Source organism: Enterobacter sp. 01-M-03-SI-ECC (assembly GCF_047530215.1).
GTDB classification, from domain to species: Bacteria; Pseudomonadota; Gammaproteobacteria; order Enterobacterales; family Enterobacteriaceae; genus Enterobacter; species Enterobacter chengduensis.
Genome location: NZ_JBLKDA010000016.1, coordinates 53906 through 109102, shown reverse-complemented (window position 1 = coordinate 109102; position 55197 = coordinate 53906). Strand labels below are relative to the sequence as shown.

61 protein-coding genes, 1 tRNA gene, 2 pseudogenes and 1 riboswitch (2 of these 65 only partly in view) are annotated in these 55197 nt (G+C 56.1%); of the genes and pseudogenes, 30 read left to right on the top strand and 34 right to left on the bottom strand.

Annotated elements, in window-relative coordinates; translation table 11 throughout:
* From ACMWKK_RS15740 to ACMWKK_RS15635, 22 genes are all read left to right on the top strand, one after another.
* Nucleotides 1–1846, top strand: partial view of a replication endonuclease gene (locus tag ACMWKK_RS15740; protein ID WP_406542864.1) — the 3' portion only. The gene continues 344 nt to the left of window position 1, outside the view; 1846 of the gene's 2190 nt are visible here — the last part of the coding sequence; its start codon lies beyond the left edge, outside the window; it ends in the stop codon at nt 1844–1846.
* A 109-nt stretch (nt 1847–1955) separates the two neighbouring features.
* Nucleotides 1956–2396, top strand: coding sequence for a DinI-like family protein (locus ACMWKK_RS15735; RefSeq protein WP_045331859.1), 441 nt, complete (start codon nt 1956–1958; stop codon nt 2394–2396).
* Nucleotides 2397–2575: 179 nt separating this feature from the next.
* The gene (locus ACMWKK_RS15730; RefSeq protein ID WP_112781465.1) at nt 2576–2779 is read left to right on the top strand and encodes a tail protein X; all 204 of its coding nucleotides are present in this window, start codon (nt 2576–2578) and stop codon (nt 2777–2779) included.
* Nucleotides 2770–2991 carry an HP1 family phage holin gene (locus ACMWKK_RS15725; protein ID WP_045331864.1) on the top strand — a complete coding sequence of 74 codons (222 nt, stop codon included), beginning with the start codon at nt 2770–2772 and terminating at the stop codon, nt 2989–2991. Before ACMWKK_RS15730 ends, ACMWKK_RS15725 begins: the two co-directional genes overlap by 10 nt.
* Nucleotides 2975–3484: a lysozyme gene (locus ACMWKK_RS15720; RefSeq protein WP_112781466.1), complete on the top strand. Its 510-nt coding sequence runs from the start codon at nt 2975–2977 to the stop codon at nt 3482–3484. Before ACMWKK_RS15725 ends, ACMWKK_RS15720 begins: the two co-directional genes overlap by 17 nt.
* 8 nt (nt 3485–3492) lie before the next feature.
* The gene (gene lysB, locus ACMWKK_RS15715) at nt 3493–3906 is read left to right on the top strand and encodes an Rz-like lysis system protein LysB (protein ID WP_201746483.1); all 414 of its coding nucleotides are present in this window, start codon (nt 3493–3495) and stop codon (nt 3904–3906) included.
* Nucleotides 3794–4039: an Rz1-like lysis system protein LysC gene (gene lysC, locus ACMWKK_RS15710; protein WP_112781468.1), complete on the top strand. Its 246-nt coding sequence runs from the start codon at nt 3794–3796 to the stop codon at nt 4037–4039. Before lysB ends, lysC begins: the two co-directional genes overlap by 113 nt.
* A complete protein-coding gene (locus tag ACMWKK_RS15705; protein ID WP_112781469.1) occupies nt 4002–4469 on the top strand; it encodes a phage tail protein in 468 nt (155 codons plus the stop codon). The genes lysC and ACMWKK_RS15705 overlap by 38 nt, the downstream gene beginning before the upstream one ends.
* A gap of 112 nt (nt 4470–4581) precedes the next feature.
* On the top strand, nt 4582–5223 hold the full coding sequence (locus tag ACMWKK_RS15700; RefSeq protein ID WP_112781470.1) for a phage baseplate assembly protein V: 642 nt from the start codon (nt 4582–4584) through the stop codon (nt 5221–5223).
* Nucleotides 5220–5570 carry a GPW/gp25 family protein gene (locus ACMWKK_RS15695; protein WP_045331873.1) on the top strand — a complete coding sequence of 117 codons (351 nt, stop codon included), beginning with the start codon at nt 5220–5222 and terminating at the stop codon, nt 5568–5570. Before ACMWKK_RS15700 ends, ACMWKK_RS15695 begins: the two co-directional genes overlap by 4 nt.
* Nucleotides 5571–5575: 5 nt before the next feature.
* Complete coding sequence (locus ACMWKK_RS15690) at nt 5576–6484, top strand: baseplate assembly protein (RefSeq protein WP_112781471.1); 909 nt, start codon at nt 5576–5578, stop codon at nt 6482–6484.
* Nucleotides 6477–7007: a phage tail protein I gene (locus ACMWKK_RS15685; protein ID WP_045331877.1), complete on the top strand. Its 531-nt coding sequence runs from the start codon at nt 6477–6479 to the stop codon at nt 7005–7007. The genes ACMWKK_RS15690 and ACMWKK_RS15685 overlap by 8 nt, the downstream gene beginning before the upstream one ends.
* A gap of 11 nt (nt 7008–7018) precedes the next feature.
* The gene (locus ACMWKK_RS15680) at nt 7019–8794 is read left to right on the top strand and encodes a phage tail protein (RefSeq protein WP_406542863.1); all 1776 of its coding nucleotides are present in this window, start codon (nt 7019–7021) and stop codon (nt 8792–8794) included.
* Between the two features lie 15 nt (nt 8795–8809).
* Nucleotides 8810–9376: a tail fiber assembly protein gene (locus ACMWKK_RS15675; protein ID WP_112781472.1), complete on the top strand. Its 567-nt coding sequence runs from the start codon at nt 8810–8812 to the stop codon at nt 9374–9376.
* Nucleotides 9377–9500: 124 nt separating this feature from the next.
* Entirely contained in the window at nt 9501–10688 is a 1188-nt protein-coding gene (locus ACMWKK_RS15670) for a phage tail sheath protein (protein WP_406542862.1), read from the top strand.
* A gap of 11 nt (nt 10689–10699) precedes the next feature.
* A complete protein-coding gene (locus ACMWKK_RS15665) occupies nt 10700–11218 on the top strand; it encodes a phage major tail tube protein (RefSeq protein ID WP_045329926.1) in 519 nt (172 codons plus the stop codon).
* 56 nt (nt 11219–11274) lie between these two features.
* Entirely contained in the window at nt 11275–11577 is a 303-nt protein-coding gene (locus ACMWKK_RS15660; protein ID WP_112781473.1) for a phage tail assembly protein, read from the top strand.
* Nucleotides 11578–11609: 32 nt separating this feature from the next.
* Nucleotides 11610–11729, top strand: a complete 120-nt coding sequence (locus ACMWKK_RS15655) for a GpE family phage tail protein (protein WP_023616176.1) — start codon at nt 11610–11612, stop codon at nt 11727–11729.
* Nucleotides 11722–13755, top strand: coding sequence for a phage tail tape measure protein (locus tag ACMWKK_RS15650; RefSeq protein ID WP_112781474.1), 2034 nt, complete (start codon nt 11722–11724; stop codon nt 13753–13755). Before ACMWKK_RS15655 ends, ACMWKK_RS15650 begins: the two co-directional genes overlap by 8 nt.
* A gap of 11 nt (nt 13756–13766) precedes the next feature.
* Entirely contained in the window at nt 13767–14231 is a 465-nt protein-coding gene (locus tag ACMWKK_RS15645) for a phage tail protein (RefSeq protein WP_112781475.1), read from the top strand.
* Nucleotides 14228–15382 (top strand): phage late control D family protein, encoded by a 1155-nt coding sequence (locus ACMWKK_RS15640; protein ID WP_112781476.1) that lies wholly within the window; start codon nt 14228–14230, stop codon nt 15380–15382. The genes ACMWKK_RS15645 and ACMWKK_RS15640 overlap by 4 nt, the downstream gene beginning before the upstream one ends.
* 68 nt (nt 15383–15450) lie before the next feature.
* Nucleotides 15451–15651, top strand: a complete 201-nt coding sequence (locus ACMWKK_RS15635) for an ogr/Delta-like zinc finger family protein (RefSeq protein WP_112781477.1) — start codon at nt 15451–15453, stop codon at nt 15649–15651.
* 181 nt (nt 15652–15832) lie between these two features.
* Here the strand turns inward: ACMWKK_RS15635 and ACMWKK_RS15630 are convergent, their stop codons facing one another.
* From ACMWKK_RS15630 to ACMWKK_RS15620, 3 genes and pseudogenes are all read right to left on the bottom strand, one after another.
* Complete coding sequence (locus ACMWKK_RS15630; protein WP_112781478.1) at nt 15833–16399, bottom strand: PH domain-containing protein; 567 nt, start codon at nt 16397–16399, stop codon at nt 15833–15835.
* Between the two features lie 16 nt (nt 16400–16415).
* Nucleotides 16416–16996, bottom strand: a pseudogene (locus ACMWKK_RS15625) (phage repressor protein CI).
* Nucleotides 16997–17899: 903 nt separating this feature from the next.
* Nucleotides 17900–17975: transfer RNA gene (locus tag ACMWKK_RS15620), tRNA-Ile, on the bottom strand.
* 124 nt (nt 17976–18099) lie between these two features.
* Here ACMWKK_RS15620 and mug point away from each other — a divergent pair.
* A complete protein-coding gene (gene mug / locus ACMWKK_RS15615) occupies nt 18100–18606 on the top strand; it encodes a G/U mismatch-specific DNA glycosylase (protein ID WP_045330016.1) in 507 nt (168 codons plus the stop codon).
* Nucleotides 18607–18687: 81 nt separating this feature from the next.
* On the opposite strand, the gene rpoD is transcribed toward mug, so the two are convergent.
* The 3 genes from rpoD to rpsU all read right to left on the bottom strand — a co-directional run bounded on the left by rpoD (nt 18688) and on the right by rpsU (nt 22777).
* Nucleotides 18688–20535 carry an RNA polymerase sigma factor RpoD gene (rpoD, locus tag ACMWKK_RS15610; protein WP_023333459.1) on the bottom strand — a complete coding sequence of 616 codons (1848 nt, stop codon included), beginning with the start codon at nt 20533–20535 and terminating at the stop codon, nt 18688–18690.
* 165 nt (nt 20536–20700) lie between these two features.
* Nucleotides 20701–22446, bottom strand: a complete 1746-nt coding sequence (dnaG, locus tag ACMWKK_RS15605; protein ID WP_045330019.1) for a DNA primase — start codon at nt 22444–22446, stop codon at nt 20701–20703.
* Between the two features lie 115 nt (nt 22447–22561).
* Entirely contained in the window at nt 22562–22777 is a 216-nt protein-coding gene (gene rpsU / locus ACMWKK_RS15600) for a 30S ribosomal protein S21 (protein WP_001144069.1), read from the bottom strand.
* Nucleotides 22778–23013: 236 nt separating this feature from the next.
* Between rpsU and tsaD the strand changes: the two genes are divergently transcribed.
* Entirely contained in the window at nt 23014–24027 is a 1014-nt protein-coding gene (gene tsaD / locus ACMWKK_RS15595) for a tRNA (adenosine(37)-N6)-threonylcarbamoyltransferase complex transferase subunit TsaD (protein ID WP_045330021.1), read from the top strand.
* A 77-nt stretch (nt 24028–24104) separates the two neighbouring features.
* Here the strand turns inward: tsaD and ureG are convergent, their stop codons facing one another.
* From ureG to plsY, 10 genes are all read right to left on the bottom strand, one after another.
* Complete coding sequence (gene ureG, locus ACMWKK_RS15590) at nt 24105–24722, bottom strand: urease accessory protein UreG (RefSeq protein WP_024906473.1); 618 nt, start codon at nt 24720–24722, stop codon at nt 24105–24107.
* Between the two features lie 9 nt (nt 24723–24731).
* Nucleotides 24732–25406 carry an urease accessory protein UreF gene (locus tag ACMWKK_RS15585; protein ID WP_112781481.1) on the bottom strand — a complete coding sequence of 225 codons (675 nt, stop codon included), beginning with the start codon at nt 25404–25406 and terminating at the stop codon, nt 24732–24734.
* Nucleotides 25406–25945 (bottom strand): HupE/UreJ family protein, encoded by a 540-nt coding sequence (locus ACMWKK_RS15580; RefSeq protein ID WP_045330026.1) that lies wholly within the window; start codon nt 25943–25945, stop codon nt 25406–25408. The genes ACMWKK_RS15585 and ACMWKK_RS15580 overlap by 1 nt, the downstream gene beginning before the upstream one ends.
* A 9-nt stretch (nt 25946–25954) precedes the next feature.
* Nucleotides 25955–26419, bottom strand: a complete 465-nt coding sequence (gene ureE / locus ACMWKK_RS15575) for an urease accessory protein UreE (protein WP_112781482.1) — start codon at nt 26417–26419, stop codon at nt 25955–25957.
* A 9-nt stretch (nt 26420–26428) separates the two neighbouring features.
* Entirely contained in the window at nt 26429–28132 is a 1704-nt protein-coding gene (gene ureC / locus ACMWKK_RS15570) for an urease subunit alpha (protein WP_112781483.1), read from the bottom strand.
* Nucleotides 28125–28439, bottom strand: coding sequence for an urease subunit beta (locus tag ACMWKK_RS15565; RefSeq protein ID WP_112781484.1), 315 nt, complete (start codon nt 28437–28439; stop codon nt 28125–28127). Before ACMWKK_RS15565 ends, ureC begins: the two co-directional genes overlap by 8 nt.
* Nucleotides 28440–28449: 10 nt before the next feature.
* A complete protein-coding gene (locus tag ACMWKK_RS15560) occupies nt 28450–28752 on the bottom strand; it encodes an urease subunit gamma (RefSeq protein ID WP_045330036.1) in 303 nt (100 codons plus the stop codon).
* Nucleotides 28753–28762: 10 nt separating this feature from the next.
* Nucleotides 28763–29590 (bottom strand): urease accessory protein UreD, encoded by an 828-nt coding sequence (locus ACMWKK_RS15555; protein ID WP_112781485.1) that lies wholly within the window; start codon nt 29588–29590, stop codon nt 28763–28765.
* Nucleotides 29591–29778: 188 nt separating this feature from the next.
* Nucleotides 29779–31245, bottom strand: coding sequence for an MFS transporter (locus ACMWKK_RS15550; RefSeq protein ID WP_112781486.1), 1467 nt, complete (start codon nt 31243–31245; stop codon nt 29779–29781).
* A gap of 90 nt (nt 31246–31335) precedes the next feature.
* Nucleotides 31336–31950 carry a glycerol-3-phosphate 1-O-acyltransferase PlsY gene (plsY, locus tag ACMWKK_RS15545; protein WP_112781487.1) on the bottom strand — a complete coding sequence of 205 codons (615 nt, stop codon included), beginning with the start codon at nt 31948–31950 and terminating at the stop codon, nt 31336–31338.
* A 107-nt stretch (nt 31951–32057) separates the two neighbouring features.
* Here plsY and folB point away from each other — a divergent pair, with 107 nt between their 5' ends.
* Together folB and bacA are read left to right on the top strand one after the other, a co-directional pair.
* On the top strand, nt 32058–32426 hold the full coding sequence (gene folB, locus ACMWKK_RS15540) for a bifunctional dihydroneopterin aldolase/7,8-dihydroneopterin epimerase (RefSeq protein ID WP_112781488.1): 369 nt from the start codon (nt 32058–32060) through the stop codon (nt 32424–32426).
* 106 nt (nt 32427–32532) lie between these two features.
* Entirely contained in the window at nt 32533–33354 is an 822-nt protein-coding gene (gene bacA / locus ACMWKK_RS15535) for an undecaprenyl-diphosphate phosphatase (RefSeq protein WP_045330046.1), read from the top strand.
* A gap of 13 nt (nt 33355–33367) precedes the next feature.
* Here bacA and ACMWKK_RS15530 read toward each other — a convergent pair whose 3' ends face one another.
* Both ACMWKK_RS15530 and ACMWKK_RS15525 read right to left on the bottom strand, forming a co-directional pair.
* Nucleotides 33368–34609, bottom strand: coding sequence for a multifunctional CCA addition/repair protein (locus tag ACMWKK_RS15530; protein ID WP_406542861.1), 1242 nt, complete (start codon nt 34607–34609; stop codon nt 33368–33370).
* A 60-nt stretch (nt 34610–34669) separates the two neighbouring features.
* On the bottom strand, nt 34670–35290 hold the full coding sequence (locus ACMWKK_RS15525) for a TIGR04211 family SH3 domain-containing protein (RefSeq protein WP_024906484.1): 621 nt from the start codon (nt 35288–35290) through the stop codon (nt 34670–34672).
* Between the two features lie 229 nt (nt 35291–35519).
* On the opposite strand from ACMWKK_RS15525, the gene ACMWKK_RS15520 reads away from it, so the two are divergent.
* From ACMWKK_RS15520 to hldE, 3 genes are read left to right on the top strand one after another with little or no spacing between them, the layout of a single operon-like run.
* Nucleotides 35520–36821, top strand: a complete 1302-nt coding sequence (locus ACMWKK_RS15520) for an inorganic triphosphatase (protein WP_161656536.1) — start codon at nt 35520–35522, stop codon at nt 36819–36821.
* 21 nt (nt 36822–36842) lie between these two features.
* Entirely contained in the window at nt 36843–39698 is a 2856-nt protein-coding gene (gene glnE, locus ACMWKK_RS15515) for a bifunctional [glutamate--ammonia ligase]-adenylyl-L-tyrosine phosphorylase/[glutamate--ammonia-ligase] adenylyltransferase (protein WP_112781491.1), read from the top strand.
* A gap of 40 nt (nt 39699–39738) precedes the next feature.
* Complete coding sequence (hldE, locus tag ACMWKK_RS15510) at nt 39739–41169, top strand: bifunctional D-glycero-beta-D-manno-heptose-7-phosphate kinase/D-glycero-beta-D-manno-heptose 1-phosphate adenylyltransferase HldE (protein ID WP_032642099.1); 1431 nt, start codon at nt 39739–39741, stop codon at nt 41167–41169.
* Between the two features lie 113 nt (nt 41170–41282).
* Here hldE and ubiK read toward each other — a convergent pair whose 3' ends face one another.
* On the bottom strand, nt 41283–41579 hold the full coding sequence (gene ubiK, locus ACMWKK_RS15505; protein WP_045330058.1) for a ubiquinone biosynthesis accessory factor UbiK: 297 nt from the start codon (nt 41577–41579) through the stop codon (nt 41283–41285).
* Between the two features lie 119 nt (nt 41580–41698).
* A riboswitch (FMN riboswitch) is annotated at nt 41699–41849 on the top strand.
* 106 nt (nt 41850–41955) lie between these two features.
* Between ubiK and ribB the strand changes: the two genes are divergently transcribed.
* The gene (gene ribB / locus ACMWKK_RS15500; RefSeq protein ID WP_045330061.1) at nt 41956–42609 is read left to right on the top strand and encodes a 3,4-dihydroxy-2-butanone-4-phosphate synthase; all 654 of its coding nucleotides are present in this window, start codon (nt 41956–41958) and stop codon (nt 42607–42609) included.
* A 44-nt stretch (nt 42610–42653) separates the two neighbouring features.
* Here ribB and ACMWKK_RS15495 read toward each other — a convergent pair.
* The 15 genes and pseudogenes from ACMWKK_RS15495 to ACMWKK_RS15425 all read right to left on the bottom strand — a co-directional run.
* Nucleotides 42654–43337 (bottom strand): annotated as a pseudogene (locus ACMWKK_RS15495) (type 1 fimbrial protein); the annotation flags it as partial.
* Nucleotides 43338–43635: 298 nt separating this feature from the next.
* Nucleotides 43636–44223 (bottom strand): tail fiber assembly protein, encoded by a 588-nt coding sequence (locus ACMWKK_RS15490; RefSeq protein ID WP_180249605.1) that lies wholly within the window; start codon nt 44221–44223, stop codon nt 43636–43638.
* Complete coding sequence (locus tag ACMWKK_RS15485; protein WP_406542860.1) at nt 44223–45206, bottom strand: phage tail protein; 984 nt, start codon at nt 45204–45206, stop codon at nt 44223–44225. Before ACMWKK_RS15485 ends, ACMWKK_RS15490 begins: the two co-directional genes overlap by 1 nt.
* Before the next feature lie 6 nt (nt 45207–45212).
* Nucleotides 45213–45779, bottom strand: coding sequence for a YmfQ family protein (locus ACMWKK_RS15480; protein WP_180249568.1), 567 nt, complete (start codon nt 45777–45779; stop codon nt 45213–45215).
* Nucleotides 45776–46843, bottom strand: coding sequence for a baseplate J/gp47 family protein (locus ACMWKK_RS15475; protein ID WP_406542859.1), 1068 nt, complete (start codon nt 46841–46843; stop codon nt 45776–45778). Before ACMWKK_RS15475 ends, ACMWKK_RS15480 begins: the two co-directional genes overlap by 4 nt.
* Nucleotides 46843–47193: a phage GP46 family protein gene (locus tag ACMWKK_RS15470; protein WP_049005355.1), complete on the bottom strand. Its 351-nt coding sequence runs from the start codon at nt 47191–47193 to the stop codon at nt 46843–46845. Before ACMWKK_RS15470 ends, ACMWKK_RS15475 begins: the two co-directional genes overlap by 1 nt.
* Nucleotides 47194–47282: 89 nt before the next feature.
* The gene (locus ACMWKK_RS15465) at nt 47283–47888 is read right to left on the bottom strand and encodes a phage baseplate assembly protein V (RefSeq protein ID WP_048978030.1); all 606 of its coding nucleotides are present in this window, start codon (nt 47886–47888) and stop codon (nt 47283–47285) included.
* The gene (locus tag ACMWKK_RS15460; protein ID WP_096889607.1) at nt 47872–49089 is read right to left on the bottom strand and encodes a phage baseplate assembly protein; all 1218 of its coding nucleotides are present in this window, start codon (nt 49087–49089) and stop codon (nt 47872–47874) included. The genes ACMWKK_RS15465 and ACMWKK_RS15460 overlap by 17 nt, the downstream gene beginning before the upstream one ends.
* Nucleotides 49073–50404, bottom strand: coding sequence for a DNA circularization protein (locus tag ACMWKK_RS15455; protein WP_406542858.1), 1332 nt, complete (start codon nt 50402–50404; stop codon nt 49073–49075). The genes ACMWKK_RS15460 and ACMWKK_RS15455 overlap by 17 nt, the downstream gene beginning before the upstream one ends.
* The gene (locus ACMWKK_RS15450) at nt 50401–52641 is read right to left on the bottom strand and encodes a phage tail tape measure protein (RefSeq protein ID WP_406542857.1); all 2241 of its coding nucleotides are present in this window, start codon (nt 52639–52641) and stop codon (nt 50401–50403) included. The genes ACMWKK_RS15455 and ACMWKK_RS15450 overlap by 4 nt, the downstream gene beginning before the upstream one ends.
* A 134-nt stretch (nt 52642–52775) precedes the next feature.
* Nucleotides 52776–53168, bottom strand: a complete 393-nt coding sequence (locus ACMWKK_RS15445; protein WP_023311744.1) for a hypothetical protein — start codon at nt 53166–53168, stop codon at nt 52776–52778.
* Entirely contained in the window at nt 53169–53543 is a 375-nt protein-coding gene (locus ACMWKK_RS15440; protein ID WP_023311695.1) for a hypothetical protein, read from the bottom strand.
* Nucleotides 53544–53556: 13 nt separating this feature from the next.
* Nucleotides 53557–54975: a phage tail sheath subtilisin-like domain-containing protein gene (locus ACMWKK_RS15435; RefSeq protein ID WP_406542856.1), complete on the bottom strand. Its 1419-nt coding sequence runs from the start codon at nt 54973–54975 to the stop codon at nt 53557–53559.
* Complete coding sequence (locus ACMWKK_RS15430; protein ID WP_023311698.1) at nt 54962–55183, bottom strand: hypothetical protein; 222 nt, start codon at nt 55181–55183, stop codon at nt 54962–54964. The genes ACMWKK_RS15435 and ACMWKK_RS15430 overlap by 14 nt, the downstream gene beginning before the upstream one ends.
* Nucleotides 55170–55197: the 3' portion of a DUF1834 family protein gene (locus ACMWKK_RS15425; RefSeq protein ID WP_021567601.1), read on the bottom strand. It continues 632 nt past the right edge of the window; the window shows 28 of its 660 coding nt (coding positions 633–660); the start codon falls outside the window, past its right edge — the gene reads right to left on this strand; its stop codon occupies nt 55170–55172. The genes ACMWKK_RS15430 and ACMWKK_RS15425 overlap by 14 nt, the downstream gene beginning before the upstream one ends.

Here is a 55197-nt window from a genome sequence, read left to right as displayed (position 1 = left end):
GCAATACCTCGCCTCGCGGATGGTCGCGCTGGTTGCCCGCTATAACCGCCTTGCGGATATGTCCCGCGCGGATATCGACCTGCTGGCTGCCGATATCGCCAGCTTTATTCGCGGCGAGCTGGCGAATATTAACGATGCGGAGATGGGGGAATACCAGACGCTGTACGTCTGGTATCAGCGCGCCGGACTGATCGCCCGGCAGTTCAACGTGTCGCCTCCGCACTGGGAGCGGGTGTCGAAGACGTTTTTCGACAGAGATGACGTTGCGGCGGCGGTGATCCGCCTGTTTTCCGAGGCGTGGTGGCGCGGGCGTCTGCGTCGGATCGCGGCTGCCTGGCGCGAGCATTTGCAGATTGCCCTCGGCAACGTCAGCAAAAAGAGAACGGCGTATGCGAGCAAACGCTGCGTGACCGAGTGGCGCGAGCAGAAGCGCCGCACCCGCGAATTCCTCAAGGGCATGGAGCTTGAGGATGAGGAGGGCAACCGCATCAGCCTGATTGAAAAATACGATACCTCGGTGGCCAACCCTGCCATACGCCGCTGTGAGCTGATGACCCGCATCCGCGGGTTTGAAAATATCTGCGAGGCGCTGGGCTATGTGGGCGAGTTCTGTACCTTAACCGCGCCCGCGCCGTATCACGCGACGCTGAAGTCGGGCTATCCCAACGCGAAGTGGAACGGCGCCAGCCCGTCGGATACGCAAGGCTACTTTACCCGTCTGTGGGCGCGTATCCGCGCAAAGCTGCACCGGGAGGGGATCCGTATTTTCGGTATTCGCGTTGCAGAACCCCATCACGACGGTACGCCCCACTGGCACATGCTGCTGTTCATGCTGCCGCAAGATGTTGAGCGCGTTCGCCGGATTATCGGGGATTACGCGCGGCAGGAGGATGCGGATGAGCTGCAAAGCGAAAGCGCCAGACGGGCGCGCTTTCACGCGGGGGCGATCGATCCGCAGAAAGGCAGTGCAACCGGCTATATCGCGAAATACATCTCAAAGAATATCGACGGCTATGCGCTCGATGGCGAGACCGATAACGAAAGCGGCGGGCCGCTGAAGGAGACGGCGTCCGCCGTGTCTGCCTGGGCGGGGCGCTGGCATATTCGCCAGTTTCAGTTCATCGGCGGCGCGCCGGTAACGGTTTACCGCGAGCTGCGGCGTCTGGCGGATACCGAGGCCACGCGCGGTCTGAGCGTTGAGTTTGCCGCCGTCCATGAGGCTGCGGACGCCGGGGACTGGGCGGGTTACGTCACCGCCCAGGGCGGGCCGTTTGTGCGTCGCGATGATTTACAGGTGCGCACCCTGTACGCGCCGCGCGCCGGGTTTAACCAGTATGGACAGGAAACGGTCCGCATCCACGGCGTGTACGATGCGGTCGTGGGGGCGGGCAGCCCGATTATAACCCGTCTCACCCAGTGGAAAATTGTGCCGAAGCGGGTCGCGGATCTTAAGAGCGCGCCTGGATCCTCTCGGAGTTCTGTCAGTAACTGTACGCTCACCGATCTATCTCAACCTCTCAGCCGACGTGCAAGACGGGCGTTAACCGAACGCATTAAATTTATCCGCCCTGGCGCGGCGTCGCCCGTCGTCTTCGCGAGCGACCCGCAGAACGGGGTGCCGGAGAAGGTGATCGAGGAGATACGGCTCGTCACCGGTATCGCCATCAGTCGGGGAGAGGCCCTGCATCTTATGGCGGGTGGCATCAGCCGCTTTAACGACAAATGGTGCAGAGGCGCAGCGGACGGATCGGTCTTTCCGGCACCATGTTCTTACTCGCAAAAGGCGCGGAAAATCCTTGAACGTATTGGGTATTTAACGGATCGCTTCGCTCAGAGAGCGCGCTAATCTCCATCCATATCATGTACATACCGCGAAGAGTTCTGATTTTTCGCTTCACTCTTTTTATGAATACGTGCTACTGTATGTTTATACAGTATCTCGTGGTGGAGGTTGTGTGGACAGAGAGTTGAACGAGCAGGTCATGATTGAACGCGTCGAGATGATTGCTCGACTGACGACAGAAGGAACGTGTCAGGAAAGAGATCGTGAGATTGCCCTGAATTTGATAGCTGAGATTGCGCGGGGAAATTTAATCAAGAACAACGCATTTACCGTTGTTTTCTCAGCATCGCCTGTTCCGGAACGAATCAAAAAAGAGAGCAACGTTCGGGTGAACATCACTCTCGATAAGGATCAGCTGATTGCTCCTGCCGTCGTTGAGGCTTTTCAGAGCGAACTGACCCGCAGAATACGATCCCTGTTTCCGTCATCGCGGGTGACCGTGAAAATAGGATCGGTGACGGGGGTCGAGCTCCAGGGGCTTGAAAAAGAGGCCGATCGCGAAATGCTGGACGCTATTCTCCGGGAAGTCTGGGAAGACGAGAGCTGGCGCTAGCCTTAGCGTCATCACCCGAACGAACACCCTCATTCACATTTTGCGCTTCCGTTGAAACACGCTTCGCTGCTCGCGGGCGGTCTGTTGTGCCCGCGATTGTCCATCCGTCAGCGATAGCGAAAAACCGGCTGGCCCGGGAAACTCTAGGGTACCAGGAAACCGGATGTAGGGAGCGTCTGATGAAAATCTATGCAATGCAGGGGGACACGCTTGATGCCGTTTGCGCCCGCTTTTATGGGCGCACGGCTGGCGTCGTTGAAGCCGTTCTGAAGGCCAATCCTGGCCTCGCGGAGCTAGGCGTTATCTTGCCTCACGGCACGCCGGTCGAGATGCCGGAGGTGAGTAGCGCCCCCACCAAAGAATCCGTAAACCTATGGGACTGAGCCTGGAGAAAATCACCACGTTTATCGCCTACTGGCTGGCCGTGGCGCTGGCCTGGTTCGGGGCGATCTCTCCTGAGAAAGTCGCGCTGTACGTGGGGAGCGTTTGCGCCATTTTTACCGCGCTGACGAACTACTGGTTTAAGCGTAAAACCTGGCGCTACCTCCAGTCTCTGGGCCTCGATAAGAAGAGCATCCGTGAACTCAATCATTAAGCGTTGCAGCGTCGCCGGCGTGCTGGCCATGGCGGTGCTGGTGCCTGACTTTCGATTTCTGAAAACGTCCCCGGAGGGGCTGGCGCTGATTGCCGATCTCGAAGGATGTCGCCTCTCGCCCTACCGGTGCAGCGCTGGCGTCTGGACGTCAGGCATTGGCCACACGGCAAACGTTGTGCCGACGCGGAACATTACCGAGCGCGAAGCCGCGGTCAATCTGGTCGCTGACGTGCTCAACGTTGAGCGGCGTCTGGCGGCGTGCGCCCCGGTGGAGATGCCGCCCCGGGTCTACGACGCGCTGGTGAGCTTTACCTTTAACGTCGGCGCAGGCGCAGCCTGCCGTTCGACGCTGGTGTCTTTTATTAAGCGTAAACAGTGGCCGCAGGCGTGCGAACAGCTAACCCGCTGGGTGTACGTCAACGGCGTCAAAAATGCCGGGCTGGAAAATCGTCGCGTTCGCGAGAAGGCCTGGTGCATGAAGGGGCTGCCGTGAGGGCCCTGATGCTGGCGCTGGCCGGGCTTCTGGCCATCACGCTGTGGCTGCGCCATGACAACCTGTCCCTGTCCCGTTCCCTGTCCACGGCAAACCGGGTTGCCAGCGAGCAAAAAATTGCCCTCGCCACCCTTAACCAGCAGCTTTCCCAGTCGCAACGGATGGCCAGAGCAAACGAAAACGCCCAGGTCAGGCTGCGTGAAGAGCTTGTCACTGCGGGTGAGGAGCGGGCAAGACGGGAAGCGACTATCGGGAGATTACTCAATGAAAATGAAGCGTTACGCCGCTGGTATACCGCTCAGCTGCCTGATGCTGTCCGCAGGCTGCACACCCGCACCGCCTGCGCCTCCGCAGCCCGTTGTTTACAACGCCTGCCCGAAGGTGAGCTCCTGCCCGATGCCGGGAAGCGAGCCCACCACTAACGGCGATCTCAGCGCGGATATTCGCAGGCTTGAATACGCCCTTATCGCCTGCGCGCTGCAGGTGGAAACCCTCAAAGACTGTCAGGATAAACTCGATGTACAAACTCAAGAGCCTGCGTCAGGCATTAATTGACGCGATCCCCCAGCTGAATGCCCAGCCGGAGCGCCTGCAGATGTCGGTCGGCAGCGGCAACATTGACGCCCGCCAGGCCCCCTCGCTCTCCTTTGAAAAGCGGTATGCGCTGAACGCGAAGGTCAGCGGGTTCACCGGCAACAGCGAGGAATTTTTCGTCCCGGTGCTGGCCTGGCTATGGGAAAACCAGCCGGACATTTTTACCCTCGATGAAGGACGCAAAAACGGTTACACCTTCGCGATCGTCTTAAACGATGACGATACGACCGATATCAGCGTCAGCGTGCAGGTGACCGAGCGCATTCTTGTTTCTCAGGATCAGGGCGCTCTGCACGCAACGTATTCCCCGGAGCCGCCGCTGCCGGAGCCCGTTACGCGGCCGAAGGCGTTGTACATCAACGGCGAGCTGGTCAGCCAGTGGGAGGACTAGTCTCCCCGCGCTGAAGGCCGCCAGCCGCCTGCTGAGCCGGCCGCTTGTTGTATCATCCCGCAGAAAACCCCGTCTCGTTGCTGCCGTTCGTCCTGAACGGCATTCTCTTCTCATGAATACATTAACTTCCATGAACGGTATCGCTCGCGCGATCCGCAATCTGATTCGTATCGGTGTTGTGACCGACGTTGACCTCAACAGAGGGCTTTGTCGTGTCCAGACCGGCGGGATGAAAACCACCTGGCTGAACTGGCTAACCTGCCGCGCGGGACGTTCGCGCGTGTGGTGGGCCCCTTCAGAGGGAGAGCAGGTGCTGCTGCTGGCCATCGGCGGGGAGCTGGATACCGCCTTCGTGCTGCCGGGCATTTTCTCTGATGACCATCCGGCGCCGTCCGGGTCGCCTGATGCCTTCCACGTCGCTTTCCCTGACGGCGCGGTGATCGAGTACGAACCCGCGCGCGGGGCGCTGACGGTTTCAGGCATTAAAACGGCCGACATTACCGCCTCTGAATCGCTGACCGCCACCGTGCCGGAGGTGCGGGTGACGGCAACGTCCCGCATCACGCTGGATACGCCTGAAGTGGTGTGTACCAACAGGTTAATCACTGCCTCTCTTGAAGTGCAGAAGGGCGGCGTGATGGCCGGAAATATTGAGCACTCCGGCGGTAAATTCACCTCCAACGGGGTGCAGGTGGACAACCATGCGCACGGCGGTGTGCAAAGCGGCGGAAGCTGGACTAAGGGGACACAATGACGGTGCGCTACAGGGGAATGAACAGGCAGACCGGGCTGAGCCTTTCAGAGGCTGACCACATCCGGCAAAGCGTGCGCGACATTCTGGTCACGCCAATTGGCTCGCGGGTCATGCGCCGGGATTACGGCTCGCTGCTGGCGGCGATGATCGACAGGCCACAAAGTCCGGCGCTGCGCCTGCAGATCATGGCCGCATGCTATTCCGCCATCCAGAAATGGGAGCCGCGAATAAGCCTGACGGCCATCACCTTCGAGCGTTCGGAGAACGACGGGACGTTGTATGTCGATATTACCGGCACGCGCCCGACCTCCGGACACTCCTTTTCTATCACCATTTCACTGAGTTAAACGCTATGGCTATTGTTGATCTGAGCCAGCTCGCCGCGCCTGATGTCGTGGAGGAGGTGGATTATGAAACGCTGTTGGCAGAACGAAAGGCCACCTTTGTCTCGCTCTTTCCGGAAGAGGAACGGGAGGCGATTGCACGCACGCTGACGCTGGAGTCAGAGCCGATTGTGAAGCTCCTGCAGGAGAACGCCTACCGGGAGGTGCTCTGGCGCCAGCGGGTTAATGAGGCTGCGCGTGCGGTGATGTTGGCCTATGCCGCGGGTAGCGATCTGGACCAGATTGGGGCCAACGCTAACCTTACGCGTCTGGTCATTTCCCCTGCCGACGATACCACGTTTCCGCCGACCCCGACCGTGATGGAGTCCGATACCGATTTTCGCTTGCGGATCCAGCAGGCGCCGGAGGGGCTGAGCGTGGCCGGTTCGACCGGTGCGTATCAGTTCCACGGCCGCAGCGCAGATGGCCGGGTGGCGGATATTTCCGTGATCAGCCCACAGCCGGCGAACGTCACGGTCTCCGTGCTCTCCCGGGAGAATAACGGCGTGGCGTCCGAGGAGCTGCTCGCCGTGGTTCGTAATGCGCTGAACGATGAGGACGTCAGGCCCGTCGCCGACCGCGTGACCGTCCAGTCGGCCAGCATTGTCGACTACAGCATTGAAGCCTCGCTTTTCCTTTTTCCCGGCCCTGAAAGTGAGCCGGTACTTAACGCGGCAAGGGCCCGGCTGCAGGCCTACATCACGGCTCAGCATCGGCTTGGGCGCGATATTCGCAAGTCCGCCATTTATGCCGCCCTCCACGTTGAAGGTGTGCAGCGCGTGGAGCTCACCGCGCCCGCGGCTGACATCGTGCTTGATGAAACGCAGGCCTCATGGTGCAGCCACTACAGCGTAACCGTGGGGGGAAGCGATGAGTAATACCCGCCTCTTACCGGTTGGCTCATCGTCGCTTGAGGTCGCTGCGGCGCGGGCCTGTGCGGATATCGAAAATACGCCTGTTCCGCTGCGCCATCTCTGGAGTGCGGACACCTGTCCGGCAAATCTGCTGCCCTGGCTGGCGTGGGCCTTTTCGGTTGACCGCTGGGATGAGAACTGGCCGGAGGCCACCAAGCGGGAAGTGATCCGCGCCGCGTGGTTTATTCACGCCCACAAGGGAACGATAGGCGCCGTGCGCCGCGTGGTGGAGCCGCTTGGCTATCTGATCAACGTCACCGAATGGTGGCAAACCAACGATCCGCCCGGCACCTTCCGCCTTGATATCGGCGTGTTAGATACGGGCATCACCGAGGAAATGTATTACGAAATGGAGAGGCTCATCGCCGATGCGAAGCCTGCCAGCCGCCACCTTATTGGCCTGAATATCATCCAGGACATACCGGGTTATCTCTATACCGGTGCCCTGAGCTATGACGGCGACATCATCACGGTTTATCCCGGATAAGTGAGAGCACAATGACAGTGAAATATAAAACGGTTATCACCAAAGCCGGTGCCGAAAAACTGGCTGCCGCGACCGTCCCGAACGGCAAGAAAGTCAATTTTACGGCGATGGCCGTCGGTGACGGTGGCGGCACGTTGCCGGTTCCTGATGCCGGGCAGACCGCGCTGGTTAATGAAGTCTGGCGCCATGGGCTGAATAAAATTAGCCAGGACAATAAAAAGCTGAACTATGTGATCGCGGAGCTGCTTATTCCTCCCGAAGCGGGCGGTTTCTGGATGCGTGAAATGGGGCTTTACGATGACACCGGCACGCTGATAGCCGTCGGTAACATGGCGGAAAGTTACAAACCATTGCTGGAGGAGGGATCGGGCCGTGCACAGACCGTGCGTATGGTCATTATGGTGAGTGATATCGCCTCGGTCGAGCTGTCGATTGATACGTCCACGGTAATGGCGACCCAGGAGTACGTCGACGAGAGGCTTGAAGAGCATGAGCAATCTCGTCGCCATCCCGATGCCACGCTAACGGCTAAAGGGTTTACTCAGCTTAGTAGCGCGACTGATAGCACCTCTGAGACGCTCGCGGCAACGCCGAAAGCAGTCAAAACAGTGTATGACCTTGCAAACGGGAAATACACGGCTCAGGATGCGACTACCGGACAAAAGGGGATTGTTCAGCTTAGTAGTGCGATTGATAGTGCTTCAGAGACGCTTGCGGCCACACCAAAGTCCGTTAAGTCTGTCAGCGATGATCTTATTAAGCTGAAAAACAGTCTGGGTACAGCTGCAGGTAAAAATTCCCAGGAAAGTCGTGACGACATCACGCCCGGGCGCGTGGTGGTTAATGGTGGTGCGCTTGCTATACGGTCTGTTGCTGCTGAAGCGAGCAGAGAGATTAAAGACGCGAGTGGCCTTCCTGCTAACTCCGTAAGTTTCTGTTATGCCAGTGCTGCCTATTCACCGGGCTATGAGGCGACAATTCTTGATGTGGGAGGGCTTGATGGTAACTATCGAGTGCAATATGCTGCGTCTTACAGCGATGGCGGTAAACAACTAAAATTCAGGGCCTTAAATGGAGATAACGGATACTGGGGAAGTTGGACGAGAGTAATAACAAATTACGGCGGAAGCATTGAATATTTGGATGGGGCAAAATACTTTTCCACCAAGCCCGAATTCTGGCAAGGTGGTGGGGGATTTGCTAATCAATATGCTGATAAGTCTGCGCCTTTTTTTATTCCTACTTATACAGTTTCTAAAGATATTTCGGTGTATCTACCAATAGTGAAAGGCACTTCCCAGACTAGCGGGTATGGGTATGGCGCGACTGTAAGTTTTGGAATACTTCGTTCTGGTAAGGCAGACTTTGGTTCTGCAGCAATACATATTATTGGTGACAACGGAACTGGGGCCGTTTATGGGTTTAGCGCAAATGGAGGATTTAACGCGCCAGGCGAAATATATAGCGGGGGAAATATAGTTGCTGCTGGGCAGATTAGCAACGGTGGAAACATCGTTGCGGGTCAGGGCCTATTTGAATCTGGCGGCCTGGTACGAGTCTACTCATCAAATAATCCCCCTCCTGCACCTAATTTGAATCCCTATGTGACGGCCGTCGCGCTTGGCGCTGCAGTAGGCTATGGCGTTGGCGGAGATGCGCGTGAATATGCTAATGGATATGTGCTTACGGGCGGCGGAGATTTCGGTGCAAATGATGGATATTATCTTGCCAGACCTTTGCAGCATTACACGGGCGCTACAGGTTGGGTTACAGCGCATTACTCTTAATAAAAAGGTAAATCGATGCTTGTTATTAAATGTTTCCGTGAAGTAGAGCCAACAGAAGATCAAATCAAATTATTTGAGGGGAGTGCAATAGCGCCAAAATTTTTACGTTCTGAAGATGGACAGGACTGGTATGAATGTCAGTCTAAGTTTTCTGATGATAAAATTAAAATAATGTTCGACAATGCCGGAATTGTTCGGTCAGTTGTCGATAAGCCTGTTCCCGGGCGTGGCAACACGCTTGCTGTGTCAATGTTCTTTCCCATTAATATGAGCGTTGCTGAAATTGAAGGTACTCTCCCTGACGGCTTTAGTATTAATGGTGGCTGGGTGTTTGATGGTGAAAATGTTGTGAAGCGTATTGAAACGAAAGAAGAGTTGATTGCGGAGGCTGAGCATACAAAGTCACGTTTGATGGAAAACGCTAATACCCAAATCGCCCCACTGCAGGATGCTTTTGATTTGGGGATTGCGACAGAGCAGGAGGCAAAAAACCTTACATCGTGGAAAAAATACCGTGTATTACTGAATCGCGTAGATATTATCAACCCCCCAAATATCGACTGGCCCGAACGCCCCGCCTGAACCCAAACCCTCCATTCGGAGGGTTTTTCGTTTGTTGTGTAATCCTTTCCCCAACCCCAATACGTCGCATCAATCGCGCGCTCCACGGACAATAGCCCTACCACAAAACGAAGGAGTTAACCGGATGGGCGACTATCACCACGGCGTGGAAGTCATCGAAATCAACGATGGCACCCGCACCATTTCCACCGTCTCGACGGCAATCATCGGCATGGTCTGTACGGCCAGCGATGCTGACGACAAGACATTTCCTTTAAACGAGCCCGTGCTCATTACCAACGTGCAAAACGCCATTGCGAAAGCCGGTAAGACGGGGACGCTGTCCGCTTCTCTGCAGGCGATCGCCGACCAGTGCAAACCGGTTGTCGTTGTTGTTCGCGTGGCCGAAGGCACTGCAGAAACCCCGGAAGAGGCGCGTAAGCAGACCGTTTCCAACATCATCGGCACTACTGATGAAAACAGTAAATATACCGGGCTGAAGGCGCTTCTCACGGCGCAAACGGTGACCGGCGTTAAGCCACGTATTCTCGGCGTGCCGGGGCTGGATTCTCAGGAAGTGGCGACCGCGCTGGCCGCGATGTGCCAGAGCCTGCGCGCGTTCGGCTACGTCAGCGCATGGGGATGTAAAACCATTTCTGAGGCGATCGACTACCGCAAAAACTTCAGCCAGCGCGAGCTGATGGTTATCCACCCTGATTTTCTGGCATGGGACACCACCACGAACGCAACAACGACGGCCTGGGCAACCGCCCGCGCGCTTGGCCTGCGTGCCAAAATCGACCAGACCATGGGCTGGCATAAAACCCTGTCAAACGTGGGCGTCAACGGCGTTACTGGCGTAAGCGCTTCGGTTTCCTGGGATCTGCAGGAGCAGGCTACCGATGCGAACCTGCTCAACCAGGCTGGCGTCACCACGCTGATTCGCAACGACGGCTTCAAGTTCTGGGGTAACCGTACCTGCTCTGACGATCCGTTATTCGTCTTTGAAAACTACACCCGTACCGCACAGGTGCTGGCCGATACCATGGCGGAAGCGCACGCGTGGGCGATGGATAAACCCATCACGCCAACGCTTATCCGCGACATCGTTTCCGGTATTAATGCCAAGTTCCGCGAGCTGAAAACCAACGGCTATATCGTTGACGGCTCCTGCTGGTATGACCCTGAGTCGAACGATGCCTCCACCCTGAAAGCGGGGAAACTGTATATCGATTATGACTACACCCCTGTCCCGCCGCTGGAAAACCTGACCCTGCGCCAGCGCATCACCGATACCTATCTGGCAGACCTGTCAGATTCGGTTAACAGCTAAGGAGCTGAAGCATGGCGTTACCACGCAAACTTAAGTACCTGAATATGTTCAATGATGGCCTGAGCTACATGGGCGTTGTTGAGTCTGTCACCTTACCGAAGCTTACCCGCAAGCTGGAGAAGTATCGCGGCGGCGGCATGCCGGGCTCGGTCTCTGTCGACCTCGGCCTGGACGATGATGCCCTGGCGCTGGAGTGGACCGTTGGCGGTCTGCCGGACGTCGCGCTGTGGGCGCAGTATGCCTCTCCGGGCGCGGACAGCGTACCGCTGCGCTTTACCGGCTCCTATCAGCGCGATGATACCGGTGAAATCTCCGCCGTCGAAATCGTCATGCGCGGCCGTCACAAAGAGTTTGATGGTGGTGAGAACAAGCAGGGCGAAAGCGGCACCACCAAGATGTCCACCGAGTGCGCGTATTACCAGCTGACCATCGATGGCAAAGAGATCATTGAGATCGACATCATTAACATGGTGCTCAAGGTCGACGGCGTCGATCGTCTGGCTGAACACCGCAAGGCCATTGGCCTGTAACCCTTTAACCGGCCGGGTCCTCCGGCCGGTAAGTTAACTTATTGAAGAGTAAAGACATGGAAAAGAGCAACGAGAACGTCATGAACGAAAATCTACATATCGTCACGCTTGATAGCCCCGTTGTGCGCGGCGAGCAAAAAATTGAAAAGGTGACCGTCGCAAAACCCAATGCGGGGACCCTGCGCGGGGTATCGCTGGCGTCGCTGGCGCAATCTGACGTTGATGCGCTGATCAAGGTGCTGCCGCGGATGACCTCACCGGCGCTGACCGAGCATGAGGTTGCGCGCCTGGATGCCTGCGATCTGCTCTCTTTTGCAGGTAAGGTGATCGGTTTTTTGTCACCGACTTCGGCTCGCTGAAATTTCCCGAAAATCTGTCGGTCGACGATCTGATGGCGGATATCGCGGTGATTTTTCACTGGCCGCCGTCAGAACTCTACTCCCTTAGCGTGACCGAACTCCTCTTATGGCGCGAAAAGGCGCTGCAGCGAAGCGGAAACCACCATGAGTAATAATGTCAGACTTCAGGAGCTGCTTAAGGCAGTCGACCGGGCAACCCGACCGCTTAACGCTCTCCACAACGCCAGCATCACGCTCGAGAGCGATATTCGCGATGCGCAGACGGCGCTGGGCGCGCTCGATGCGCAGGTAGGGAATATTAACGGCTTCAGGGAAGCAAACGTCCGGCTCACCGTGACGAAGCAGTCGCTTGCCCAGGCGAAACAGCAGGCAGCGGCGCTGGCGGTGCAGTTTAAAAACACGCAAAACCCCACCCAGGCGCAGGCTGATGCGCTGTCTGCAGCCCGCAAATCGGCATCAGACCTTAAGCTTGAGTACAACAGCTTACGCTACTCGGTTCAGCGCCAGCGCGCTGAACTTGCTCAGGCGGGAGTGAACACGCGCACGCTCTCGTCGGATGAGCGTCGTTTACGCACCCACATCAGCGAAAAAACGCAGCAGCTTAACCGACAGCGGGATGCGCTGGCCCGCGTCAATCAGCAGCAGGAGCGGCTGAGTGCCGTTCAGAATCGCTACGAGTCTGGAAAACGCGTTGCCGCACGGGTTCATCAGCTGGGTAATGCGGGCCTGGGCATGGCCAAAGCGGGCTTTGCTCAGACGTCCCGATTTATGGCCCCTGGCATCAGTTTTGAAAAGCAGATGTCGGCAGTTCAGGCAAGCCTTGGTCTGGAGAAGGGCGACGCCCGGCTTAAGGCCATTCGCCAGCAGGCGAGGGAGATAAGCGTCAGCACCGGCGTACCTGCGGATAAGGTCGTTCAGGCTCAGATTGAACTGGCCCGTTCAGGCTATGACGCTGATGGCGTTATTGCCGCCACCGCGCCCGCGATTAACCTCAGCCTGGCGAGAAATGTCGACGTGGCAAAAGCGGCCGAAATTCTCAGCAGCACGCGGCCAGGGTATCACCCGGCCGATGCGGAGGCTTCCGGTAGGGGTCTTGAGGAGTCCATCGCGCAGCCTGGCGCTCCGACGGAAAAGGGGATAAACGATGCCGCGCGCGTTGCTGCCGTGCAGACCGATAATCTTGACGGCGATATCAGCCGATTTCAGGCCGCGTGGAGTGGGCTGAAGATTGATGTCTTCGACAAAGCGGATGGCGCTCTGCGCAGCCTGATAACCACCGCAACCGGCTGGCTTGGCACGGCCTCCCTGTGGGTGAATGCCAACCCTGCGCTGACGCAGGGCCTTGTTGGCATCGTTGTCGGCGCGCAGGCGTTTGCTGGCGTACTGGGTGGCATTGGCACGGTTATCGCCCCGGTGCTGTCGGGCGTCAATATTATTATTGCCGCGGCCGGGATGTTGGGAACGGTATTCAGCGTGGTGGGGGGCGCCATCATGACGGTGCTGGGGGCCCTCAGCTGGCCGGTGATTGCCCTTGGCGCGGCGATTGCTGCCGGCGCCTTACTGATTTTTAAATACTGGGAGCCCATCAGCGCCTTCTTTAGCGGAGTGATGGAAGGGCTTTCGACAGCCTTCGCACCGCTGGGCGCGCTGTTCTCGCCGGTGATAACGGTATTTGACGCGATCTCGGAGAAGCTGGGCGGTGTCTGGCAATGGTTTACCGAGCTGATTGCGCCGATCAAGGCGACGCAGGAAACGCTGGACGGCTGTAAAAACGCTGGCGTGATTTTTGGGCAGGCGCTGGGCGATGCGCTAATGGCACCGCTTAATCTCTTTAACAGCCTGAGCGGCAAGGCCAGCTGGCTGCTGGAGAAGCTGGGTCTTATCAAAAACGAGTCGGGTAATCTCGACACCGCGGCGGCAAAAGCAGACGCGGCGTCCTCTCCTGCGGGCAGTTCGCCTGGGCCGGGGGCGGGGATCTATGGCGGCGGCCAGAGTTATCAGCCAACCCTCGTGCCGGGAGGACGCTCTTACGTCGATCAGAGTAAAAGCGAATATCACATCACGCTGCAGGGTAGCGCGGCCTCCGCAACGGATCTGACGCGTCAAATCCGGGAGGAAATCGAGAACAGCGAGCGTGAGAAAGCGAGACAGCGGCAAGCCAGCTTTACATATGGTTGAGGAGAGAGAAAATGTTAATGGTGCTAGGTCTGTTTGTCTTTGAACGACGAACCTTACCCTATCAGACAATGCAGTTTACAAAAGACTACCGCTGGGCATCCAGCGCTCGCATCGGGAAACCCAAAGCCTGGCAGTATCTTGGCGAAGGGGAGACATCCTTTAGCCTCTCCGGCTTACTTTACCCGGAACTCACGGGAGGGCGGCTTTCCCTCAAGGCGGTTGAGCTGATGGCAAATGAGGGGCGGGCATGGCCGTTGATAGACGGTACCGGCATCATTCACGGCATGTTTATCATCGCGAAGGTCACGCATACCCATTCGGATTTTTACAGTGATGGCACCGCACGGAAAATTAATTTCACTCTGGATCTTAAGCGCGTGGACGAATCGCTGATGGCAACGTTTGGCGATCTGAGAACGCAGGCCTCAGAGCTGGTGGAAAGCGCGCGTAATGGCATTGGAGGGCTGGTGGGATGATCACCGAAATGAATATCCGGGCGGGTGGGAAAATCGCCCCTGATTTTATGCTTAAGCTCGACGATCGCGATATTACGCAAAATTTCAGCCCTCGTCTTATCAGCCTGACCATGACCGACAAACGTGGGCTGGAAGCCGATCAGCTGAATATTCTGCTGGATGATTCCGACGGGCTGCTGGACTTGCCTGCCCGGGGAGCAAGGCTCTCCTTATCGCTGGGATGGGAGGGAACCCCGCTGCAGCCGAAAGGGGACTTTACGGTAGATGCCATTGAATTTCAGGGTGCGCCGGACACGCTGACCATCCGGGGATGCAGCGCAGATTTTCGTGGGAAGCTTAACCTCCGGCGCGAGCAGTCGTGGCATGACACGACGATAGGCGCGATAGTCGAGACCATCGCGCAGCGTAACCAGCTGACCGCCAGCGTGGCGGCAGGGTTTTCATCCATCGCCATCTCTCATATCGATCAGTCTCAGGAGACTGACGCGGCGTTTCTCACCCGCCTGGCCGAACGTAATGGTGCCTTTGTCTCAATCAAAGCCGGGAAGATTATTTTTATGAAAGCGGGCCACGCCGTGACCGCCAGCGGCACGCCGATTCCCTTAATGATGATTGAGCGTGGGGACGGCGATAAGCACCTTTTTTACGTCGCAGACCGTGAAAACTATTCCGGCGTGACGGCCAAATGGCTGCAAACGCGTGACCCTAAACAACAAAATCCTCAATTGAGTATTGATCGTCAGCCCGGGGTACAGCCGACGGAGGGACTACCGCATCCGGATGCCATCGCGCCGGTATCTGCACCCGGAGACAAAGCGCAGAAGCCGCAAGAGAGATTGGTGGGTTCGGCGGAGAATGTGTTTGAACTGACGACGGTTTATGCCTCTGAAGAGCAGGCGCTGAGGGCCGCAGAGGCGAAGTGGCGAGCGCTGCAGCGCGGTACCGTGAAATTTTCTCTCCAGCTGGCGCTGGGGCGAGCCGATCTGTTCCCCGAAACGCCGGTGCGGGTAAACGGTTTTAAACGCGTCATCGACGAGCAGGCGTGGATCATCAGCGAGGTGGTGCATACCCTCAACGATAGCGGATTTACCACGCAGCTCAATCTTGAGCTGAACGTCACCGACGAAAAATTTTCTGTGGATAGTGAGTAATTAATTTGCCATTAAGCTGTTTTTGAGTATTATTAATTCACATAATGTGAATTAAACCGGAGGGGTACATGTTTCATTGTCCTAAGTGCAAGCATTCAGCGCATGCGCGTACCAGTCGCTATCTCAGTGAAAATACCAAAGAGCGCTATCACCAGTGCACCAATGTGGACTGCAGCTGTACGTTCGTGACGATGGAGTCCGTGGAGCGCCTGATTGCGACCCCTGGCGCCTCTGGGCATGCCCGAACGGCGCCTCTCAGCCACGGTTAACGTGTTCTTGAAAATCCATAAAAAAGCCACTCAATAGAGTGGCTTAATTATATGATTCTAAAGCTAAAAATTTGGTGGCCCCTGCTGGACTTGAACCAGCGACCAAGCGATTATGAGAAGCATAACAGCAAAAGTAAAAACAATAACTTAAATAAAAATCAGTGATTTACAAAACCAATAATCAACCATTCAAAATGAATTTTTTCTGCTGCTGGAATTCTTCTTCTGTAAGAATCCCTTCTTCTTTCATTTTTGCAAGTCGTTCAATTTTCGCCATTTGATCATCGAATGATTGAGTGTCTTTGGTCGGTTCTTGTTGTTGCGAGGCAGGGGAGTTCAGCGAGTTTTTTGTTTCGTTCACTAAATTTGTGAAGGGTATAACTGAGCCTTTCATGACATTTTTGATTGTGTAGTTTTGGCCGCTAGTAGAAATCATAATTTCACCAAACATAAGCCCCGTCTTGCCGCCCACGCTCACAATGTTGTTGAGGTTGATGTCTACCTGCTTAACACCAAAAAGCATACCCTTATCAAGGAAGATTACGCGTTTATTTGTCAGTGTGATGAGCCAGGTGTTGCCGTCCATCATGCCACTGGCGATGGCCACCGGGCGTTCGTCCGAGTTCAAAATTTCAGGGAGGTGAAAGAATTCTTTTTTTGTACCAAAGGACGAGTCAGATACAACGCCAGCTAAGCGTTTCATCTCCGCTTTGAGTTCCTCTTTTGATGCTGTTTTGTAGTCAATCATCTTCAATTCCTTATGCTTATCTTAATGTTAATAAAACCCTACCAAGAATTTTAATATCTTCTAATGCACAATCAAAGGCCATGCCGACGCCACTTACTCTGACTTTCTTAATTGGGATGCGGGTAAGTGTGCGAATGCTTATTTTACCTTCAATTTCAACTCACCACTGATCGTCATAAACCTCATTAAATAAGGTATCCACGATAAATTGGCTTTTACCTTCCAGGACGCAAATTGGGGTCTTAGGTAAAGGGACTCCCGGGAGGAATGAGACCTTATCCAACATGTACATGCCAGCATCGTAAAGAAGGCCATCAACGGTTTTCGACGAGGTATTTTTATAATGTCGAGTTCTTCGTCGTCAAATTTCCTGACTGGACCAGTAGCAAGCCATTCTAACGATGCAACAGTTTCAGCTACACATCTAACTACTATGTCAGCGGGAAAGCCGCCTCGTTTGTAGCGTCCAGCCAGGCTACTCGATGCCATTCCAAAGTGATCGGCAAGCATCAGCTTAGACGTAAAGTCATAAGCATTAATCACTCTGTCGAGTACTTCACTGCTGTGGCTGACTTGTCCGTAAGAGAATTTGCCCATAATTTAGTCAGGTTTTCGCAAAATACGATAAATCCATTGATTTGTCGCTTAATGGGATCTGGCCTCTCCTTGTTGTAGCTCTTTGCGAATATGGGTAAATAACAGTGGATATTGGCGTATCTACAACAAGAAGAGTTTGCATTATGCGTCCCAACATTACAATCGTGATCTCAGCCTGGCAAAGCTGACACGGCACAGAAGCAAACTCAAACGCGCTGGCAAACTGAAAAAGTCACGCACTATAATTCTGGTTATGCATACAGTATTATTTTTTGGGAGAGGGCAAGTCAATGCGGAAAGTTTCTATCAACAGCGCGGTTTTTATCTTCATGACCAAAGGTGAAAAGCTTAAGGACTCCGACTGGCTCCCTTCCAATGGACTGCCTGACAGTAAATATATTTTATGGTCGCGAGGGAAAGGGGGGTACGTGAGGTATCTGGGGTTCTGTCCAAAAGGGGTCGAATGGCTGCCGATTTCGGTCTGACTTTCTACTGATGAGTCCGATGTTTGGCAAGCGGCATATAGCCATTGGATGGAACGTAGCAGGTCGTAAACTGCCGCTGAACTTCTTCCCCGTACCTTATACGGCTATAGTCAATTTCAATCGCATCCAAGGTATAGGGAGCTTCGTTTAAACTTGCCACATTAATTGTAACCTTCTTCAGTGGAACACCACATGAAGAGCATCTCTGGTCATTTGTTATGTACTCCTGAGCTCCTATCCCATCAATTCTAACGTTACAGCCAGGGCAATAATCGGTATTAACGTCATCGTAATATGCCATTTTAGCCTCCGGTCAAGGGTTTGTTCTGTAAAATTGTGCGACACTTTTGCGACAGTGCATGCAACAAAAAAGCCACCTGATTAGGTGGCTTAATTATATGCTTCTCAAGCTAAAATTTGGTGGCCCCTGCTGGACTTGAACCAGCGACCAAGCGATTATGAGTCGCCTGCTCTAACCACTGAGCTAAGGGGCCGTGGCGGTGAATTATAAAGTAACTGCCCGCAGCAATCCAGCCATTCACACCTGCCTGCTGTTTTTATAAACAATGCATAATCAATCCTTTATACTTACCAGGCGATGTATCAGCGGGAGTAAAGATGATCAACGATATTCTGGCCCCAGGCCTGCGGGTGGTGTTCTGCGGAATTAACCCAGGCAAGTCCTCGGCGCACACCGGTTTTCACTTCGCTCATCCGGGGAACCGCTTCTGGAAGGTGATTTACCAGGCCGGGTTTACCGACAGGTTACTCAAGCCTGAAGAAGAGCAGCACCTGCTGGACACGCGCTGCGGGATTACCATGCTGGTCGAGCGGCCGACGGTACAGGCGAGCGAGGTCAACCTGCATGAACTGCGTAGCGGCGGGCGGGAGCTGGTCAAGAAGATTGAGGATTATCAGCCCGACGCGCTGGCCATTCTCGGCAAGCAGGCCTACGAACAGGCGTTTAGCCAGCGCGGGACGCAGTGGGGTAAGCAGAGCATCATGATTGGCGTGACGCAGGTGTGGGTACTGCCGAACCCGAGCGGGCTGAACAGAGCCTCGCTGGATAAGCTGGTAGAGGCGTATCGTGAGCTGGATGAGGCGCTGATGGTGCGGGGGCTGTAGTCCTCGGCGGGCTGATGCTCTGGGAGAGGGAATAAACAAAAAAAAAGCTCCCGATTGGGAGCTTTTTGCTGTTTACCTGGATTAGTCGTCCAGGAAGCTACGCAGCACTTCAGAGCGGCTTGGATGACGCAGCTTACGCAGCGCCTTCGCTTCGATCTGACGGATACGTTCGCGGGTAACGTCGAACTGTTTGCCCACTTCTTCCAGCGTGTGGTCGGTGTTCATGTCGATACCGAAACGCATACGCAGCACTTTCGCTTCACGGGCGGTGAGGCCCGCCAGCACGTCGTGCGTCGCGGCACGCAGGCTCTCGGTGGTGGCAGAGTCCAGCGGCAGCTCGAGGGTGGTGTCCTCGATGAAATCACCCAGATGCGAATCTTCATCATCACCGATCGGTGTTTCCATGGAGATTGGCTCTTTGGCGATCTTCAGCACTTTACGGATCTTGTCTTCCGGCATCAGCATGCGCTCGGCCAGCTCTTCCGGCGTCGGCTCGCGGCCCATCTCCTGCAGCATCTGGCGGGAAATACGGTTGAGCTTGTTGATGGTCTCAATCATATGCACCGGAATACGGATGGTGCGCGCCTGGTCCGCGATAGAGCGGGTGATAGCCTGACGGATCCACCAGGTTGCGTAGGTGGAGAACTTGTAACCACGACGGTATTCGAACTTATCGACCGCTTTCATCAGACCGATGTTGCCTTCCTGAATCAGATCCAGGAACTGCAGACCGCGGTTGGTGTATTTCTTGGCGATAGAGATAACCAGACGCAAGTTCGCTTCAACCATCTCTTTCTTCGCACGGCGGGCTTTCGCTTCACCAATGGACATGCGACGGTTGATGTCTTTAACCTGCTCGATGGTCAGGCCGGTCTCTTCCTCAATCTGCTGCAGCTTCTGCAGGCCGCGATAGACATCGTCCTTCACGTCGTGCAGTTTTTCAGACCATGGCTTGTTCATCGCGATAGCCGCGTTGAACCAGGTTTCGCTGGTTTCGTTGCCGGTGAAGAGGGTGATGAAGTTCTTCTTCGGCATTTTGCACTGCTCAACGCACAGCTTCATGATGATGCGTTCCTGGGTACGTACGCGATCCATCATCACGCGCATGCTGTTTACCAGGTAGTCGAACTGTTTTGGCACCAGGCGGAACTGTTTGAACACTTCAGACAGCTTCAGGATCTCTTCCTGTGCGGCGGCATGGCTGCGGCCTTTCGCTTTGATGGTGTCACGCGTCACTTCGTACTGGGTACGCAGCTCGGCAAACTTCTCGCGCGCCAGTTCCGGGTCGATGCTGTTGTCATCATCCGCGGTGTCGTCGTCGCTCTCTTCCTCATCTTCGTCTTCGTCGTCATCCATCTCTTCCTGAGACAGTTCGGAACCGACGTGAGTGGCGGTAGGTGCCATATCTTCTTCAGCGTTCGGGTCGACAAAACCGGTGATCAGGTCAGATAGGCGCGCTTCTTCCGCTTCAACGCGATCGTACTGCTCCAGCAGATAGGTAATCGCTTCCGGGTACTCGGCAACGGAGCACTGAACCTGGTTGATCCCGTCTTCGATGCGTTTTGCGATGTCAATTTCGCCTTCGCGGGTCAACAGTTCAACGGTACCCATTTCGCGCATGTACATGCGGACCGGGTCAGTGGTACGCCCGATTTCAGATTCCACGCTGGACAATACCTGTGCAGCAGCTTCTTCCGCATCTTCGTCAGTGTTGTTGGAGGTTTCAGCCAGCAACAGATCATCGGCATCCGGTGCTTCTTCCATCACCTGAATGCCCATGTCATTGATCATTTGGATGATGTCTTCGATTTGATCTGAATCGACGATATCTTCCGGCAGATGGTCATTGACCTCGGCATAGGTCAGATAGCCTTGCTCCTTACCACGTTGGACAAGAAGTTTCAGCTGTGACTGCGGGTTTTGCTCCATAAGACGGTATCCACACTTAATTCGTTTGATTGGTGTCGGCGATGGGGCTGCCAACCTTTAAAGCGAGGGCGTACTTATATTTTTGCCGCTGCCTCTCAGTGCGGCTGCCGGGGGCTTCCCGATCGATATTCGGCACTTAAGCCGTTAAATACTGTTGTCTTTCACTTATTTTCTTGCCAGTTCCTGGTTAATCATCCAGAGCTCCCGGCGTTCTTCGCTGCTTAAACCGTGTGTGCGCTCGCGAGCTATCAACTCTTCCTGGCGCAGCTCAAGCATCGAATCAAACATATGGTTGAGTGAGTCGGTGAACGTTTTTTCTGCAATGTCCTTATCTGCTATATCGTCCCACATCGACAATTTTTCAAGGGTAGCGGCCTCTTTTGTGCCGCGATAATGCTCTAAAAGTTGTCCGGTGGTCAGACCTGGCTGAGACAAACAGGTGTTGACCAGCTCTGAAAACAAGCCAAGTCCGGGCAATTTTTCGTGGTCCAAACCCGCCAGCGACGGCACCTGCGGTGCAAGCTCGGGATTTTGTACCAGCAACCCTATCAGTATACGCATGGTTGTGCGTTTTAGCTGAGGCGCGGGGCGAACCGTGCCGTTTTCAGCCTGTTTTGGCATTAAACGTTCAAGCTGGCTGTCATCCAGAATGCCGAGCTTGTTGCCTAACTCCTGACGCAGGTAGATGCGCAGCGTTTCGCCGGGCACCTGGCTGATTAACGGCAGCGCCAGCGTGCTGAGCTGCGCGCGCCCGTCAGGGGTACTCAAATCGACCTGCGGCATCAGGCTGTTAAACAAAAACGTGGAGAGCGGCTGAGCCTGCTCCATCCGCGCTTCAAACGCCGCTTTGCCCTCTTTACGCACCAGCGTATCCGGGTCTTCACCGTCGGGCAGGAACATAAAGCGCAGCTGACGCCCGTCGGTCATATACGGCAGCGCGGTTTCCAGCGCACGCCATGCGGCGTCGCGTCCTGCGCGGTCACCGTCGTAACAGCAGATGACGTTGTTGGTCACCCTGAACAGCAGTTGAATATGATCGGCGGTGGTGGACGTCCCTAACGATGCTACCGCGTAGTTGATGTCGTACTGCGCCAGCGCCACGACGTCCATATAGCCTTCGACGACCAGAAGACGCGGAGGTTCCGCATTATTCTGCTGCGCCTCATAAAGACCGTAAAGCTGGCGGCCCTTATGGAAAATATCGGTTTCCGGGGAGTTGAGGTATTTCGGCAGGGCATCACCCAGCACGCGACCACCAAAACCAATGACCCGGCCACGCTTGTCGCGGATCGGGAACATCACCCGTTCGCGGAAGCGGTCGTAGCTTCGTCCCTGGTCGTTGGTGACCAGCATGCCTGCATCGATGAGTGACTTACGATCTTCGCTATTGCCGCCAAAACGCTTTAACACGTTGTCCCAGCCGGGCGGGGCGTAACCAATAGCGAAACGCGCAATGACATCGTCGCTCAGTCCGCGCTTGTTCAGATACTGACGCGCAGGCTCGGCCGCAGAGTGCTTAAGAGACTGTTGGTAAAACGAATTCAGGCCATCCATCAGTTGATACAGCGTTTGCCGTTGATGGCGTTCGATCTGACTTGGCCCACTGCCTGCTTCATACGGCACTTCAAGGTTATGCATCGCCGCCAGCTCTTCGACGGTTTCAACGAACTCGAGCTTGTCGTAGTTCATTAAAAAATCAACGGCATTACCGTGAGCACCACAGCCGAAGCAATGGTAAAACTGCTTTTCACCGTTTACGGTGAAGGAGGGGGTTTTTTCGTTATGGAACGGACAGCACGCATGGTAGTTCTTGCCCTGTTTTTTCAGCTTTACCCGCGCGTCGATGAGATCGACGATGTCGGTTCTGGCAAGCAGGTCATTGATGAAAACGCGTGGGATTCTTCCGGCCATATGCCCCAAAATTTTAAGCGACTTATAAACGAAAACAAGCCGCGCATTCCTTCCGGAAGCACGGCCTTACGACTATTACTCTGTCTGTCAATTGAGGGCTGAAGCCCTCAACCAATTAGTACAGACGAGTACGGCGTGCGTTTTCGCGAGCCAGTTTCTTCGCGTGACGTTTCACAGCGGAAGCTTTAGCGCGCTTACGTTCGGTCGTTGGTTTTTCATAAAACTCACGACGACGAACTTCAGCCAGAACACCTGCTTTCTCGCATGAACGTTTGAAGCGACGCAGTGCTACGTCGAACGGCTCGTTTTCACGTACTTTAATTACCGGCATGTAACTCTCACCTTTAATAAATTCGGTTTGCCGCTGGCATCAACGCCAGCTTATTTCAAAATGGTGCGGAATTTTACTGCAAATGCTGCTGCTTTGTAAAGCACCGATGCGATTTTGAAAGGGACTTTAATAAGGGTGAGGAGTATACACGAGCCTTCTTCCTGGGGCGAACAAAGTTTTACATCAACCCGCCCAGGCTCTACACTGCGCGGTATTGAAACGAGGTAAAACAACTCATGCGTGTACTGGGTATTGAAACATCCTGCGATGAAACCGGCATCGCGATTTACGACGACGAAAAAGGGCTTCTGGCCAACCAGCTGTATAGTCAGGTGAAATTGCACGCTGACTACGGTGGCGTCGTCCCTGAACTGGCCTCTCGTGACCACGTGCGTAAAACGGTTCCCCTGATCCAGGCGGCGCTGAAAGAAGCCGGATTAACGGCAAAAGAGATTGATGCAGTGGCGTATACCGCAGGCCCGGGCCTGGTTGGCGCGCTGCTGGTTGGCGCGACGGTTGGCCGTTCGCTGGCGTTCGCGTGGGATGTGCCGGCCATTCCGGTTCACCATATGGAAGGGCATCTGCTGGCGCCGATGCTGGAAGAAAACCCGCCGGAGTTTCCGTTTGTGGCGCTGCTGGTCTCCGGCGGCCATACGCAGCTGATTAGCGTAACGGGCATTGGCAAGTACGCGCTGCTGGGCGAGTCCATCGACGACGCCGCCGGTGAAGCGTTCGACAAAACCGCCAAGCTGCTGGGGCTGGATTATCCCGGTGGCCCGATGCTTTCGAAAATGGCGTCTCAGGGAACGGAAGGGCGCTTCGTCTTCCCGCGCCCGATGACCGACCGTCCGGGGCTGGACTTCAGCTTCTCCGGGCTGAAAACCTTCGCGGCCAACACGATTCGCAATAACGATGACAGCGACCAGACCCGCGCCGATATCGCCCGCGCGTTCGAAGATGCGGTGGTGGACACGCTGATGATCAAGTGCAAGCGCGCGCTGGATCAGACCGGCTTTAAGCGCCTGGTGATGGCGGGCGGCGTCAGCGCCAACCGCACGCTGCGCGCGAAGCTCGCCGATATGATGCAAAAGCGTCGCGGAGAAGTGTTCTACGCGCGTCCGGAATTCTGTACCGATAACGGGGCGATGATTGCCTACGCCGGTATGGTGCGCCTGAACGCGGGCGCAACGTCTGACCTGAGCGTGTCCGTGCGTCCACGCTGGCCGCTGGCGGAACTGCCGGAGGCGTGAGTTTTTTGCCCGGTGGCGCTTCGCTTACCGGGCCTACAAAACCGTAGGCCCGGTAAGCGAAGCGCCACCCGGCGATACTACACCCGCAGCATCCCTTTCTCTTCCAGAAACGCAATAATCGTCGCTAAACCGTCACCCGCCTTCAGGTTGGTAAAGGTCCACGGACGCTCGCCGCGCATGCGGTTGGTGTCGCGCTCCATCACCTCCAGCGACGCACCCACGTAAGGCGCGAGATCGGTTTTGTTGATCACCAGAAAATCGGATTTGGTGATCCCCGGCCCGCCCTTGCGCGGGATTTTTTCCCCTTCGGCCACGTCGATCACGTAGATGGTCAGGTCCGCCAGCTCCGGGCTGAACGTCGCGCTCAGGTTATCCCCACCGCTTTCCACGAAGATCAGATCCAGATTGCCGAACTTCTCGCTGAGCGCTTCCACCGCCGCCAGGTTCATCGAGGCGTCTTCGCGGATGGCGGTATGCGGGCAGCCGCCGGTCTCGACGCCGACGATGCGCTCCGGCGCCAGCGCGCCCGCCTCGGTCAGGATGCGCTGATCCTCTTTGGTGTAGATATCGTTGGTCACCACCGCCAGATGGTACGTGTCGCGCATTGCCTTGCAGAGTGCTTCCAGCAGCGCGGTCTTGCCCGACCCAACCGGGCCACCCACGCCCACGCGCAGGGGATGTTTGTAATCAGCCATGTTGACTCCTCAGGAACGGAATAGTCGTGAATATTGGGTTTCGTGGCGCGCGGAGGCGATGGCGGACAGCGGCGTTGCGGCACCGATCTCGTCATCACTGCGCAAAATTGCCTGTTCAAGCCCGGCGGCAAAATGGTCGCTCAGTTCAATAATCAGCTGCTGCGCGGCCTGTTGCCCAAACGGCACCAGCTTAACGCCCGCCATGACCGCGCTCTCCATCCAGCTGTAGCCGAGGCTCAGCGCCAGCTCGCGCACGTTAATGTCCCAGCGCACGCCGAGCCAGGCCATGCCGCAGAGCTGGCTTTGCATACTCAGTGCCAGCCATTCTGCCGGGCAGTCCGGCTCCCAGCTTTTGATGAGGCGCGTAAAGGCCGCCCCGCGGTTGCGCTCTTCTTCGCGCAGCTCGCGCGTCTCCCGGCAGGCGAGCAGCCAGGCGGTCCAGCGTTTGGCCGCAGCCAGATCGCGCCGCGTGCAGGCCTGATACAGACGAAAAAACAGCGGCAGATCGACGCAGAAAAAACTTTGCTCCATCTGCTGAATTTGCCAGCGTTTAAAGGCGTCGGCGCTCGCGACCCAGCCCGCCTCAACGGCCCACTCCAGCCCCTGCGACCAGGTAAACGACCCAACCGGCAGGCTGCTGCTGGAGAGCTGCATCAGGCGCAGCCGCTGGCGAACGTGCTCCATCAGCTCATCAGCGCCAGCAGGGCGGAGACGATCAGCCCGCCCCCGAAGGCTTTGCGCAGGCCGTCGTGACGGCGCAGCAATAATCCTGCCGCGAAGCTGGCGCACAGCACCGTGGCGCTGGCGAACATAAACCCGCTGGTGAAGAGCCAGAAGCTGTGGCCGGACATTTCCACGCCGTGCGCCCAGCCGTGGAACATCGCCAGGGCAGGCACCGCCAGCAGCAGACGGTTTTCGGTTTTAAACATCATCACGCCGCTGACCGCCAGCGAGGCGATAATCAGCATCTCCATGCCGCTAAAGCCGCCGAGCAGGCTGCCCGCAATCGCGCCCACGAGCATCATCCCGAGCGTGGCAAACGGCAGCAGGAGCCTGCGGCCGCTCAGCGCCGAGAGTACGCCCGCGCCGGTGAGCATCAGCAGGTGATCGAGCCCGGTCAGCGGATGGAGAAAACCGGCCTGAAAGCTGTCGGCCCCGTGGCCGGGGTGGGCGAGCGCCGGTACGGAAAAGGCCAGCAGTAACAGAGGTAAATACTTGCGCATGAGGGATCCTTAATGTGAATGAGCGTGAGAATGACTGTGGTTGTGGGCATCGCTGGCGTAAGCGCCCGCTTCCGGTTCGAACGGCAGGCTAGCGAAGGTCACCTCCAGCCCGAACTGTCGCAGCATGTCGTCGAGAACGTGATCGTGGTGATAGCGCAGCTCGCCGGGCATGATCTGCAGCGGCACGTGGCGGTTGCCCAGGTGGTAGCAGGCGCGGGCGAGCAGGAACGGATCGGCACAGCGCACCACGGAGACCGACTCTGCTGCTGCGATCACCTCGATCACCTCGCTGCCGTCGTCCGTCGTCAGCAGGTCTCCCCCGCGCAGCAGCAGGCCGCGCGGCAGCATCAGCCCGGCGTCGCGGCCGTCGTTCAGCGATACGCGGGCGCGGCTTTTGACCCGCACGTCAATCGGTAGCGTGACGCTGGCGGTTACCGGGTGGGCATGGTCCAGGCGTTGGGTTAAATAGATCATCATCACTCCTCAAAACAGGAAATAGCGTTGCGCCATCGGCAGAACGTCGGCCGGTTCGCTGGTAATCAGTTCACCGTCGACGCGCACCTCGTAGGTTTGCGAATCGACGGTGATGTTGGGCTGCAGGCCGTTGTGGATCATGTCCGCCTTTTTCACCGTCCGGCAGCCTCTCACCACCGCCGTGGCGCTCTGCAGGTTAAGCTGCTGCGGGACGCCGTTTGCCACCGCGGCCTGCGAGATAAACGTCAGCCGCGTGGCGTGGCGCGCGGCACCCAGCGCGCCAAACATCGGGCGGTAATGCACCGGCTGCGGCGTGGGGATGGAGGCGTTGATATCCCCCATCGGCGCGCAGGCGATCATCCCGCCCTTGACGATGGTGGCGGGCTTCACGCCGAAGAACGCCGGGGACCAGACCACCAGGTCTGCCAGCTTGCCCGCTTCAATCGACCCCACTTCATGGGCAATACCGTGGGTCAGCGCCGGGTTAATGGTGTATTTGGCGACGTAGCGCTTCACGCGAAAGTTGTCGTTCTCGCCGGTCTCTTCCGGCAGCGCGCCGCGCTGGACCTTCATGCGGTGCGCCACCTGCCAGGTGCGGATGATCACTTCCCCGACGCGGCCCATCGCCTGCGAGTCTGACGAGGTGAGCGAGAACGCGCCGATATCGTGCAGCACGTCTTCGGCGGCGATGGTCTCCCGACGAATGCGCGATTCGGCAAACGCCACGTCTTCGGCGATATCCGGGTCGAGGTGGTGGCAGACCATCAGCATGTCGAGATGCTCGTCGATGGTGTTCACGGTGTAGGGCAGCGTCGGGTTGGTGGAGGAGGGCAGAATATTCGGATGCGCGCAGGCGGTAATAATATCCGGCGCATGGCCGCCGCCTGCCCCTTCGGTGTGGAAGGTGTGTATCGTGCGTCCGCCAATGGCGGCCAGCGTATCTTCGACAAACCCTGACTCGTTCAGCGTGTCGCTGTGCAGCGCCACCTGAATATCCATCTCCTCGGCGACGTCCAGCGAGCAGTTGATGGCCGCAGGCGTGGCGCCCCAGTCTTCGTGGATTTTCAGCCCGATGGCACCCGCGGCAATCTGCTCGCGCAGGGCGTCCGGGCTGGATCCGTTACCTTTGCCGAGCAGGCCGATATTCACCGGCAGCGCATCGGCAGCCTGCAGCATGCGGGCGATATACCACGGCCCCGGCGTGCAGGTGGTGGCGTTGGTGCCCGCCGCGGGGCCGGTGCCGCCGCCAATCATGGTGGTGACGCCGGAGACCAGCGCCTCTTCCGCCTGCTGCGGGCAGATCCAGTGGATGTGGGTGTCGATCCCGCCTGCGGTGACGATCTTCCCTTCGGCGGCGATGACTTCGGTTGCGGCACCCATCGGGATCGTCACGCCGGGCTGAATGTCCGGATTACCGGCTTTGCCGACGGCGAAGATCCTTCCGTGTTTCACGCCGATATCGGCCTTCACGATCCCCCAGTGATCGACGATCAGCGCGTTGGTCAGCACCAGATCCACGCAGCCGTCTGCGGTCATCTGCCCCTGGCCCATGCCGTCGCGGATCACCTTTCCGCCGCCGAACTTGACCTCCTCGCCGTAGGCCGTGAGATCGTCTTCCACTTCAATCCACAGCTCGCTGTCGGCCAGCCGCACCTTATCGCCGGTGGTGGGGCCGAACATATCGGCATAGGCCTGGCGCGACATCTCAGCCATGCTGCACCTCGCCCATTACCTCGCCGCGAAAACCGAAAATTCGCTGCGCGCCCGCAACCTGAACCAGCGTCACCTCGCGCTTTTGCCCCGGCTCGAAGCGCACGGCGGTGCCCGCAGGGATGTTGAGCCGGTAGCCTTTGGTGGCTTCCCGATCGAACTTCAGCGCCGGGTTAACCTCATAAAAGTGGTAGTGCGATCCGACCTGGATCGGCCTGTCGCCGTGATTTTCAACAATCACGGTGTGGGTTTCGCGCCCGACGTTGATCGCAATCGTGCCGGGCTGGATCTGGTATTCGCCTGGGATCATTACGCGCTCCTTAAGCGATCGGGTTGTGGACGGTGACGAGCTTGGATCCGTCCGGGAAGGTGGCTTCGACCTGAATATCCGGGATCATCTCCGGGACGCCCTCCATCACCTGGTCGCGCCTCAGGACGTGGCGGCCCGCCTCCATCAGCGAGGCGACGGTTTCGCCATCGCGCGCGCCTTCCATAATAAAGGCGCTGATCAGCGCGACCGATTCCGGATAGTTGAGCTTTACCCCGCGCGCCAGGCGGCGCTCGGCAACCAGCGCGGCGGTGAACAGCAACAGCTTGTCTTTTTCTCTGGGGGTCAGTTCCATAACGTTTCTCTTATGTCTGCCAGATACGCGGCGAACAGGCGTTTTTGGTGGTGAGAAGCGGGCGAAGCGACCGCCAGACGTCGCGCATCACCCGCTGGCAAATCAGGTTGTCGTGGGAGAGAAAACGCACCGACAGCAGGCCGTCGGTTAGCGTTGCGCCCGCAAAATTTTCCAGCGGCGCGAGCCGCTCGCGCACCGATTCCAGGTGCTCTTCACGGGCCGGATAGAACAGCAGGGTGCCGATCCACGGATGGCCGGCGACGGGGGTGAGATCGCCCCCGCTAAGATGCTGGCGCTCGATCAGGCGCGGTTCGTCGTCGACCCAGACCTCAAGGCGGCTCTCCAGCGTGCCGTGGCTGAAGGTCTCATTGATTACCGGGCGTCCCAGACAGTACAGCTCCCACGCCAGCAGCGTGCTGGAGGCTTTGAGGTGGAAGACGGAGCGCAGCGCGGCATTCGCGCCGGGAAAAATAATGGTGTCCTGCGGCAGCCACTCCAGCGTGGATTCGTCATCGAGATAAAAGTGCTGACTCAGGCGAGCCTGCGGGCCGCTGCTGCGATAGAACTTGCTGGCACCGGGCATGGTGATAAGCGTATGGCTTTTGGCGTCCAGCCGCACGGAAATGTCCAGCGTATCGCCGCCCACAATCCCGCCCGGCGGGTGCAGCAGGTAGAGGTGACAGGTTTCCCCTTCGGGATAAAACGGACGTTGAACGGTAAGGGGCCCGAGGTGGTGAGCGGAGTACAGGAGGGTTTTCTCAGGGGTGTGACAAAACTGCAGGGCAAGCGACGCCTGCCAGCCTTTATACGTATTATCAGTGACCTGAGCTGCTAACATGCTGCATCCATCTGCTCATCATCGGGTCGTTTCAGTATGCCCTGGCAGAAATGAAGGCTGTCATATGAGTCGCTTATGGATAAAAAACGGCTCATGTGATTTTCGCCCGGCGGCGCTACGCTTGCACGGGCCTACAAGATAATGCGCAGTGTAGGCCGGGTAAGCGCAGCGCCACCCGGCAGGAAAGGCTAGCGATAATCCTCCGCATCCACATCATATCCGGACGGCTCCCAGCGGATCGCCAGCAGCGAGGCCAGGCCGATAAACGGCGCCAGCGCAATCACCCAGAATACGGCGGTGTCGAGTGACGCGACCAGCAGCGGGAACAGGAACAGCGACAGCGTGGAACTGCTGCGCATCAGCGTCTGGTTGAGACCCACGCCCACGCCGCGCAGCGAGGTTGGGTAGCTCAGCGAGGCAAACGTCATGGTATGCGCGCCCGGGCCAAAGCCCTGACCAAACAGGAAAAGCGCCAGCATCGCGACGGCCAGCACGCCTTCAGAAGCGCCTTCCGGTCGGCCAATCAGCGCCAGTCCCAGCAGCGCGACCAGCTGGCAGGCATAACCCGCCAGCGACATCCGCCATGCGCCGAAGCGCGGTACGTAGCGTACCGCCAGCAGCCCGCCGACGAACGCAAACAGCAGGTTAAGCGCCAGAGAAATCAGGATGGTGGTGAGCATCGACTGGACAAAGAAGCTGGAGACGATCACCGGCAGTCCAAACGCCACGGCGTTATAGGCAAACGAGGAGACGACGGACAGCAGCGTGGCGAGCGTGGTGCGCCGCAGATAGCTCCCGCGGAACAGGTTCAGGTAGTTGGACCATTTCGCTTTATTCACCACGGGAGCTGGCTGGCTGAGCGCATCCTGCGGCACGTGGGCGTTGATGTTATAGGACTGGCGTAAAATGGACGCTGCCTCTTTCAGGTTACCCTGGTTCGCCGCCCAGACCGGCGATTCGCTCATATAGCGGCTGCGGATGGCGATGATGACCAGCGCGGGCACCGCGCCAAAGCCGAGGATCAAACGCCACAGCCAGTCGCTGTGGCTTGCCGGCAGCACGGTGTAGAAAAAAAGCACCAGCAGGTAGGAGATGCTGATGGCGGCATACCAGGTGGGGCACCACATCGCGACGCTGGAGGCCTTGTTTCCGGGGCCTTTCAGCTTCGCGAACTCGCTTAAGAACGCCATCGCCACGGGGAGGTCGATCCCCACGCCAAGCCCCATGACAAAGCGGGCGCCCGCCAGCACATATTCATTGGGGGCCAGCGCACAGGCGATGGCGGCCACCACGAAGAACACCATATCCGCCATAAAAACGCGGTAGCGCCCAATTTTATCCGTGAGGTAACCGCCGAGCAGCGCCCCGACAATCGCGCCAAAGGTGATCGCCGAAGCCACCATGCCGGTACCGGCGGGCGTCAGGTTAAATTCACGGGTAATATCTTTAATGCCGAACGCCAGCGCGCCCAGATCGTAGGCATCGAGGAATATCCCGCCCAGCGCGATACCGACCACGATACGGGCGTTTGCCCGGCCCTGAGAACCGTCATTAACGAGGCGGGATACATCCGAGGCGCTGCGCACCCACTGGATGTCGCCGTCGGGGTGATTTCCTGCCGTTGAAAGGGGAGTGGTTTCTGTGATTTCAGCCATTTTCTTCTTGTGTGGTTGTGTTGTGTCTCTCACAGTTACCACAGACAGAAGGTGACCAAAATCACATTTGGCTATAAGGCATAACTAACCTTATGGGGCGTCTTTTTTCTTCCTCTTGAGCTTCGTCCAGATCTTGGTTTCCTGACGACGCCACAGGCGCTGGATATTGTCGTGATGACGCAGCAGGATAAGACAGGAGAGCATCGACACCGGGAAGGTGAACTGGGGCTTGAACCACCAGACGTAAAACGGGGCGATCAGCGCGCTGACGATAGCGCCCAGCGACGAATAGCCGCTCAGCAGAATGGTCAGTAGCCAGGTCCCGGCCATCACGCCGGTCAGGTCCCAGCCGATGGGTGCAATGGCGCCAAATGCTGTGGCGACGCCTTTGCCGCCTTTAAAACCGAAGAATACGGGCCAGATGTGGCCGACGCAGGCGGCGATTGCGATAAGCCCGAGCCAGAACGGCGTGACGCCCAGCGCATAAGCGCCCCAGACGGGAAGCATTCCTTTCAGCACATCAAAAATCAAAACCGCTACGGCTGCTCCCTTGCCGCCAATTCGTAATACGTTGGTCGCTCCCGGATTCCCGGAACCGCTTTCGCGCGGGTCAGGTAACCCGGCAATGCGGCAGACCAGAATGGCGCTGGAGATTGAGCCGCAAAGGTAGGCGAGGAAGATCATTCCAGGCGCGATTGCACTCATAACGCTGTTCCGTTTTGAAAAGGTATCTGTATTCTCAGCATCTGTGGATAATACGCATAATTCGCCGGAAGTGGTATCCGGTTTAGCCAAAAAGCAGGCAGGTCGTGATGGATATTGTATTTATAGAGCAACTTTCGGTAATCACCACCATTGGTGTTTACGACTGGGAACAGACCATCGAGCAGAAGCTGGTGTTCGATATCGAAATGGGCTGGGATAACCGCAAGTCGGCAAAAAGCGATGACGTGAACGACTGTCTGAGCTATGCCGACATCAGCGAAACGGTCATCGGCCACGTCGAAGGGCAGCGTTTTGCGCTGGTGGAACGTGTGGCGGAAGAGGTGGCGGAACTGCTGCTGACCAGATTCAACTCACCGTGGGTGCGCATCAAGCTGAGCAAGCCTGGCGCGGTGGCGCGCGCCGCCAATGTGGGGGTCATCATCGAGCGTGGCACAAATCTGAAAGGAAAGATTTAACGTCATAATAGCTAAACCATTTTAGGCTATAACGGTCTCAAGACTGTATCTTATCGGTGGTCCGTTTGGGACACCGTTTTTTTATATCTTTTTTAGGGGTTTATAGATGAGCGATATGCACTCGCTGCTGGTGGCGGCAATACTGGGTGTGGTCGAAGGATTGACGGAGTTTTTACCGGTTTCCAGTACCGGCCATATGATTATCGTTGGCCATCTGCTGGGCTTTGAAGGCGATACTGCGAAAACGTTTGAAGTCGTGATCCAGCTGGGGTCGATTCTGGCGGTGGTGGTGATGTTCTGGCGCCGTCTGTTTGGCCTGATCGGCATTCACTTTGGCCGTCCGCCTCAGCACGAAGGGGCCGGAAAAGGCCGCCTGTCGCTGATCCATATTCTGCTCGGGATGATCCCGGCGGTGGTGCTGGGCCTGGTTTTCCACGACGCCATCAAATCGCTGTTTAATCCGATTAACGTGATGTATGCGCTGGTGGTCGGCGGCGTCCTGCTGATTGCCGCCGAAGTGCTGAAGCCAAAAACGCCGCGCGCGGAAGGTGTGGACGATATGACCTATCGCCAGGCGTTTATCATTGGCTGCTTCCAGTGTCTGGCGCTGTGGCCGGGCTTCTCCCGCTCAGGCGCTACCATCTCCGGCGGGATGCTGATGGGCGTAAGCCGTTACGCCGCGTCAGAGTTCTCGTTCCTGCTGGCGGTGCCGATGATGATGGGCGCCACCGTGCTTGACGTCTATAAGAGCTATCACTTCCTGACGGCTGGCGACATTCCGATGTTCGCTGTCGGCTTCATCACCGCGTTTATCGTGGCGCTGATTGCTATCAAAACCTTCCTGCAGCTGATTAAGCGTATCTCGTTTATTCCGTTCGCGATCTATCGTTTTATCGTGGCGGCTGCGGTATACGTGGTCTTCTTCTGATGACCCACAGCCCTCAGTCTTTCGGCTGAGGGCAATGCTTTTCCTTCCACGCCGTGACGGCATCAATCCGCCGTTTTGTCAGCTCCTCGCGGATCTCCGGGCCTTTAAACCCCGCCTCGATAACGTCTTTCGTCGGCACCGCTTTTGCCACCTCCCAGGCTTTACGCAGCAACCGTCCCTGCGGGTAGTCGCACGCTTCAAACCCGGTCCGACCGCGCACGTCCGCTTCGCTGGTGAGCGCGATCTGCTCCACGCGCTGCGGCTTGCGCCAGGCGTCGATGTTATCGAATAGCTTCACGATGGTGGCCGGTTTGAGGATCGGGAAGGTGTGGATCAGGTCGTGGAACTCGGCCACCAGTTTCGCCAGATCGCGGATCTCGTTCGGCACGCGCAGACGCTGGCACAGCCCCTCGACCAGCTTCACCCCTGCCGGGCCGTGCCCGTGGTGGCGAGGCCAGAATTCTTTGGGCGTTAAGCCTTTGCCGAGATCGTGGCACAGGGTGGAAAAGCGCACGTCTACCTCAGGGCTAAGCATGGCCGCCATGCTCAGGGTCATCAGCGTATGCACGCCGGTATCAATTTCCGGATGCCATTTCGCCGGGGCAGGTACGCCAAACAGCGCATCGATTTCCGGGAACAGCACCTTCAGCGCGCCGCAGTCGCGCAGGACCTGGAAAAAGACCTGCGGATTACGCGTGGTGAGGGCATTCTCCGTCTCTTTCCAGACGCGCTCTGGCGTCAGGTGTTCAAGCTCGCCCGCCTCGGTCATGGCGGTCATCAGCGCCATTGTCTCATCGGCAATACGGAAGCTGAGATGGGCATAACGCGCGGCAAAGCGCGCCACGCGCAGCACGCGAAGCGGGTCTTCAGAAAACGCGGGGGAGACGTGGCGTAAAAGACGGTTGCGCAGATCGTCCTGGCCGCCATAGGCGTCAACGATCTGCCCGTTTTCGTCCTGCGCCAGCGCGTTGATGGTGAGATCGCGACGCAGCAGATCCTGCTCCAGCGTGACGTCCGGCGCGGCATAGCAGGTGAAGCCGGTATAGCCCGAGCCGGATTTCCGCTCGGTGCGCGCCAGGGCGTACTCTTCACGGCTTTTCGGGTGCAGGAACACGGGAAAATCGCGGCCTACCTGCTGGTAGCCCGCGTCGAGCATCTCTTCCGGGGTGGCGCCAACCACCACCCAGTCTTTATCTTTGACCGGCAGACCTAACAACGCATCACGTACCGCACCACCGACCAGATAACTCTTCACGCCCCACTCTCCCGTTTTCTCTTTTCCAGAATGATACGTAAGTCTGGCAGAGAAGACGAATTAGTTCATCCAGCGGTCTTTACGCTTACGGCTAGGGATCAGGTGCGGCAGGACCAGACCCAGCACCAGACCGACGCCCAGCACGCCGCCGCCATACATAAACCACTGCATGATGATGGTGCGCTGTTTGTCATCGAGCTGCAGATTGGCGGCATTCACCTTCTTCTGCGCGACAATCAGCTCGTTTTTCAGCTTCTGGTTCTCTTCCTTCAGGCCGTTAATCACGCCGTCGCTCTGCGCCACTTTCTGCTGCATTTCAGCGGTGCGCTGGTTCCAGGTGCCGTCGATGTTGTTCAGCTTGTCGGTCAGGGTTTTCACCTGGTTTTCCAGATCCGGCACGCGGGTGCGCAGGCTTGGCACGGTACTCAGCTCTTTCAGCGGGATCCAGGACGTACGGCCGGTGCTGTCGCGCACCTGACCGTAATTAGTGTCGGCATTGGTCTGTAACAGGGTGACTTCCTCGCCGGCATTGACCGTGCCCACGAGGCGATAATTATCTCCGGGGCCACTGCGTACCCAGGTGTTCAGTTCGTCAGAAACGTAACGCTTCTCTTCAGCGTGCACTGCGGTTGCGGCGCTAAAAGCGAGTAAAGTAAGTCCAATCAGGCGTAATTTAAGCATCATTAGTCGTTATTTTCATAAATAGTGGAACGATAGTAGTGGCAACAGTGTCTCTACGCAAAGCATTCGTCAGCAATCGGAATCATCTGTGTCACGACTCTGGACATTTACGCCCGACAAATTGCTCATTGCATGGCAATTTGGCGCAAAATACTATGTACTGACAAACAAATGGCGAGGAAGTTCGCCCTCATTGACGCGTCTGTGACGCCCGCAAAAGTACAAGGCTATGGCTCAGGAAATCGAATTAAAATTTATCGTCGAAAAAGACAGCGTTGACGCACTCCGCCAGCATCTGGATACCCTTTCCGGCGAACACCATGCACCGGTACAACTGCTTAATATCTATTACGAAACGCCGGACAACTGGCTGCGTCGCCACGATATGGGCCTGCGCATCCGTGGCGCGAACGGCCGCTACGAGATGACGATGAAAATTGCTGGCCGCGTGGTCGGCGGTTTACATCAGCGTCCGGAATACAATATCGACATCAGCCAGCCAGAACTTGAGCTGGAACGCTTCCCGGCGGACGTCTGGCCGGAAGGTGGACTGCCTGCCACGCTGGCTGAGCAGGTACAGCCGCTGTTCAGCACCGATTTCTGGCGCGAGAAATGGCTGGTGACGGAAGGTAAAAGCCGTATCGAACTCGCTCTCGATCTCGGTGAGGTGAAGGCGGGGGAGTTCCAGGAACCGATTTGCGAACTGGAGCTTGAGCTGCTGGAAGGTGACGCGAATGACGTCCTGAAGCTGGCGCGCAGGCTGGTGAACCAGTCCGGACTGCGTCAGGGAAGCCTGAGTAAAGCCGCGCGCGGTTATCATCTGGCCGCCGGGAATGCGCCGCGCGTCCTGAAAGAGACGACCATCCTGCACGTTGTGCCGAAAGCCAGCGTTGAACAGGGTCTGGAAGCCGCGCTGGAGCTGGCGCTTTCGCAGTGGCAGTACCACGAAGAGCTGTGGGCGCGAAACGTGAAAAACGCGAAATCCCACGTGCTGGCGGCGATTGCCCTGGTGCGCCATACCCTGGCGCTCTTTGGCGGTATCGTTCCTCGAAAAGCGAGCGCTCACTTACGTGACCTGCTGACGCAAACCGAAACGCTAATGCTCTCGGACGTCTCTGCGCAAACGGCGATCTACAGCCCGCAAGCCGCTGCCGCAAAGCTGGCGCTGACCGAGTTTCTGGTCACGCGCGGCTGGCGCGCCTTCCTGGATGCAAAAGCAGAGACCAAAATCGCGGAAAACTTTAAGCGTTTCGCGGACATTCATCTTTCCCGTCACGCCGCCGAGCTGAAAAGTACCTTTGCGTATCCGCTCGGCGATAAGTATGGCGATCAGCTTCCCCGTCTTTCGCGCAACATCGACAGCATGCTGCTGCTTTCCGGTGCCTACGACGGGCCACAGGCGCAGGCCTGGCTGGAAAACTGGCAGGGGCTGAAGCATGCCATTGAAACCCGCCAGCATATTGAGATTGAGCATTTCCGTAACGAGGCCATTTCGCAGGAGCCGTTCTGGCTGCACAGCGGAAAACGTTAACTCTGGCAAGGAACCCCCATAATGCCGCTTTCTTCGCAGTTACAGCAGCAGTGGCAGACCGTTTGCGAACGTCTGCCTGAGTCATTACCGGCGTCATCGTTAAGCGAGCAGGCCAGGAGCGTGCTCGCCTTCAGTGATTTTGTGCAGGACAGTATCGCCGCTAATCCGGACTGGCTGGCGGAGCTTGAGACCGCGCCCCCGCAGGCGGACGAGTGGCGGCAGTATGCCGGCTGGCTGCAAACCGCGCTGGCAGACGTGGCGGATGAAGCCACGCTGATGCGCGTTCTGCGCCAGTTCCGCCGTAGGGTGATGGTGCGCATTGCCTGGGCGCAGGCGCTGGCGCTGGTGAGCGAAGAGAGTACCTTGCAGCAGCTAAGCGAGCTGGCGCAGACGCTGATTGTCGCCGCGCGCGACTGGCTCTACGCCGCCTGCTGTAAAGAGTGGGGCACGCCGTGCAGCGAGGAAGGGGTTCCTCAGCCGCTGCTGATTCTGGGGATGGGCAAGCTGGGCGGCTGCGAGCTGAACTTCTCCTCCGATATCGACCTGATTTTTGCCTGGCCGGAGAACGGCTCCACGCGCGGCGGGCGTCGCGAGCTGGACAACGCCCAGTTCTTTACCCGCCTCGGCCAGCGCCTGATTAAGGCGCTGGACCAGCCGACGCAGGACGGTTTTGTCTACCGCGTGGACATGCGCCTGCGGCCGTTTGGCGACAGCGGCCCGCTGGTGCTGAGCTTTGCCGCGCTGGAGGATTATTACCAGGAGCAGGGGCGCGACTGGGAGCGTTATGCGATGGTTAAGGCCCGAATCATGGGCGACAGCGACGACGCTTACGCCAACGAGCTGCGCGCTATGCTGCGCCCGTTCGTGTTCCGTCGCTATATCGACTTCAGCGTTATTCAGTCCCTGCGCAATATGAAAGGGATGATTGCCCGCGAGGTGCGCCGTCGTGGGCTGAAGGACAACATCAAGCTTGGCGCGGGCGGCATTCGCGAAATCGAATTTATCGTCCAGGTCTTCCAGCTGATTCGCGGTGGCCGCGAGCCGTCGCTGCAGTCCCGCTCGCTGCTGCCGACGCTGAGCGCCATCGAGCAGTTGCATCTGCTGCCGGACGGCGACGCGCAAACCCTGCGCGAGGCCTATCTGTTCCTGCGTCGTCTGGAAAACCTGCTGCAAAGCATTAACGACGAACAGACCCAGACCCTGCCGGGGGATGACCTTAACCGGGCGCGTCTGGCCTGGGGCATGCGCGTGGACGACTGGTCAACGCTGACCGAACGGCTCGATGCCCATATGGCAGGCGTGCGCCGCATCTTTAACGATCTGATTGGCGATGACGAAAGTGAATCGCCGGATGATGCGCTTTCCGAGCACTGGCGCGAGCTCTGGCAGGACGCGCTTCAGGAAGATGACACCACGCCGGTGCTGACGCACTTGACCGACGACGCGCGCCATCGCGTGGTGGCGCTGATTGCCGATTTCCGTCTTGAGCTGAACAAGCGCGCCATCGGCCCGCGCGGTCGCCAGGTGCTGGATCACCTGATGCCGCACCTGCTGAGCGAGGTCTGCTCGCGCGCGGATGCGCCGGTGCCGCTGTCGCGCATGATGCCGCTGCTGAGCGGGATTATCACCCGTACCACCTATCTTGAACTGCTGAGCGAGTTCCCGGGGGCGCTGAAGCACCTGATTTCCCTCTGTGCCGCCTCGCCGATGGTGGCCAACAAGCTGGCGCGCTATCCGCTGCTGCTGGATGAGCTGCTCGACCCGAACACGCTTTATCAGCCGACGGCAACGGATGCGTACCGGGACGAGCTGCGCCAGTATCTGCTGCGCGTGCCGGAAGAGGACGAAGAGCAGCAGCTGGAGGCGCTGCGCCAGTTTAAGCAGGCCCAGATGCTGCGCGTGGCGGCCGCGGATATCGCCGGAACGCTGCCGGTGATGAAAGTGAGCGATCACTTAACCTGGCTCGCGGAGGCGATTATTGACGCGGTCGTGCAGCAGGCGTGGGTGCAAATGGTGGCCCGCTACGGCCAGCCAAAACATCTGGCCGATCGAGAAGGGCGCGGCTTTGCGGTGGTCGGCTATGGCAAGCTCGGCGGCTGGGAGCTGGGATACAGCTCCGATCTGGATTTAATCTTCCTGCACGACTGTCCGGTTGACGTGATGACCGACGGCGAGCGCGAGATTGACGGGCGTCAGTTCTATCTGCGTCTTGCCCAGCGCATCATGCACCTGTTCAGCACGCGCACCTCGTCGGGCATTTTGTACGAAGTGGATGCGCGCCTGCGTCCGTCCGGCGCGGCGGGGATGCTGGTCACCTCGACGGACGCTTTCGCCGACTACCAGAAGAGTGAAGCCTGGACGTGGGAGCATCAGGCGCTGGTGCGCGCCCGCGTGGTGTATGGCGATCCGCAGCTCAAAACGCAGTTCGATGCCATCCGTAAAGCGGTGATGACCACCGTGCGTGAGGGCTGCACGCTGCAAACGGAAGTGCGCGAAATGCGCGAGAAAATGCGCGCGCACTTAGGCAACAAACACCGCGATCGCTTTGATATTAAAGCCGACGAGGGCGGGATTACCGATATTGAGTTCATTACCCAGTATCTGGTGCTGCTCCACGCCCACGACAAGCCGAAGCTGACCCGCTGGTCCGATAACGTGCGCATTCTGGAACTGCTGGCGCAAAACGACATCATGGACGAGCAGGAGGCGCAGGCCTTAACCCGCGCCTACACCACGCTGCGCGATGAGCTTCATCACCTGGCGCTGCAGGAGCAGCCGGGCCACGTGGCGCTGGACTGTTTTGTTGCCGAACGCGCCCAGGTGACGGCCAGCTGGCAGAAGTGGCTGGTGGAACCGTGCGTAACAAAGCAAGTGTGATATTATCGCGCGCAAATTGTGAATCTTTCTGGAGTCAGGAATGAAAGTAACACTGCCAGAGTTTGAACGTGCTGGAGTAATGGTTGTTGGGGATGTGATGCTGGATCGCTACTGGTATGGGCCGACCAGCCGTATCTCTCCGGAAGCGCCGGTACCGGTCGTTAAGGTCGACACCATTGAAGAACGTCCCGGCGGCGCGGCAAACGTGGCGATGAACATTGCCTCTCTGGGCGCGCAGTCGCGTCTGGTGGGCCTGACCGGTATCGACGATGCGGCCCGCGCGCTGAGCAAGTCGCTGGCGGACGTGAACGTGAAGTGCGACTTCGTTTCCGTTCCGACCCACCCGACCATCACCAAGCTGCGCGTGCTGTCGCGCAACCAGCAGCTGATCCGCCTCGACTTTGAAGAAGGATTCGAAGGCGTCGATCCCGAGCCGCTGCACGAGCGTATTAACCAGGCGCTGGGCAATATCGGCGCGCTGGTGCTGTCTGACTACGCCAAAGGCGCGCTGGCCAGCGTGCAGACGATGATCCAGCTGGCGCGTAAAGCGAATGTGCCGGTGCTGATCGACCCAAAAGGCACCGACTTTGAGCGCTATCGCGGCGCGACGCTGCTGACGCCAAACCTCTCCGAGTTTGAAGCGGTGGCGGGCAAATGCAAAACCGAGGAAGAGCTGGTTGAGCGCGGCATGAAGATCATTGCTGACTTCGAGCTCTCCGCGCTGCTGGTGACCCGCTCCGAGCAGGGGATGACGCTGCTGCAGCCGGGCAAAGCGCCGCTGCACATGCCAACCCAGGCGCAGGAAGTGTACGACGTGACCGGTGCCGGTGATACGGTGATCGGCGTGCTGGCGGCGACGCTGGCCGCAGGCAACTCCCTGGAAGAGGCGTGCTACTTCGCCAACGCCGCGGCGGGCGTGGTGGTTGGTAAGCTCGGAACCTCAACCGTTTCCCCGATTGAGCTGGAAAACGCGGTGCGCGGCCGAGCGGACACCGGTTTTGGCGTCATGACCGAAGACGAGCTGAAGGTGGCCGTCGCCGCCGCGCGCAAGCGTGGTGAAAAAGTGGTGATGACCAACGGCGTGTTCGACATTCTGCATGCGGGCCACGTTTCGTATCTGGCAAACGCGCGCAAGCTGGGCGATCGCCTGATTGTGGCGGTCAACAGCGATGCGTCGACCAAACGCCTGAAGGGAGAAACGCGTCCGGTGAACCCGCTTGAGCAGCGTATGATCGTGCTCGGTGCGCTGGAGGCCGTGGACTGGGTGGTGTCATTTGAAGAAGACACGCCGCAGCGCCTGATTGCCGGGATCCTGCCGGACCTGCTGGTGAAGGGCGGGGATTACAAGCCGGAGCAAATCGCGGGCAGCGAAGAGGTCTGGGCCAACGGCGGTGAGGTGATGGTGCTCAACTTTGAGGACGGGTGCTCAACCACCAACATCATTAAGAAGATCCAGAAAGACAGTCAGTAAAAAAACGGGCCGAGTGGCCCGTTTTTCATGTCGGGTGGCGCTTCGCTTACCCGACCTACGCGTACCCGTAGGCCCGGTAAGGCGTAGCCGCCACCGGGCCCATCAGGCAGCACTTATGCCCGATCGTCCACCGGCGGAATGGCCGGTGCCGGCTTCACTTCTTCTGCCGCATTGCGGTTTTCCAGCTCGGTCAGACGCTGTTCCAGCAGCGCCAGCTTTTCGCGGGTGCGCAGCAGCACCTGGGTCTGCACGTCAAACTCTTCGCGGCTGACTAAATCAAGGCGAACCAGCTGGGCCTGCAGCGTCTGGCGGATTTTCTTTTCGACGTCATCACCAAATTCACGAATGCCCTTCGGCATGGATTCGTGAACCTGACGCGCGATCTGCTCAATTTTCTTCGGGTCAATCATCGTGGCTTCCCTTGATAATACGGTGTTGATGAACATTGTAGCGCGTCATGCCCGGGGTAAACAAAATTGTTTGATGCTTATGCATTGCCCAGGATAATCAATAGCGTTATAGTTATCTCGCTTATTCTCAGGGCGGGGCGAAATTCCCCACCGGCGGTAAATCAGCTTAACGCTGAAAGCCCGCGAGCGCTTTGGGTGAATTCTCAAAGGTCAGCAGATCCGGTGTAATTCCGGGGCCGACGGTTAGAGTCCGGATGGGAGAGAGTAACGATCCAGTCGGGCATGGGCCCGCTCACGTTATCTTTTTGCCGCTTATACGGCGCTCCTAAGACTGCCCTGATTCTGGTAACCATAATGTTAATGAGGTTTTTTTACCATGAATCAGACGCTACTTTCCTCTTTTGGCACTTCAACTCAACGTGTTGAACATGCACTGGATGCGCTGCGCGAAGGCCGCGGTGTGATGGTGCTTGACGATGAAAACCGTGAAAACGAAGGCGACATGATTTTCGCCGCCGAAAACATGACCGTTGAACAGATGGCGCTGACCATCCGTCACGGCAGCGGCATCGTCTGCCTGTGTATTAACGAAGATCGCCGTAAGCAGCTCGACCTGCCGATGATGGTCGAAAACAACACCAGCGCCTTCGGGACCGGTTTTACCGTGACCATCGAAGCCGCGCACGGTGTGACCACCGGCGTGTCTGCGGCTGACCGTCTGACCACCGTACGTGCTGCGATTGCTGATGATGCGAAGCCATCCGATCTGCACCGTCCAGGCCACGTCTTCCCGCTGCGCGCGCAGGCGGGCGGCGTGCTGACCCGTGGTGGTCACACCGAAGCGACGATCGACCTGGTGACGCTGGCGGGCTTCAAACCTGCTGGCGTGCTGTGTGAACTGACCAACGATGACGGCACCATGGCGCGCGCGCCGGAGTGCATCACCTTTGCGCGTCTGCACAATATGCCGGTGGTGACGATTGAAGATCTGGTGGAGTACCGCCAGGCGCACGAGCGCAAAGCCAGCTGAAACCGCTGATGTGAAAAAGCCGGGGAAACCCGGCTTTTTTGTGCCTAGTGGTAGTTAATCTTAAACAGCACTACCGTTTCGAACGGGCCAGACTGAATGGCTTTTCCCGCGACAGGGGAGAGCTCTGCCGTGTAGGTTTGTTCATAGTTCAGCGTACTCCCGGTGAAATCCGCATACTCTTCATAATGGTTGTAGGTATAAGGTTCGGTTCCGTTGAGGATACGCAGCTTTAAGCCATTCCCAATCAACAGGGCGGTGTCGTTTTCTGACAGCGATTCCGTGGTGTAGAACGACGAATCCATTTTAAAGCCATCTGAACACTGGGCGTCCTGCACTTTGGTGGTTTTCACCGTAAAGGTGCGCTTGCGCGTCTGCTGATTCACGATGTCGCGGGCGCTGAAGGTCCCGAAATCAATCTCCTGGTTTTCAGGAAAAATGCTGAAGGTGGCCCCGCAGTCGAGAACGGTAATGTTATTCAGCCCGTTAATGTGGTACTTGAGGTTTTTGGCATCGGCCATCTGGTTGACCCCGCCTTTTCCGTCAAACTGCACCACGATGTAGTCCCCCAGCGAACTTTTGTAGCCGTAAGGTGGAATGGCCTTGATGCGGACGTAAAGACGCAGTCGGGCCATGAACGTGCGCGTGGTGTGAATATCATAGGCATTGCCTGAGCATAGCCGGTTCTCCCACCCCATCTGCTTGATTTGCTCCGGGGTGTACATGTGTAGGGCGGCGAAATTTTTCGCACTGGTGTGCGATGCATTTTGCACTGGCTAATTAGGATAAAAATGCAAGAAATGCACAGTGCAAATAAAAACGCCACTATAAACATTCCATCACTTCGTTATAACTTCACTGTTTGTTGTCTCTGTTCCTGAATCACTGTCGTTGAGACATAGTGCTAACCCTATTGCTAGGCATCAGAAGTAATGATTGACGTATAAAGCCCCAGAGGAAAAGACAATAGAACTATCTATCGGCTTGATTCAACTGGGGGGGGTTGATGTAAAAATAGAAGGATTTTAACTACAGTGGTGGAAGAGGCCAGTCAATATCTGGCGCTTTAGACGTGTCCACCGCCTGAAGAGCTTTAATGTACAGCATCCATGCAATCAGGTTATTTTTGTCTTCATCGCTGATAATTCCCAGTTGTAATTCAGTTTGCCAGAAGCTGATTGCTTTCTGTGCTTCTGTCAGCAATGCAGCCTTTTTTAGATCAGCCGCTTTAACATCAGCTGCGTGCTGAGCATCAGCATCCGTTACCCACTTCACGCCATCCCATTTATCATACGGACCTGACGGCACGATGGTAGTGTAGCCATCATGCACAGGGCCAATATAATCAATGGTGGATTGCATTCCGTCAGTGGTTGAGTAGACAATCTCGCCCCGATGCTCTTCTTCCTGACTCCAGGCTCCATTTTTATATACGGCTACTTTTCCCGCCACTTCATCACCGGGGTCCATGTCAGTTGAATTGCCGGGCATACTCACACCAGTATTAATATACTCGTCAGACCAACCAGTATATTCCCCGGTATCCGGAGAATAATAAAAACAGCGAATGTCACCCGGTTCTGTTGCCAGACCGTATTTATCAAAAACAGGTTTCATCATTTAGCCCTTACGAGTAAATTAAATGCAATGTTGCGTGGGCGGTTTTCTGCGGCAGTGCGGTTAACTTTTGAAGAGTCAAAATAAACATTCTTCTGATTGAAAGTGCTCACGGTTCCGGCATTTAATCCGGTTGGCGTCAACTGGGTCATTTCAAATGCCCCGGCTGCCGATGCGTTCACACCCATTGTCACATCGACAAACTGACCTGTAATTGCCTGCTGAGCATCACTCTGCGCGCTTAATAGTGCCCTTCCGCTGTCAACACCTCGCCCGTCATCCCAGATACGCACGAACTCCCCTCGGGATTCTGTTAATTTCAGGCCAGGCCACACTAACGCAAGTTTTGGATACGTGGCTGCGGAGAACGTCGCACCGTTAAACTTCAAAAACACCATGTTGGCCCATTCAGGCATCACCGTATTAGGCATAGCAGAAGATGGCCAGAAGAAAGGTATCCCAATTGCCGGAGCTCCTGATCCCAGGCCAAGATTGATTACAGCCTGTGCAGCATTCGTTGCACCTGTACCTCCGCGAGATGGAGGAAGGGCCACGGTATCTCCATTACCATTCTGCACTCCCCATTCACCGTTATTTGCCAATACAAAAAACAGTTTTAAGTCCGGAGACTGGACACTAGTAAATGCTACTGGTAAGTCAGATGGTGACGATTTGAAAAATTGTAAACCGAGGTTTTCGAGAGCCGTTGCAACTGCACCATCAGATTTAATATCGCCGAATGGATTTGAACGGGTTAGTAAAAGCTTACTTAGTGCAGTTAACAACTGATTATGCTTGCTGGGGTCAACAGGTACTCCTGCAGATGCCAGTACAGCAATAAGCTCTGTCTGTATATCCCTTATTGCGCCCTGAGAGTTATTCAGGTGTTGAGCGTCAACGATGGTACCAAGTTCACCTGTGACAGGATTTCCATCGTGAAAGAGGCTATCCGGTGTGTTTACCGGCGGCATTAAATTTTGCATTTAAGCTTACTCCTGATACGCAAAGTAACAAAAGGTGTGTGCAGGTTTGAGATCGCGAAACACTTCTTCAATGATTGAATCACCAAACGCTGTCAGACTTTCACCAGCTGCAGAACTACCTGCCCTGAAGCGATAAATCTGAGCACCAGAATTTTTAATGTTGACGCGCCATACCCAGATAATGTCCTTTATCCAGAGAGGGTCTCCGGCGCGGTTTATACCTGCACGGAATGGCTGAGGTTCATCAATTGTGATGGTGTAGCCAAGACTCATTGCAAGTTGGGTAAAATAAGGAATACTGAGGCCGCCAACTTCGGACAGCTTGGCGATAACCCGTTGTTGACGCTGCTGATAGGTCGCTCCCTCTGGAGGAGTAATAGCCAGCACACGCTCCCAGTCAGGGAGAAGGCTTTGCGCATAGAATGGGGTAACCCCACCTTCAGCCAGACCTGCGGAAGTTTCTATAGCATCGAATACCGAAGCCTCTGCGCGAATAGAGGCATCAAGAAGGGGCAGTCCTGGGCTATATGAAGACAGGGGTAACAGGCGATTCAGGAGGCTGTAGTAACTCATAGAAGCTCAACCTCCACATTCCCCAGACGCAGCCATTCGACTTTGATCTCGTCTATCGCAGGGTAAATATTCGTGGCCGGAGTGACGATGTCATAGTCCGTTATACCTGGAATGAGTGAGATCAACGTTCCGGCCTGGCTACGTATAAACGCCGCTCCAGGCTCACGACGCAAGTCATCATCCTGTAAAGCGCCTTTAATGGCAGTTTTGGCATCTGCCAGCGTGATGCCATCCAGTGATACCCTGACCAGCACATTAAATGTCTGGATAGCAGGAATGATGACCATTGTGTTTTTGGCCGTCACAGGGCGCACATCATCAATATGTGCCTGAGTTCGGTCTATAACATCCTGCGACGGTAAACCTCCGGCCGATGTAACAGCAACGTCGACCGTTCCGAGACCTCGCCTTAAGGGATAGACATATGCTGCTGAAACGCCTGAGACTTCCAGCGCCCAGCGTTTATAATCGTACTTATTCCCCCCGGCAGGTGGGCGACGAATAATTTCAAGCAGACGGGCAAGCAGCTCCGCATCAGTTTCCTCATCCGTACCGCCAGTCATCAGACCTACGGTCACTGTGCTGTCAAACCCGTCAGGTGTTGTGGTCAGTGTTGCGGAGGTCACTGAGGTGGTGTTACCCGTAGTCCCTGACAGTGAAGACATGGCATTTACGGATGCTTTTCCATCCGGCCCGATAGTAATTTCTTCGGTTGTTGTCCATGAAACACTGTCGCGTTTGAACACAAGACCGGCGGCAGCTAAGGCTCCCGGTTCGCCGGTAAATGTAGCGGGCCCGGAGGCGTTATTTGCTGCTTTTTTACTTAAACCACGTAAGCGGGCATGCAGATAGAGAAATTCCGAATCAGCTGTATCCGGGAATATCTGACGGACTATCCATCCCTGATGCTGATAAAGCCCCTCGGCGACGCTGGCCACACTTGACGCCCGGACATACCAGTCGCTGTCAGGCCCCAGCTTGTGATCAGACAACTGCAGGAGATTTTTGATATCCCGCAGAATGTCTGTGCGAATTTGCGCAGCATTTTTGGTAATGAATGGCATCAGCTGACCTTAACCGGAAATTTCCAGGTCTGCGGCGTTCCGCTCGCGGACGTGACGATGATATGAAGCAGCATCCAGCCTTTTTGCCAGTGCTCTGCAGTTACGGAAATGGACTTAGCGCGACCGTCATCAATAATCGGCTGCAGGGCCTGCTGCGAATACTGCACCGCGAGTTTCTGAACGCGGGACACATCCTTTTCGCGGCGCAGTGTATGTAAAAGAGAGCCCAGAGTTGGATCAGCCCACCATGAGCCAAGGGGCGTCATCAGTCTTAAATAGACGGCATTCGCTAAAGTGTCCGAGCTGTCGCCGGTATAATCGCCGGTCGTTGGGTCAATCAACATTTCCATGCCGTAATACTATCGGCATGGAAATTTAAATTATCGGTGAAGGGGTTCAGTGGGGATTGCTTTTGAAGGAGAACTTACGTTACCACAAATTACATTGGCTGATTAGGTTTCTGCGTTGTGCCTGCATCGCCGCCGTGGTTGTGGTCGTGACCGTCATAAGTCTCGCGCATGGTGTTCAGCGTAGATTTACCGTCAGCAACTTCATTACTGCCTTTCAGCAATGGCGTATCAAAATCTGCCCGCTCTGAGGCTGTCGTTTTATACGTTTTGGTATTAACAATATGCTCTTCGGTATTCACGGTATGTTTTTTAGTATTAACAATATATTCATCACAGTTCACTTCAATAATTTTCCCGCGCTTCAGGATAATGTTGCTGCCTTCATCCGAATAAATGGCAAGCTCACCACTTTTCAGGCTCTTTAGCCTGTATGAAGCGTGTTCCGTGGCAATCACCACGCTATGACTGGTGCGCCCGTTAAGCGGGAGCATAATGGCTTTAGTCCCCCTGGGCGGGTTGGATGTAAAACCGTACTGCTGGAACATCTCCACATCCTGCAGGGACTCCGTAGCCAGACCTTTACCCTGAATGGTCTGAATATCACCGCCGCTGTTAACCCTTATCAAAACGCCCCTGAAGGCCTGTCTTATACGGTTTAACGCCGTGTTAATACGAGAATCAATTTTGTTCCACATCGATAATCTCCAGCTCTTTATTTACCTTGGCGCGGCGTTTACGTGATTTCCGTTTTTTCGGATAAGCGTCCGGTATCCATATTCCATCCTCTTTGAGACGCAGGGTGGTAATGGTGTTGTCTGGCCGTCCACCTGAAAACTCTCTTCCCATGAGGAAGTAAATGTCATCAATGCCGTGTGGCTCGCTTCGGACACGGATACGCTGGCCCGGTTGCCATAACTGACCGTTCTCCATGCGATGGCCTTTAACAATAGCTGTCAGATCAAACCCGTTAAGACGGGCGTCAGCCATGGCCTTTCTTGCGCGATAATCAACCTGCGCCTGGTTATCAGCATCACCGGCAACCATAATCTGCGGACGATAGAAAGGTACGGTACTGTCGCGAACGGTACTACGTAAGCCATGAAAGCCGTTCTCTGCAGAGCCGGTGCTGTCATAAATATCATCGGCATCATCGTCGTCTTCTGCGTCAGCGCTCTGGCCATCAACGTCAATAACATCGAGCTTCCCGGATTTTTTCCCCTGGCCGTGTCCCTGTGCCAGCATTGTCAATTCAGAGAATGCCCCGGTAATGGATGACCGGTCACTGAGATCGAGGACATTATTTCCCCGACCGTCACGATTAAGAATCAGCGTGGCCACCGGGTCTTTTGTGTAGTCCGGCCCACCAATAACCAGCGTGCCATCTGGCTCAAACCATGGCCATAACCCGCGTGCAGCAGCTGCTCGCTCAAGCGTATCCCACGCACGCTCTCCGGGTTCAACGCTGACCTTGTCATTACGCAGGGATGACTCAGCCTCAATGCGGATGTTCGTTACCCCCAGCGGCCTGACGACCTGGGCGATCACTTCTTCAAGACTGAGCTGACGGGAGGTAAAAACGGGTGAAGCGCAGTCAACAAGCACGGCAGCGCCATCGCGGCCGGAAAGCGATAAAGAGACCTGCTGACGGGATACGCGGCGCTGAACCACATCCACCCGGCCGGACATCACCACATCATTACCCACCCTGACCAGTACCGGCACACCTCGTTTAATGGCCGCAGGGAAAATACCGTCAGGCAGCCCAAGCGTTACGCTCCATGCATCGGAGGGGATCAGAAAATCGGAGTCAATCTGATAGCGGCTCCATGCACTATGGATTTTGCCATCAATAACCAGGCTCACTATATTCTGCGAATCTTTATCTTGAGTAGGCATTCAGAACGTCACCGGCTTTGATGTTGTTAGGATTACGTAGTGTCGGATTGAGACGCAGCAACTCGGCGGCGCGGGTGTAGTCCTCGTACCACAGATGGGCCAGCAAATGCAGGTTGGTGTCGGACAATATCACTCGCGTCGTCAGTGGCGGTCTGCTGGTGATAACCGCTGCACCCAGCTCCTGAACGGTCAGGGCAATATCCTTGAGGCTTTCAACCACGGGTTGCCATGTCACGCCACCAGGTGTTTCACCGGCGCTCACGTTTTGCGTATCGGCAGCAAAGGTGTCCCGCGTCTGGTCGATTGCCGTCTGAATGGCCGTCCTGGTGTCGTTGGTGATCTGCTCAATATCAACAGGAGACAGAATATCGCTGATGCTGCTGTCACTGAGTATGTCTGAAGCATCAAGTGCCAGCTGGATTGCAACCTGGATTTTTACCGCTGTTACCAGCTCGGTAATATCCGAGGTTGATGAGCCTGCCGGAACGGCAACAGCAACCGTCTTTTGCCCGGTCACTATCTGCTGAGGTAATGCGGCCACATCCTGCAGATTGTTACGGCCATTCTTCCAGTCGGCCATCACGATGCCCGCTGTACCGGAAACGTCTGAGGACTGTGAATAGCTTCCTGGGTTATTACTGACGCTTGATTTGGACTGAAGCGACGTCAGGCTCAGCGCACTCTGCAGGTCATTCATGAACGCTTTCGGATAATTAACAAAATCCGAGGTGGAACTGACAAATCCCGTCAGTTCCCCCTTAAGTACGGTCACCATATTCAGCGTCGTGGTTGCCAGGGATTTCGCTTTCTTCATCCACTTTTTCGCTGTACGAAGAGGCGAGAGAATATTGTCGATGGCCGTCTGGGCTTTCTCCAGAGCGGATTGCGCATGGTTGAAAATGATATCGGCCTTCGACAGCGGGAAGTCACTGCCAAAGAAAGGCAGTTTAAGTCCACCCTGTATAAAGACCACTTCGACAACGCAGTAATCAACGTTCTCCGCTTCATGCGATGCCTGATACTCAATGCACTGCATGCCCGTCATGGAGCCGAAAACCGGGTGGATTAACTCCGCGCTGCCGCGTGTATCCAGCGCCGCCAGAAACGCCTGCAGTCGCACATCGTAATCGTCGCCCCAGAAAAGGACCGTCATTCGCAGGTTACGAGGCTTGCGGCCAAGGTCATCAACATCGCCACCGTCCACATAGGGATACTCATACGTCGCAATGTCGCGGCTGGCGCTGTCACGGGTATTAACCACATCGAAGCGGACGCCCCTGAATGAGGCATCCTGTAATGAATCTTCCCAGCTCACTGCGGGCCTCCTGTTGAGCCGCGAACGGATTGATCGCCATTGTACTCATTGACCGCTTCTGCAATCTGACGATTATCGAGCATGACTTTGGTTGTGATGTTTACTGGCTGAGGCTTTTGTTGCTGCTGAGGCAACAGATAAGACGGCACGCCTGTTGTTGCTGGTGAGTTTTGGCCTATTGTTGCAGGAGAACTCCACCAGGACTTGACCATCGAAAAGAGATCAACATCGAAAAGAGGTTTTTTATTATTTTCTTTTTCCTGAAGTTTTTGTGCAAAAAGCTCACCTGTAGTAATCCCTCTGGATTTAGCTTCCTCATCAGCAGAGTCGAATTTATCCTTGGCGGACTCATAAAGAATATTTGCCACATTTGCATATGAAGCCCATTTACCTAGTTGCCCTGGCAAATCACTGCTCCCCCCGAGAAACTTATCAAGGAAACCTTCTTTATCGCCGCCTATTTCCTGAGCATTAGTGACATAAACAGGTATGGCATTACTACCAGAGGCACCTTCCGCGAGTATTTCAAGAGGGTTTGAACCAGCTGGTTTGCCCCCTGTAATCCCTCTTCCTGACATCCATTTTATCGCACCAAATACCGCCGCAGCTGAAGCCATTGCTTTAATCCCAATAGCAGCATCAGAAACTGCCCTGGTTAAACCAGGATATTCCTCTGCATACTTCAGTAATTTATCTGAAAGATATCCAAGGGAATCGGATAAAGGTTTGACTGAATCCATCTCCTGAAAGTCTCTCTCGTTATCAAGTTGTCCTAGTTTGAATCCTGGTTGTTCCGACATTAAGGAAAAATTCAGATCGCCAGCCGTTTTTCCCGTTGATAAATTACGCTGAGAATTAGCCTCGGAAATAACGTCCTGCGTATAGGTTTTGTTTCCTCTGTATCCGAGAAGTGCAAGTAAAGCCTGTTGGTCTGCAATTATTTTCCCAATCCCTGACCCTTCCAGTATTTTTGCCTGAGAATTGATAATATCTTTCCTTTCATTTTCAGGAGCTGTTTTAAGTTTTTCTTCTAATTTTTTATACGCAGGATTAGATGCAACAACCTTATCTACAATTTGGTTGAATGTTTCGAGAGGATTAACACCTTTACCTACACCTTTGGCGAGGCTACCAGAAAGATCAACTCCTCGACCACTCGGTAATTTTATTCTCGCGGCGGCATTAGCCGCATCCTGGCTATTTAATTTCAATAAAAGATTATTCAGGTTATTACCAGCCTGGTCAGAAGAGCCTGCGGTAATGGCTGATGCCTGATTCCAGCCCAATAACACTGCAAAATCGTCCAGTCCCTTCATGCCAGCATTACCGGCACTGGCAAGTTGCGACGGAAGCCACTTAGCCATATCCTTCAACTCAAAAGAACCGCTTTGTCCGGCACTAATCGACATATTCAGTGCTTTATCAAGGTCACTATCTTGAATTCCAAACGACTGTTTTAATTTAATTGCGATATTTGCAAGGTCTGCGGGATCTGCTCCTGTTGCAGTTGAGTATTTTTGAATCATAGGCAACATTGATTTCGCTGATTCCATGCTTACAGAACCCGATGCGAGCATAGCATCCAGCGTTTCAGCGGCTGATTCTTTAGTCCCACCACCGGTTTTAACTGAATGACGGATAAGGGAATCCATCTCCTTCATACCAGTACGCCTGCCTTCCAGACCCTGATCGGCATAGGCTGTGTTAGCCATCATTGCCAGTCTCTGCTGGTAACTCATTTGGTTCGAGACCGGACGGATCAGTGTTGCGCCTGCTGCCATTACCCCACCGGCTACAGCTGAAATAGTTGAGCCTGCAGCACCTAGTTTTTGCATTTGGCTCATACCTTCACCAACACCGTTCAGTTCGCTGCGCAAATTGCGCACTTTATCCTTCATGGCTGAGAAGGCTCTGGTCTGCTCATTAGCGGACAGCATACCGGTGCGGGTGAGGCGATTATAGGCCGCCATGGTCTGCTGTATTTCACGCTGAATATCGCGCTCTGAGCGAATGCCAAGAGTTGATCGCGCCGAACTGGCGCGACGGTATTCGTCCTGGAGAGAACGGGAAGCGCGAATCGCTGTGGTTGAGTTCTGCTGGCGGGATTTCGCCAGCTCATCATCGGTTTTTTGCGCCGCTTTGGTATCACGGCTGATGCCCTGCAGTGCCTGTTTAAGCACTTTGGAGCCGGTATCACGAGCAAGCAGCTGCAACGCCAGTTGTAAGTTACGCGCCATGGACTATCTCCGTTTGCCGACTTTCTTCCGGCGTTGCGATTTGACAGTGCGGGTTGTGCGGGTGGTGGTTTGCCCGGTTTTCTTTCCATGTAACCGGGCAAGTGCTTCGGTGTAGCCGTCGAGCTCCGTTCGGGTCATGCTTCCGATTTGTTGTTCACTGATCCCATATCGCCCGAGGGCGAGGACGAGGGTTCGGTACCCGGTGAGCTTTTGTTCAAATCCATCCGCTTTTTTTTAACGGCGTCAATCTGAGCATCAATGAGATCGAAATCATCATCATTCAGCCCATCAAGGAGCAACTCTGGTGTTATGTCTTTCTTATCCAGTGAACCGAGTGCTTCAATTGCCAGTGCCATCAGCGCCACGCGATAATACAACCCCGCCGATGCCCCTTCGGTTGTTCCGCAAGCCTCATCAGTGAGACGCAGGGCTTCAATAGTGTCCCTGACAACCGGCATCCTGACGGCAAAATCAAAATGGACTTTATCACCGTATTTAACGCCATATAAAAGCTGCTGCTTTTCCATTTATTCCTCCACCCGACGAAGTGCATTCATGGTGATATCGCGCTTCGCTTCGTTATCGACGGTATACTGAGCCCCGGCCTGAGTGCTGAAGCAGTCCAGGTAAGAAACACGTTTACCGCTGCTGTTGAGTGGATACTGGGTGATTTTCGCACCTTCAATACCGCCCCAGTTCAGGTCGCCGGATTCCGGGATGACCACCGTAACGGTCAGCTGAATCTCTTCGATGCCACGGGAGAAACCTTTGGCGCGGCCCGTTTTGTTCATCGTCTTCACAAGCTTTCGCCCGGTGGTCACATCTTCCTTGAGGTCAGTCACTTCAATTTCCTGGCCGTCGACTTCCATGACGATCGCGCCAACATATTCTTCAAGAGCCATTCTGGTTTACCCCTCAGAGCAGCAAATCAATTCGACCGGCAAAGACGTGCAGGCCATTCACAACATCCGCAGGAATGCGACCGTTCAGCTGGTTAACATCCTGCAGATCGCGCTCAACAATAAGACCGTCTTTGTTGGCATCCACCTCCTCGACAATCTCCAGCTCCTCCAGCTTGTAAAGCACATCAAGCAGTTCGCTTCGCACCTTCGGCGGCGTCCTTGAGCTGAGCTTGTCGCGCGGGAATCGCAGAGCGATGCGTTCACGGCAGGCCTTGCGCACGTAGTCCAGCGTTCGGATGGTGGTGATATCCAGCAGCGCCACATCATCCACGCCCTGGGCGTTTTTGGTGTAGGTGCTGATAGCGCGAACGATCTGCACTTTGTCACCGGGGCCAATCTCAAACGGCGTAAGACCATTACGCAGGGCGTTCTCCTGCTCGGTTCGCCCTGGCTGACTCTCTACTGCAGTCACGTCCAGCGTGCTCATCGCAAGGGTGTTCAGCGGGCGGGCCGGGTCCTCTTCACTGGCGATAACAGCAGCATAGGCAGCGGCAATCTGCGCCGGGGTTTTTACCGAGCCACTATGCCAGCCCAGCGTGATACGCCCGTCATTCAGTGAGGCTGCCAGTGCAATGCCGGTGGAAAGCGACTTGCGCCAGCCACCCACGCCGATTGCACCGCGCTGCTCCATCGCATTGCTGACGTTTGTCAGATGGTTACGCAGTGCCGTCATCGCCTCCTGGGTGGAGAACGGGCAAACAACAATGTTATGACCTGCTGAGAACGCCGCTGCCAGCGCTGGCGTAATATCCGGATCAACATTGCCGCCTGCAAGAGTGGTCGCCGCTGCTGTGATACCCGCTGCCGTCACGGCGGAAGAGACAATAATGTCGTTACCAACCGCCCCTTTATGGCGGCAGGTCAGGGTCACTTCCCCCGCGTTTGCCGTCGCTGTCACTGGCAACCCGTCTTTCTGGGTAATCAGTTCCGTCAACGCTGCCGCAATGGTCTCTGCCGTATCTGCTGTCGAAATACCGACATCAATACGGGTGCCATTAATGGTCACGCTCAGCTTCCCGCTGGAAGATGCTGTGCCGGTCAGGGTGACTTTGCCCGTCGCGGCTGTTGCAGTGGCCGCATCGCTGACCCCGACGATCTGCAGTTGCAGATAGGGGTAGGCACCGATGGCCGCCGTGGCCATCAGATGCGCCAGTGAGCCACGGCCAAAGTACGTCGCAGCCTCTTCATCAGAGAAAACAGACTGAATGACAAGCGGTGCAGACGAACCGGAGGCCAGCATTGGTGCAATCATCAGCACCTTCTGGGTGTTACCCGGCAGGGTACGAACGGCCAGGCGGGTGTTGAACTCAATATACTGACCTGGCTTGCGGTTCGTACCGATAGTGTCAAAACTGATATTAGGACTGCTCACCGTTCACCTCCGTGCTGACTGCGTTATTTTTGTTTTTGGTGTTCTTGTCACTGTCCGTGACAATAATCAGATCACCGGCCATTACCTGACGCTGGTAATAAGCGGTGTTCTCCACCTCAAGGGGTTCCGCATCGGTGATGTAGCGGCGCGCATTATCCTCGCGCGGCACGCTCAACCCACTGGCGGCTTTTACTTTAATTTTGCTCATGACTGATAATGTCC

Bases quoted from the DNA above. Each gene is read 5' to 3' on its own strand.
- ACMWKK_RS15465 (WP_048978030.1), bottom strand. From the start codon at position 47,888: ATGTGGAACAAAATTGATTCTCGTATTAACACGGCGTTAAACCGTATA.
- glnE (WP_112781491.1), top strand. From the start codon at position 36,843: ATGCCGCTTTCTTCGCAGTTACAGCAGCAGTGGCAGACCGTTTGCGAA.
- ACMWKK_RS15580 (WP_045330026.1), bottom strand. From the start codon at position 25,945: ATGCGCAAGTATTTACCTCTGTTACTGCTGGCCTTTTCCGTACCGGCG.
- ACMWKK_RS15490 (WP_180249605.1), bottom strand. From the start codon at position 44,223: ATGAAACCTGTTTTTGATAAATACGGTCTGGCAACAGAACCGGGTGAC.
- ureE (WP_112781482.1), bottom strand. From the start codon at position 26,419: ATGATCTATTTAACCCAACGCCTGGACCATGCCCACCCGGTAACCGCC.
- plsY (WP_112781487.1), bottom strand. From the start codon at position 31,950: ATGAGTGCAATCGCGCCTGGAATGATCTTCCTCGCCTACCTTTGCGGC.
- ACMWKK_RS15445 (WP_023311744.1), bottom strand. From the start codon at position 53,168: ATGGAAAAGCAGCAGCTTTTATATGGCGTTAAATACGGTGATAAAGTC.
- ACMWKK_RS15555 (WP_112781485.1), bottom strand. From the start codon at position 29,590: ATGTTAGCAGCTCAGGTCACTGATAATACGTATAAAGGCTGGCAGGCG.
- dnaG (WP_045330019.1), bottom strand. From the start codon at position 22,446: ATGGCCGGAAGAATCCCACGCGTTTTCATCAATGACCTGCTTGCCAGA.
- ACMWKK_RS15565 (WP_112781484.1), bottom strand. From the start codon at position 28,439: ATGATCCCAGGCGAATACCAGATCCAGCCCGGCACGATTGCGATCAAC.
- lysB (WP_201746483.1), top strand. From the start codon at position 3,493: ATGCTGGCGCTGGCCGGGCTTCTGGCCATCACGCTGTGGCTGCGCCAT.
- ACMWKK_RS15680 (WP_406542863.1), top strand. From the start codon at position 7,019: ATGACAGTGAAATATAAAACGGTTATCACCAAAGCCGGTGCCGAAAAA.
- ACMWKK_RS15460 (WP_096889607.1), bottom strand. From the start codon at position 49,089: ATGCCTACTCAAGATAAAGATTCGCAGAATATAGTGAGCCTGGTTATT.
- ACMWKK_RS15560 (WP_045330036.1), bottom strand. From the start codon at position 28,752: ATGGAACTGACCCCCAGAGAAAAAGACAAGCTGTTGCTGTTCACCGCC.
- ACMWKK_RS15520 (WP_161656536.1), top strand. From the start codon at position 35,520: ATGGCTCAGGAAATCGAATTAAAATTTATCGTCGAAAAAGACAGCGTT.
- ACMWKK_RS15665 (WP_045329926.1), top strand. From the start codon at position 10,700: ATGGCGTTACCACGCAAACTTAAGTACCTGAATATGTTCAATGATGGC.
- ACMWKK_RS15550 (WP_112781486.1), bottom strand. From the start codon at position 31,245: ATGGCTGAAATCACAGAAACCACTCCCCTTTCAACGGCAGGAAATCAC.
- rpoD (WP_023333459.1), bottom strand. From the start codon at position 20,535: ATGGAGCAAAACCCGCAGTCACAGCTGAAACTTCTTGTCCAACGTGGT.
- ACMWKK_RS15470 (WP_049005355.1), bottom strand. From the start codon at position 47,193: ATGGAAATGTTGATTGACCCAACGACCGGCGATTATACCGGCGACAGC.
- ACMWKK_RS15685 (WP_045331877.1), top strand. From the start codon at position 6,477: ATGAGTAATACCCGCCTCTTACCGGTTGGCTCATCGTCGCTTGAGGTC.
- ureC (WP_112781483.1), bottom strand. From the start codon at position 28,132: ATGGCTGAGATGTCGCGCCAGGCCTATGCCGATATGTTCGGCCCCACC.
- ACMWKK_RS15700 (WP_112781470.1), top strand. From the start codon at position 4,582: ATGAATACATTAACTTCCATGAACGGTATCGCTCGCGCGATCCGCAAT.
- ACMWKK_RS15730 (WP_112781465.1), top strand. From the start codon at position 2,576: ATGAAAATCTATGCAATGCAGGGGGACACGCTTGATGCCGTTTGCGCC.
- ribB (WP_045330061.1), top strand. From the start codon at position 41,956: ATGAATCAGACGCTACTTTCCTCTTTTGGCACTTCAACTCAACGTGTT.
- ACMWKK_RS15660 (WP_112781473.1), top strand. From the start codon at position 11,275: ATGGAAAAGAGCAACGAGAACGTCATGAACGAAAATCTACATATCGTC.
- ACMWKK_RS15430 (WP_023311698.1), bottom strand. From the start codon at position 55,183: ATGAGCAAAATTAAAGTAAAAGCCGCCAGTGGGTTGAGCGTGCCGCGC.
- ACMWKK_RS15480 (WP_180249568.1), bottom strand. From the start codon at position 45,779: ATGAGTTACTACAGCCTCCTGAATCGCCTGTTACCCCTGTCTTCATAT.
- ACMWKK_RS15695 (WP_045331873.1), top strand. From the start codon at position 5,220: ATGACGGTGCGCTACAGGGGAATGAACAGGCAGACCGGGCTGAGCCTT.
- ACMWKK_RS15675 (WP_112781472.1), top strand. From the start codon at position 8,810: ATGCTTGTTATTAAATGTTTCCGTGAAGTAGAGCCAACAGAAGATCAA.
- ACMWKK_RS15650 (WP_112781474.1), top strand. From the start codon at position 11,722: ATGAGTAATAATGTCAGACTTCAGGAGCTGCTTAAGGCAGTCGACCGG.
- bacA (WP_045330046.1), top strand. From the start codon at position 32,533: ATGAGCGATATGCACTCGCTGCTGGTGGCGGCAATACTGGGTGTGGTC.
- rpsU (WP_001144069.1), bottom strand. From the start codon at position 22,777: ATGCCGGTAATTAAAGTACGTGAAAACGAGCCGTTCGACGTAGCACTG.
- tsaD (WP_045330021.1), top strand. From the start codon at position 23,014: ATGCGTGTACTGGGTATTGAAACATCCTGCGATGAAACCGGCATCGCG.
- ACMWKK_RS15475 (WP_406542859.1), bottom strand. From the start codon at position 46,843: ATGCCATTCATTACCAAAAATGCTGCGCAAATTCGCACAGACATTCTG.
- ubiK (WP_045330058.1), bottom strand. From the start codon at position 41,579: ATGATTGACCCGAAGAAAATTGAGCAGATCGCGCGTCAGGTTCACGAA.
- lysC (WP_112781468.1), top strand. From the start codon at position 3,794: ATGCTGTCCGCAGGCTGCACACCCGCACCGCCTGCGCCTCCGCAGCCC.
- ACMWKK_RS15645 (WP_112781475.1), top strand. From the start codon at position 13,767: ATGTTAATGGTGCTAGGTCTGTTTGTCTTTGAACGACGAACCTTACCC.
- ACMWKK_RS15655 (WP_023616176.1), top strand. From the start codon at position 11,610: ATGGCGGATATCGCGGTGATTTTTCACTGGCCGCCGTCAGAACTCTAC.
- ACMWKK_RS15525 (WP_024906484.1), bottom strand. From the start codon at position 35,290: ATGCTTAAATTACGCCTGATTGGACTTACTTTACTCGCTTTTAGCGCC.
- ACMWKK_RS15640 (WP_112781476.1), top strand. From the start codon at position 14,228: ATGATCACCGAAATGAATATCCGGGCGGGTGGGAAAATCGCCCCTGAT.
- ACMWKK_RS15585 (WP_112781481.1), bottom strand. From the start codon at position 25,406: ATGGAGCACGTTCGCCAGCGGCTGCGCCTGATGCAGCTCTCCAGCAGC.
- ACMWKK_RS15670 (WP_406542862.1), top strand. From the start codon at position 9,501: ATGGGCGACTATCACCACGGCGTGGAAGTCATCGAAATCAACGATGGC.
- ACMWKK_RS15635 (WP_112781477.1), top strand. From the start codon at position 15,451: ATGTTTCATTGTCCTAAGTGCAAGCATTCAGCGCATGCGCGTACCAGT.
- ACMWKK_RS15630 (WP_112781478.1), bottom strand. From the start codon at position 16,399: ATGATTGACTACAAAACAGCATCAAAAGAGGAACTCAAAGCGGAGATG.
- mug (WP_045330016.1), top strand. From the start codon at position 18,100: ATGATCAACGATATTCTGGCCCCAGGCCTGCGGGTGGTGTTCTGCGGA.
- ureG (WP_024906473.1), bottom strand. From the start codon at position 24,722: ATGGCTGATTACAAACATCCCCTGCGCGTGGGCGTGGGTGGCCCGGTT.
- folB (WP_112781488.1), top strand. From the start codon at position 32,058: ATGGATATTGTATTTATAGAGCAACTTTCGGTAATCACCACCATTGGT.
- ACMWKK_RS15450 (WP_406542857.1), bottom strand. From the start codon at position 52,641: ATGGCGCGTAACTTACAACTGGCGTTGCAGCTGCTTGCTCGTGATACC.
- ACMWKK_RS15725 (WP_045331864.1), top strand. From the start codon at position 2,770: ATGGGACTGAGCCTGGAGAAAATCACCACGTTTATCGCCTACTGGCTG.
- ACMWKK_RS15485 (WP_406542860.1), bottom strand. From the start codon at position 45,206: ATGCAAAATTTAATGCCGCCGGTAAACACACCGGATAGCCTCTTTCAC.
- ACMWKK_RS15690 (WP_112781471.1), top strand. From the start codon at position 5,576: ATGGCTATTGTTGATCTGAGCCAGCTCGCCGCGCCTGATGTCGTGGAG.
- ACMWKK_RS15705 (WP_112781469.1), top strand. From the start codon at position 4,002: ATGTACAAACTCAAGAGCCTGCGTCAGGCATTAATTGACGCGATCCCC.
- ACMWKK_RS15440 (WP_023311695.1), bottom strand. From the start codon at position 53,543: ATGGCTCTTGAAGAATATGTTGGCGCGATCGTCATGGAAGTCGACGGC.
- hldE (WP_032642099.1), top strand. From the start codon at position 39,739: ATGAAAGTAACACTGCCAGAGTTTGAACGTGCTGGAGTAATGGTTGTT.